This window comes from Franconibacter helveticus LMG 23732, assembly GCF_000463115.2.
Lineage (GTDB): Bacteria > Pseudomonadota > Gammaproteobacteria > Enterobacterales > Enterobacteriaceae > Franconibacter > Franconibacter helveticus.
Genome location: NZ_AWFX01000042.1, coordinates 171,540 through 228,879, shown reverse-complemented (window position 1 = coordinate 228,879; position 57,340 = coordinate 171,540). Strand labels below are relative to the sequence as shown.

Annotated in this window: 49 protein-coding genes and 2 pseudogenes (2 of these 51 only partly in view); 27 read left to right on the top strand and 24 right to left on the bottom strand. The window is 58.8% G+C overall.

The window, feature by feature from the left end; genetic code table 11:
* The 3 genes from treY to uraH form a co-directional block, all read right to left on the bottom strand.
* Nucleotides 1–1,655: the 5' portion of a malto-oligosyltrehalose synthase gene (gene treY, locus DW56_RS11350; RefSeq protein ID WP_029589816.1), read on the bottom strand. 877 nt of this gene lie to the left of the window's left edge; the window shows 1,655 of its 2,532 coding nt (coding positions 1–1,655); it begins with the start codon at nt 1,653–1,655; the stop codon falls past the left edge of the window.
* Nucleotides 1,652–3,439 carry a malto-oligosyltrehalose trehalohydrolase gene (gene treZ / locus DW56_RS11345; protein WP_024554487.1) on the bottom strand — a complete coding sequence of 596 codons (1,788 nt, stop codon included), beginning with the start codon at nt 3,437–3,439 and terminating at the stop codon, nt 1,652–1,654. Before treZ ends, treY begins: the two co-directional genes overlap by 4 nt.
* 304 nt (nt 3,440–3,743) lie before the next feature.
* Nucleotides 3,744–4,160: a hydroxyisourate hydrolase gene (uraH, locus tag DW56_RS11340; protein WP_081711351.1), complete on the bottom strand. Its 417-nt coding sequence runs from the start codon at nt 4,158–4,160 to the stop codon at nt 3,744–3,746.
* Nucleotides 4,161–4,295: 135 nt separating this feature from the next.
* Here uraH and hprR point away from each other — a divergent pair, with 135 nt between their 5' ends.
* The 4 genes from hprR (at nt 4,296) to DW56_RS11320 (ending at nt 8,205) form a co-directional block, all read left to right on the top strand.
* On the top strand, nt 4,296–4,967 hold the full coding sequence (hprR, locus tag DW56_RS11335; RefSeq protein ID WP_024554485.1) for a response regulator transcription factor HprR: 672 nt from the start codon (nt 4,296–4,298) through the stop codon (nt 4,965–4,967).
* 1 nt (nt 4,968) lies between these two features.
* Nucleotides 4,969–6,345 carry a heavy metal sensor histidine kinase gene (locus DW56_RS11330; RefSeq protein ID WP_024554484.1) on the top strand — a complete coding sequence of 459 codons (1,377 nt, stop codon included), beginning with the start codon at nt 4,969–4,971 and terminating at the stop codon, nt 6,343–6,345.
* A gap of 171 nt (nt 6,346–6,516) precedes the next feature.
* Complete coding sequence (locus tag DW56_RS11325; protein WP_024554483.1) at nt 6,517–7,098, top strand: flavin reductase family protein; 582 nt, start codon at nt 6,517–6,519, stop codon at nt 7,096–7,098.
* Between the two features lie 102 nt (nt 7,099–7,200).
* On the top strand, nt 7,201–8,205 hold the full coding sequence (locus tag DW56_RS11320) for an alpha/beta fold hydrolase (protein ID WP_024554482.1): 1,005 nt from the start codon (nt 7,201–7,203) through the stop codon (nt 8,203–8,205).
* A gap of 47 nt (nt 8,206–8,252) precedes the next feature.
* Here the strand turns inward: DW56_RS11320 and DW56_RS11315 are convergent, their stop codons facing one another.
* The 7 genes and pseudogenes from DW56_RS11315 to bcsO all read right to left on the bottom strand — a co-directional run bounded on the left by DW56_RS11315 (nt 8,253) and on the right by bcsO (nt 18,977).
* Nucleotides 8,253–9,248, bottom strand: coding sequence for a glycosyl hydrolase family 8 (locus DW56_RS11315; protein ID WP_024554481.1), 996 nt, complete (start codon nt 9,246–9,248; stop codon nt 8,253–8,255).
* 8 nt (nt 9,249–9,256) lie between these two features.
* On the bottom strand, nt 9,257–9,736 hold the full coding sequence (gene bcsD, locus DW56_RS11310; protein WP_024554480.1) for a cellulose biosynthesis protein BcsD: 480 nt from the start codon (nt 9,734–9,736) through the stop codon (nt 9,257–9,259).
* 2 nt (nt 9,737–9,738) lie between these two features.
* Nucleotides 9,739–13,810 (bottom strand): annotated as a pseudogene (locus DW56_RS11305) (cellulose biosynthesis protein BcsC).
* The gene (gene bcsB, locus DW56_RS11300) at nt 13,807–16,257 is read right to left on the bottom strand and encodes a cellulose biosynthesis cyclic di-GMP-binding regulatory protein BcsB (RefSeq protein WP_029589815.1); all 2,451 of its coding nucleotides are present in this window, start codon (nt 16,255–16,257) and stop codon (nt 13,807–13,809) included. Before bcsB ends, DW56_RS11305 begins: the two are co-directional and overlap by 4 nt.
* Nucleotides 16,254–17,966: a UDP-forming cellulose synthase catalytic subunit gene (gene bcsA, locus DW56_RS11295; RefSeq protein WP_029697177.1), complete on the bottom strand. Its 1,713-nt coding sequence runs from the start codon at nt 17,964–17,966 to the stop codon at nt 16,254–16,256. The genes bcsB and bcsA overlap by 4 nt, the downstream gene beginning before the upstream one ends.
* A pseudogene (locus DW56_RS11290) lies at nt 17,917–18,381 on the bottom strand (cellulose synthase operon protein YhjQ/BcsQ); the annotation flags it as partial. The gene bcsA and the pseudogene DW56_RS11290, both read right to left, overlap by 50 nt.
* Complete coding sequence (gene bcsO / locus DW56_RS11285; RefSeq protein ID WP_024553849.1) at nt 18,372–18,977, bottom strand: cellulose biosynthesis protein BcsO; 606 nt, start codon at nt 18,975–18,977, stop codon at nt 18,372–18,374. The gene bcsO and the pseudogene DW56_RS11290, both read right to left, overlap by 10 nt.
* A 657-nt stretch (nt 18,978–19,634) precedes the next feature.
* On the opposite strand from bcsO, the gene DW56_RS11280 reads away from it, so the two are divergent.
* Genes DW56_RS11280 through DW56_RS11260 form a run of 5 tightly spaced genes read left to right on the top strand, consistent with a single transcriptional unit; the run spans nt 19,635 to nt 25,390 of the window.
* Nucleotides 19,635–20,576, top strand: coding sequence for a D-ribose ABC transporter substrate-binding protein (locus DW56_RS11280; protein ID WP_024561914.1), 942 nt, complete (start codon nt 19,635–19,637; stop codon nt 20,574–20,576).
* An 11-nt stretch (nt 20,577–20,587) separates the two neighbouring features.
* Nucleotides 20,588–21,199, top strand: coding sequence for a DUF2291 family protein (locus tag DW56_RS11275; RefSeq protein ID WP_024555163.1), 612 nt, complete (start codon nt 20,588–20,590; stop codon nt 21,197–21,199).
* On the top strand, nt 21,199–22,725 hold the full coding sequence (locus tag DW56_RS11270) for a sugar ABC transporter ATP-binding protein (RefSeq protein ID WP_024555162.1): 1,527 nt from the start codon (nt 21,199–21,201) through the stop codon (nt 22,723–22,725). Before DW56_RS11275 ends, DW56_RS11270 begins: the two co-directional genes overlap by 1 nt.
* Before the next feature lies 1 nt (nt 22,726).
* Entirely contained in the window at nt 22,727–23,821 is a 1,095-nt protein-coding gene (locus DW56_RS11265) for an ABC transporter permease (protein ID WP_024555161.1), read from the top strand.
* A 57-nt stretch (nt 23,822–23,878) separates the two neighbouring features.
* Nucleotides 23,879–25,390 (top strand): FGGY family carbohydrate kinase, encoded by a 1,512-nt coding sequence (locus tag DW56_RS11260; protein ID WP_024561913.1) that lies wholly within the window; start codon nt 23,879–23,881, stop codon nt 25,388–25,390.
* Between the two features lie 166 nt (nt 25,391–25,556).
* Here the strand turns inward: DW56_RS11260 and DW56_RS11255 are convergent, their stop codons facing one another.
* The gene (locus tag DW56_RS11255; protein ID WP_024553118.1) at nt 25,557–26,513 is read right to left on the bottom strand and encodes a sugar-binding transcriptional regulator; all 957 of its coding nucleotides are present in this window, start codon (nt 26,511–26,513) and stop codon (nt 25,557–25,559) included.
* Between the two features lie 341 nt (nt 26,514–26,854).
* Between DW56_RS11255 and DW56_RS11250 the strand changes: the two genes are divergently transcribed.
* Genes DW56_RS11250 through DW56_RS11240 form a run of 3 tightly spaced genes read left to right on the top strand, consistent with a single transcriptional unit; the run spans nt 26,855 to nt 30,102 of the window.
* Entirely contained in the window at nt 26,855–27,685 is an 831-nt protein-coding gene (locus DW56_RS11250) for a transketolase (RefSeq protein ID WP_024553117.1), read from the top strand.
* Nucleotides 27,678–28,631: a transketolase family protein gene (locus DW56_RS11245; RefSeq protein ID WP_024553116.1), complete on the top strand. Its 954-nt coding sequence runs from the start codon at nt 27,678–27,680 to the stop codon at nt 28,629–28,631. The genes DW56_RS11250 and DW56_RS11245 overlap by 8 nt, the downstream gene beginning before the upstream one ends.
* A 40-nt stretch (nt 28,632–28,671) precedes the next feature.
* Nucleotides 28,672–30,102 (top strand): L-fucose/L-arabinose isomerase family protein, encoded by a 1,431-nt coding sequence (locus DW56_RS11240; protein WP_029589814.1) that lies wholly within the window; start codon nt 28,672–28,674, stop codon nt 30,100–30,102.
* Nucleotides 30,103–30,202: 100 nt separating this feature from the next.
* Here the strand turns inward: DW56_RS11240 and DW56_RS11235 are convergent, their stop codons facing one another.
* Together DW56_RS11235 and DW56_RS11230 are read right to left on the bottom strand one after the other, a co-directional pair.
* Entirely contained in the window at nt 30,203–32,389 is a 2,187-nt protein-coding gene (locus DW56_RS11235; RefSeq protein WP_024553114.1) for a TonB-dependent receptor, read from the bottom strand.
* A 60-nt stretch (nt 32,390–32,449) separates the two neighbouring features.
* Entirely contained in the window at nt 32,450–33,526 is a 1,077-nt protein-coding gene (locus DW56_RS11230) for a YncE family protein (RefSeq protein WP_024553113.1), read from the bottom strand.
* 263 nt (nt 33,527–33,789) lie between these two features.
* Between DW56_RS11230 and DW56_RS11225 the strand changes: the two genes are divergently transcribed.
* The 5 genes from DW56_RS11225 to tyrP all read left to right on the top strand — a co-directional run bounded on the left by DW56_RS11225 (nt 33,790) and on the right by tyrP (nt 39,507).
* Nucleotides 33,790–33,987, top strand: a complete 198-nt coding sequence (locus DW56_RS11225) for a hypothetical protein (RefSeq protein WP_024553112.1) — start codon at nt 33,790–33,792, stop codon at nt 33,985–33,987.
* 1 nt (nt 33,988) lies between these two features.
* Nucleotides 33,989–34,765 carry a hypothetical protein gene (locus DW56_RS11220; RefSeq protein WP_024553111.1) on the top strand — a complete coding sequence of 259 codons (777 nt, stop codon included), beginning with the start codon at nt 33,989–33,991 and terminating at the stop codon, nt 34,763–34,765.
* 248 nt (nt 34,766–35,013) lie between these two features.
* A complete protein-coding gene (locus tag DW56_RS11215; protein WP_024553110.1) occupies nt 35,014–36,360 on the top strand; it encodes a glutamine synthetase family protein in 1,347 nt (448 codons plus the stop codon).
* A 27-nt stretch (nt 36,361–36,387) separates the two neighbouring features.
* A complete protein-coding gene (locus DW56_RS11210; protein ID WP_024553109.1) occupies nt 36,388–37,779 on the top strand; it encodes an alpha,alpha-trehalose-phosphate synthase (UDP-forming) in 1,392 nt (463 codons plus the stop codon).
* Between the two features lie 516 nt (nt 37,780–38,295).
* A complete protein-coding gene (gene tyrP, locus DW56_RS11205; protein ID WP_024553108.1) occupies nt 38,296–39,507 on the top strand; it encodes a tyrosine transporter TyrP in 1,212 nt (403 codons plus the stop codon).
* Nucleotides 39,508–39,578: 71 nt separating this feature from the next.
* Here the strand turns inward: tyrP and DW56_RS11200 are convergent, their stop codons facing one another.
* From DW56_RS11200 to DW56_RS11165, 8 genes are all read right to left on the bottom strand, one after another.
* Nucleotides 39,579–39,956 (bottom strand): DUF6404 family protein, encoded by a 378-nt coding sequence (locus tag DW56_RS11200; RefSeq protein WP_024553107.1) that lies wholly within the window; start codon nt 39,954–39,956, stop codon nt 39,579–39,581.
* 106 nt (nt 39,957–40,062) lie between these two features.
* A complete protein-coding gene (locus tag DW56_RS11195; protein ID WP_024553106.1) occupies nt 40,063–41,361 on the bottom strand; it encodes a PQQ-dependent sugar dehydrogenase in 1,299 nt (432 codons plus the stop codon).
* 9 nt (nt 41,362–41,370) lie between these two features.
* A complete protein-coding gene (locus DW56_RS11190) occupies nt 41,371–41,793 on the bottom strand; it encodes a DUF2231 domain-containing protein (protein WP_024553105.1) in 423 nt (140 codons plus the stop codon).
* 124 nt (nt 41,794–41,917) lie between these two features.
* On the bottom strand, nt 41,918–42,334 hold the full coding sequence (locus DW56_RS11185; protein ID WP_024553104.1) for a hypothetical protein: 417 nt from the start codon (nt 42,332–42,334) through the stop codon (nt 41,918–41,920).
* A 205-nt stretch (nt 42,335–42,539) separates the two neighbouring features.
* The gene (locus tag DW56_RS11180; RefSeq protein WP_024553103.1) at nt 42,540–42,863 is read right to left on the bottom strand and encodes a four-helix bundle copper-binding protein; all 324 of its coding nucleotides are present in this window, start codon (nt 42,861–42,863) and stop codon (nt 42,540–42,542) included.
* 126 nt (nt 42,864–42,989) lie between these two features.
* Nucleotides 42,990–44,051, bottom strand: a complete 1,062-nt coding sequence (locus tag DW56_RS11175; RefSeq protein WP_024553102.1) for an NAD(P)-dependent alcohol dehydrogenase — start codon at nt 44,049–44,051, stop codon at nt 42,990–42,992.
* 28 nt (nt 44,052–44,079) lie between these two features.
* Nucleotides 44,080–44,475: a (R)-mandelonitrile lyase gene (locus DW56_RS11170; RefSeq protein WP_024553101.1), complete on the bottom strand. Its 396-nt coding sequence runs from the start codon at nt 44,473–44,475 to the stop codon at nt 44,080–44,082.
* A 282-nt stretch (nt 44,476–44,757) separates the two neighbouring features.
* On the bottom strand, nt 44,758–45,294 hold the full coding sequence (locus DW56_RS11165; protein WP_024553100.1) for a carboxymuconolactone decarboxylase family protein: 537 nt from the start codon (nt 45,292–45,294) through the stop codon (nt 44,758–44,760).
* Between the two features lie 123 nt (nt 45,295–45,417).
* Between DW56_RS11165 and DW56_RS11160 the strand changes: the two genes are divergently transcribed.
* Nucleotides 45,418–46,326 carry an AraC family transcriptional regulator gene (locus DW56_RS11160; protein ID WP_024553099.1) on the top strand — a complete coding sequence of 303 codons (909 nt, stop codon included), beginning with the start codon at nt 45,418–45,420 and terminating at the stop codon, nt 46,324–46,326.
* Between the two features lie 3 nt (nt 46,327–46,329).
* On the opposite strand, the gene DW56_RS11155 is transcribed toward DW56_RS11160, so the two are convergent.
* On the bottom strand, nt 46,330–47,262 hold the full coding sequence (locus DW56_RS11155) for a LysR substrate-binding domain-containing protein (RefSeq protein ID WP_024553098.1): 933 nt from the start codon (nt 47,260–47,262) through the stop codon (nt 46,330–46,332).
* A 168-nt stretch (nt 47,263–47,430) separates the two neighbouring features.
* On the opposite strand from DW56_RS11155, the gene DW56_RS11150 reads away from it, so the two are divergent.
* From DW56_RS11150 to DW56_RS11120, 7 genes are read left to right on the top strand one after another with little or no spacing between them, the layout of a single operon-like run.
* A complete protein-coding gene (locus DW56_RS11150) occupies nt 47,431–48,381 on the top strand; it encodes a branched-chain amino acid ABC transporter permease (protein WP_024553097.1) in 951 nt (316 codons plus the stop codon).
* Between the two features lie 9 nt (nt 48,382–48,390).
* Nucleotides 48,391–49,494, top strand: a complete 1,104-nt coding sequence (locus DW56_RS11145) for a branched-chain amino acid ABC transporter permease (RefSeq protein ID WP_024553096.1) — start codon at nt 48,391–48,393, stop codon at nt 49,492–49,494.
* On the top strand, nt 49,491–50,258 hold the full coding sequence (locus DW56_RS11140; RefSeq protein WP_024553095.1) for an ABC transporter ATP-binding protein: 768 nt from the start codon (nt 49,491–49,493) through the stop codon (nt 50,256–50,258). The genes DW56_RS11145 and DW56_RS11140 overlap by 4 nt, the downstream gene beginning before the upstream one ends.
* The gene (locus DW56_RS11135; protein ID WP_024553094.1) at nt 50,251–50,973 is read left to right on the top strand and encodes an ABC transporter ATP-binding protein; all 723 of its coding nucleotides are present in this window, start codon (nt 50,251–50,253) and stop codon (nt 50,971–50,973) included. The genes DW56_RS11140 and DW56_RS11135 overlap by 8 nt, the downstream gene beginning before the upstream one ends.
* A 19-nt stretch (nt 50,974–50,992) precedes the next feature.
* Nucleotides 50,993–52,150, top strand: a complete 1,158-nt coding sequence (locus DW56_RS11130) for a branched-chain amino acid ABC transporter substrate-binding protein (RefSeq protein WP_024553093.1) — start codon at nt 50,993–50,995, stop codon at nt 52,148–52,150.
* Nucleotides 52,151–52,167: 17 nt separating this feature from the next.
* A complete protein-coding gene (locus DW56_RS11125) occupies nt 52,168–52,656 on the top strand; it encodes an L-2-amino-thiazoline-4-carboxylic acid hydrolase (RefSeq protein ID WP_024553092.1) in 489 nt (162 codons plus the stop codon).
* The gene (locus DW56_RS11120) at nt 52,653–53,888 is read left to right on the top strand and encodes a Zn-dependent hydrolase (RefSeq protein WP_024561912.1); all 1,236 of its coding nucleotides are present in this window, start codon (nt 52,653–52,655) and stop codon (nt 53,886–53,888) included. The genes DW56_RS11125 and DW56_RS11120 overlap by 4 nt, the downstream gene beginning before the upstream one ends.
* Nucleotides 53,889–53,943: 55 nt before the next feature.
* Here the strand turns inward: DW56_RS11120 and DW56_RS11115 are convergent, their stop codons facing one another.
* On the bottom strand, nt 53,944–54,786 hold the full coding sequence (locus DW56_RS11115; RefSeq protein ID WP_024554887.1) for an arylamine N-acetyltransferase family protein: 843 nt from the start codon (nt 54,784–54,786) through the stop codon (nt 53,944–53,946).
* Nucleotides 54,787–55,294: 508 nt separating this feature from the next.
* On the opposite strand from DW56_RS11115, the gene DW56_RS11110 reads away from it, so the two are divergent.
* Together DW56_RS11110 and DW56_RS11105 are read left to right on the top strand one after the other, a co-directional pair.
* On the top strand, nt 55,295–55,807 hold the full coding sequence (locus DW56_RS11110; protein WP_024554888.1) for a ferritin-like domain-containing protein: 513 nt from the start codon (nt 55,295–55,297) through the stop codon (nt 55,805–55,807).
* Between the two features lie 66 nt (nt 55,808–55,873).
* Nucleotides 55,874–56,779: a manganese catalase family protein gene (locus DW56_RS11105; protein WP_029589813.1), complete on the top strand. Its 906-nt coding sequence runs from the start codon at nt 55,874–55,876 to the stop codon at nt 56,777–56,779.
* 46 nt (nt 56,780–56,825) lie between these two features.
* Here the strand turns inward: DW56_RS11105 and DW56_RS11100 are convergent, their stop codons facing one another.
* Nucleotides 56,826–57,340: the 3' portion of an isopenicillin N synthase family dioxygenase gene (locus DW56_RS11100; RefSeq protein WP_024554890.1), read on the bottom strand. The gene runs 469 nt beyond the window's last position; only the last 515 of its 984 coding nucleotides appear in the window; its start codon lies off the right edge, out of view; it ends in the stop codon at nt 56,826–56,828.

Here is a 57,340-nt window from a genome sequence, read left to right as displayed (position 1 = left end):
TTGGTCTGGTTCATCTGCCGCCAGCGGGCGACGCACTCCGCCCATAATTCAGGCGCTTCCGTCAGGGTATAGAGCCGCGCTCTGGCATCCTCGCCGCGTTTGGTGTCATGGGTTGAGGTGCCGGAAAGCGCATCAGGCTGGTGGGCAAGCCGGGTTGTCATCTCGTCATGAAAGCGTTTCACCGAGAAAGTTCGCGGCAGCGGTTCGGCGCCCACTTCGTTCAGCGCCAGCTCCATGTGCTGGCGGAAAAAGAGCGTGTCTTCCACCGACTTCGCCATCAGCGGGCCGGTAAGCTGCTGAAAGCGCGTGCGGAAAGTGGCGGCGCTGTCTGCCGCCGTTGCGGCCACCTCGCCTTTAAAAATGCGGGCGATGAAATCGAGCGCGCCGGGATCGGGAGCATGCTCGCTGGCCTTCACCTTATTCACCACTTTTTGCAGCATGGCGACGCCTTCCGGCGGCAGCCCGTCAACGGTGCCGTAGGTGCGGTAAACCGGGAAAGCCACCAGCAGTTCGCGCAGCGCCGCACGCACGGGCTGCTCTTCCATCGGCACGCTCTCGGTCTGGCCGATGGTGAGCGCAAGCTTAAGCAGCGTGGTAAATTCCCCTTCAAAATTACGATCGGCCATCAGCAGCTTGGCATCCCGCAACTCGGCCTTCATGTTAACCGGGTTGCCGACCACCTCTTCATAAGCCTTGCGCAGCGCGCCCAGCTTGTCGCCGTCTACCAGCACGTCGGAAAGCGCGGCGATAAATTCATAGCCGGTGGTGCCTGAAATAGGCCAGTCCGCCGGGATTTGCTCGCCTTCGCCGAGGATTTTTTCCACCGTGATGTAACATTCAGCGCCCGCCTCCTGGCGCAGCTGCTCCAGATAACCTTTTGGATCGGCAAGACCGTCTACGTGATCCACACGCAGCCCGTCGACCAGGCCAGAGTGTACTAATTCAAGGATCAGCCGGTGGGCATCGTCAAAGACCGCTTTGTCTTCCACCCGCACGCCCGCAAGGCCGGTGATTTCAAAAAAGCGGCGATAGGAAAGCTCGCGCGGCGCATCGCGCCAGGACATCAGCCGGTAGGGCTGCTGCTCATGCAACTGCGCAAGCTGCGCCTTATCGGTTATCGCCAGCACCGCCTCTTCGCGTCCTTGCCAGCTTTCGGGCGTGAGCGGGTAGAAACTTTCGTAATAGGCGAAGGCGGGTTTGCCGGTTTTCGGGTCGCGCTTAACGGCGATTTCGCCGTTTTCCAGCACCGCCTCAAAAGTATCGCCAAGAAACGGCAGCGTCAGACGACGCGTCCAGTCGATGTCAAAATGCCGGGCGTAGCGGCTCTGCTGGCCGTGCTCAATCACATCGCACCACCAGGGGTTTTCCAGCGAGGCGGCCATATGGTTTGGCACAATGTCGAGAATAAGACCCAGCCCCGCCGCTTTCAGCGCCTGCGCCATGCGGTCAAACCCCTCGCGACCGCCGATAGCGGGGTCGATTTCATTGGCATCGGTCACGTCATAGCCGTGAGTGGAGCCGGAGGTGGCGGTAAAAATGGGTGAAGCGTAAAGGTGGCTGATGCCAAGACGCTTAATGTAAGGCACCAGCGCGGCGGCGCGATCGAACGTCATGCCGTTGCGAAACTGTATACGGTAAGTTGAGGTTGGGATCATGCTGCGTCTCCCGAAGCAAGGCGGACAATAATCGAATTCTGCGGCAGTTCGCTGGCGGTAGCCTGCCAGCTAAAGATCGTTTCGCCAGGCAAATCGGGCAGCGGTTGCGTCTGCTCGCCAATGTTCATCGCCAGAGAGAGCGTACCGGTCGGGAAAACCCAGCTTACCGCCACGAAACCTTCCTCCGTTTTTAGCACCTTGCCGCTATGGCCGCCCGCCCTGGCCAGCAGCGGCACGACATGCTGATGGCGTCGCACCAGCAACTGGCGGGTAAACTCAAGCCACGCTTTCCCGTGCGCGCTGACCGGTTTATCCCAGTCGAGTTTCGAGGCCGTGAAGGTGCTTTGCGCATTAGGATCCGGCACGCTTTCGCCTTCAAAATCGCCGTGGCCTGCAAACTCCTTCGCCCGCCCTTCGCGCACCGCGCGGGCAAGGTCGCCGTGAAAATCGGTAAAGAACAAAAACGGCCTGGTCTCGCCATACTCCTCGCCCATAAAGAGCAGCGGTATATGCGGCGAGAAAAGCAACATGGCGAGCAGCACCCGCGTGCGGTCTTCGCCTGCCAGAGAAATCAGCCTCTCTCCCTGGGCGCGGTTGCCTGTCTGGTCGTGATTCTGGATAAAGTCGACAAACGCCACCGGCGGCTGCCCGGCGCTGTTCACGCCGCGCGGTTCGCCGGTCTGGGGAGAGACTTCGCCCTGATAAGCAAACCCTTCCGTCAGAATGCGGGCCAGCAGCTTTTCCGTCTCTGTGGCAAAATCCTGGTAATAGGCCTGCGTCTCGCCAGTGGCGAGCACATGCACAGCATTATGGAAATCGTCGTTCCATTCGCCGGTGAACAGCGGCACAGCGCCATGCTCGTCACGCGGGTGCAGGAAGGTCACGTTGCGACTGTCTTCCGTCGTCAGGTGAATGTAGCGATTGGGGGCCGCGGCGCGGATGCGTTCGGCAATTTCAACCAGAATATGTTTTTCTGAAGTGTCCTGGATCTGGTCAATGGCGTCGAAACGCAGGCCATCCAGGAAATACTCTTTCAGCCAGTAGAACGGCGCTTCGGCCATATAGCGGCGCACGGCATCCACATCGTAGGCAATGCCTGGCCCCCAGGGGGTCATGCGCTCTTTATGGAAAAACGCCGGCGCCAGCAGCGGCAGGTAGTTGCCCTCCGGGCCGAAGTGGTTAAGCACGATATCCAGCACCACCGAAAGCCCGTAGCCGTGGGCGGCATCAACGAAAGCTTTAAAATCATCCGGCGTGCCGTAGGCGGAGTGCGGCGCGTAAAGCAGCACGCCGTCATAGCCCCAGCCGCGATTGCCGCCGAACTGCGAAAGCGGCAGCACTTCAATCATGGTGACGCCAAGCTCCGCCAGGTAAGGCAATTTCGCCATGGCGGCTTTGAAGGTGCCTTCCGGCGTAAAGGTGCCGATGTGCATCTCATAAACCACCGTCTCTTCCCACGGGCGCCCTTTCCACTGGCGGTTTTGCCATTCATAGCGTGTGGGATCGATAACCAGCGATGGGCCATTCACATCGGCTTTCTGCGCGCGGGAGGCGGGGTCTGGCACGGCCATGCCGTCGGCGAGAACGTAATGGTACTCTGAACCCGGCTCAACATGGCTTACCTGTAGTTCAAACCAGCCTTCGTCGCTTCGGCGCATAATGTGGTCCACGCCTGCCAGCCTGAGCGTGACGCGCTCCTGGCCCGGCGCCCACAGGCGGAAGTTAACGACTCCCTCGGCCACATAGTCGGCCCCCCAACTCTTAAGGAATGATCTGGACTCCATTCAGTGCCTCGTTTAACCCAAAAGTGAGCAATGCACGACATTCGCGGCTGCGCAGATGCCGAGCTCCAGTAGCGTAAACGCGTAGCGCGATCCGGATACCGTAACGGGGCGGCGTCCCCTGGGTTGCCTTATAAGGAAGCGGTTCCCTGAAGAGGTGGGTAAAGCAGTGCCCGACTGTCCGGATCCAGGCAGCATACGAAAATCAATCATAGACCATGACGGCCGGATTGGCGGGGCGCAGAGGGTTTTTAACGAGGGGCGGGCAACCAGTCCGGCAACGCGGCGTCGGTTGCCCCGGCGGAAATCAACTGCCGCGATAGGTGGAGTAGCCGTACTGGCTCAGCAGCAGCGGAATATGGTAGTGCTCCTGCGGGTTGTCGATATGGAACATGACCGGAATTTCCGGGAAGAAACTTTGCTGCTGGTGAGACGCAAACCAGGCGCCGGTTTCAAACACGACGCGAAAATCGCCGCTGGCGGCGGGCTTGTTCGGCCACAGCGCCTTAATTCGCCCTTCGTTGTCCGTGGTGGCATGGTTGAGCTGCACCCATTTGCCGTCGGTTTTCTGCTCAAGCGTCACCCCTACGCCTGCGGCGGGTTTGCCGGTCTGCTCGTTCAGCACGTGTACGCTCAGCGGGTTAACGGGCGCGGCGGCAAACGCCTGCGAAGCGCCAGTCAGGATCAGGGCGGCGCTCATCGCCGTCAGGGTTTTCATGTTCATCGCATTCTCCTTTGTGGTTGATGAACGCTATCCTCGCCCACGTGCGGCCTGAAATAGCTGACCGGCATATTACAATGTTGTCATCCTGACAGTTAACGCTGTCGCTCTTGCCGGTAACTCTGTCAAAATTACCGCATGAAAATTTTACTGATTGAAGATAACGAGAAAACGCAGGCCTGGCTGGTGAAAGGGCTGCGTGAGGCGGGACTGATAGTGGACGCGGTCGCGGACGGCCGCGACGGTCTGCATCTGGCGCTGGAGCAGGAATACGCGCTGATTGTTCTTGATATCATGCTGCCAGGCATGGACGGCTGGCAGGTGTTGCGCACCCTCAGAACGGCCAAAGCGACGCCGGTGCTTTGCCTCACCGCGCGCGACGCGGTCAGCGACCGGGTAAAAGGACTGGAGCTCGGCGCGGATGATTACCTGGTTAAGCCTTTCTCCTTCGCCGAGCTGCTGGCCCGCGTGCGCGCGCAGTTGCGCCGTCATCCTGGCGCATCGACGCTTTTGCAGGTGGCGGATCTGCAACTCGACGCGGTGCGCCACCAGGTCAGGCGCGGCGGTCAGGAGATAGCCCTCACCCCGCAGGAGTTCTCGTTGCTCTGGTTTCTGGCGAGCCGCGCTGGCGAGATCCTGCCGCGCACGCTGATAGCAAGCGAAGTCTGGGGCATTAATTTCGACAGCGAGACGAACGTGGTGGATGTGGCCATTCGTCGCCTGCGGCGAAAAATTGACGACCCCTTCCCCCTGAAGCTTGTGGAAACCGTGCGCGGCATGGGGTACCGGCTGAACAGGGCGGAAAGCTAAAATGCGCCGTCCTTCTCTTACGCTGCGCCTTACCCTCGCCTTTACGCTGCTGGTTGCGCTGTGCAGCGCGCTGGTGAGCGTGTCGCTTTATCGCGCCCTTGCCGGCGAACTGGTGTGGCGTGACAACCAGACGCTGCTCAACCGCGGCGCGCAGCTACGCCAGCTGCTGCTGGACGGCGCCGAGCCGCGCTCCCTGCCCCTCTACTTCAACCGGATGATGGACACCCGGCAGGATATTCTGCGCATCAGCCGCCCTGACGGCCGGGTGATTGTCGATATTAACCAGGCGAAAATCGCCGTGCCGACGATAGCGCCCTCGGCGCCAGGCGCCGCTTTATCGGAGGCCGCGCTCCAGACGTGGCTAACGCCGCAGGGCGTGACGGCCACAGGCATGGCGCTGACCGGACGCGACGCGCAGGGGCCGGTTGTCATTATGGTCGCGAGGGTAGCCGCTGAGCGTGAGCAGGTACTGGAAGCCTGGCGGCGTAAAAGCTTTTACATCAGCCTTGGCGCGATGCTGCTGGCGGTGATAGCCAGCCCGCTGCTTATCCGCCGGAGCCTGGGCGCCATACGAAAACTGAGTCGGCAGACGGCGCAAACCCACAGCCTGGCGCTGGAGCCTTTGCCGCTCAATACCCTGCCCGCTGAACTTCTGCCGCTGGGGCGCTCGCTCAATATCATGCGCCAGCGGCTGGCGGAAGATTTCACTCGTCTGACCCAGTTCGCCGACGACCTCGCCCATGAACTTCGCACGCCGGTGAATATTCTGCTGGGGCAAAATCAGGTGATGCTGCAACAATCGCGCAGCACAAACGAGTATGAAGCGCTGCTGGCGGGCAACATTGAAGAGCTGGAGCAGATGACCCGGCTTATCGAAAACATTCTTTTTCTGTCGCGCGCCGACCACCGCAACGTGGCGCTGGAGAAGCGCCCGCTCGACGCAGCGGCGTTTATTCAGGCCACCGTCGATTTTCTGGAGCCGCTGGCGGAAGAAAATCATCTTCGTTTTGCAACCCAGGCGCAGGGCGAACTGTTTGCTGACCGCCTGTTGCTGCAACGCACTCTGACCAATTTGCTGACCAATGCGCTGCGACACACCGAGCCAGGAGGGCAGATAAAGATTTCGGTTCACCACGAAGAAACGACATCAACGCTGACGGTGGCGAACCCCGGCGAGCCGATAAGCGAGCCGCAAAACCTGTTCCGCCGTTTCTGGCGGGCGGACAACGCGCGCCATACGCCAGGCGCGGGGCTGGGCCTGGCTATCTCACAGGCCATCGTGAAGCTGCACGGCGGCGAGCTGGTTTACCGTCATCAGCAAGGCTGGAACTGTTTTATCGTCATGCTGCCTGCGGTTTCAACCACGGCGAAGAGCTAAAAACCGGGCGCGGCGTTGGCTTCGCGGCGGCGCGAACGCCCTTTACCACCCGCGCCCGGTTTTTAAGCCTGCTGGCGGCCCGGCTTTAGCGCTAAAGCTCTTCTCGCCATTTCACAATCAGGCTTTTCACGCGATGATAAGCGCCCGTTCAGGCCAGATGATGAGGATAAAATGAACGAACATATCGCCAGCGTGCCTTTAGAAAAGGCGTACCGCTTGATTAACCACGGGCCGACGGCGCTGGTTTCCGCTCGCGCTAACGGCGTTGAGAATGTGATGTCCGCCGCGTGGGTCTGCGGGCTTGACTTCCAGCCGCCCAAAATCACCGCGGTGATCGACAAAATTGCGAAAACGCGTTCGCTTATTGAGCAGAGCGGCCTGTTTGTCATTCAGGTGCCGACAGCCGCGCAGATTGAACTGACCCATTATCTGGGCACCCATACCCTGGCGCAGGAGCCGGATAAGCTACAGCGTGCGGGCGTTGAACTCTTCTCTCTGCCGGGCGTGGACGCGCCGCTGGTGGCGGGCTGCGCCGCGTGGCTGGTTTGTCGGCTCATTCCCGAACCGCATAACCAGCAGCAGTACGATCTTTTTATCGGCGAAGTGATCGCTGCCTGGGCCGACAGCCGCGTTTTTCAGGACGGGCACTGGCATTTCGAGCAGGCGCCCGCACAGCTTCGCAGCCTGCATTACGTTGCAGGCGGCCAGTTTTACGCCACGGGCAAAGCGCTGAATGTGAAAACCGACCTCTGACCTTAAGGCGGGCAAACCGGCCCGCTTTACACGCTTTTACCTCCGCGCCCTTCGCTTTGCTCTACAGTATGACGTTGATTGTCTTAACTTCAGGAGACCGTTATGTCTGTACGCCGTCTGACTTGCGCCGCCTCGCTGTTGGCGATGTCGTTTTCCGTGCTCGCCGCCGAACCGAAATATGGCCCGCAGCTGGAAGGGTTTGATTACGCCTGGCCTGCGGAGCGTTTTACCTTTACTTCCCAGAACCAGCAGCTGGAGATGGCCTATATTGATGTCCGGCCAGCAAAAGCCAATGGCCGCACGGTGGTGCTGATGCACGGCAAAAATTTCTGTGCCGGTACCTGGGAAGAGACTATTCGTGCCCTGAGCGGCGCGGGCTATCGCGTTATCGCGCCGGATCAGGTTGGTTTTTGCAAATCCACGAAACCGCAAAGCTACCAGTACAGCTTCCAGCAGCTTGCCGCCAATACCCACGCCCTGCTCGAAAAGCTCGGTATCGCTAAAGCTACTGTGATCGGCCACTCTACCGGCGGCATGCTCGCCACCCGCTACGCCCTGCTTTACCCGGACCAGGTCGAACAACTGGTGATGGTTAACCCCATCGGACTTGAAGACTGGAAGCGCAAAGGCGTGCCTTATCTGAGCGTCGATCAATGGTATCAGCGGGAGCTGAAAACCAGCGCGCAGAGCATCCGCAAATATGAGCAAAATACCTATTACGCCGGGCAGTGGAAGCCGGAATATGACCGCTGGGTTAACATGCTGGCCGGGTTAAACAACGGCGACGGGAAGAAACAGGTGGCGTGGAACTCCGCGCTGCTCTACGACATGATCTACACCCAGCCGGTGGTCTATGAGTTCGACGCGCTGAAAATGCCGACCTTGCTGATGATAGGCACTAAAGACAATACCGCGATCGGTAAAGACGCCGCGCCGCCGGAGGTGCAAAAAACGCTGGGCAATTATGCGGTGCTGGGCAAAGAGACGGCGAAGCGCATTGCGAACGCCACGCTTGTTGAGTTTGACGACATGGGCCACGCGCCGCAAATCCAGGATCCGGATCGCTTTCACAAAGCGTTGCTTGAAGGCTTAAGCGCGCTGAAATAACAAAGGGGCCGCAAGGCCCCCTTTTTTTAACGTTGACGGCCAGCGCGCTAGCGCTGCTGCGAGATCCAGACCAGCATTTTCAGGCTGGCGGAGTAGTAATCATCCTGAGCGGTGATTTGCGGCTCGCCCTGCGGCTGCCCGCTGACCAAATCCCGCACCGCCAGCAAACCGCCCTGCATGTTGTAAGGCGCTCGCTCATTGGTGGTGACGTTCACCCAGGCTGGCGTCTGGTTACGGTCGAACTTCTGCCACCAGGCGCGCCACGGTGTAAGCAGCGGGCTGGTGGCGTTATACCAGCTTACATAAAGCGGAATACGGATGGCGTCGTAGCTTGAACGCGGCGCCCACTCTTTTGCGGGCGCCATTGTGCCGTCGGCGGCGAGCGTTACCCAGTCGGTTGGCAGTTTTGAATCGCCCCAGCCCATCTTGCCGAGCAGCTTCTGCCCGTCCTGAATCAGGTTGCGCCAGATGACCAGATGGCTGCGGTCAGCAAAGGCCTGCCATGCCGGGAAGATAAAATAGGAAGGATTGACAATGACCGAGCTGTTGCGGTTAAAGCCGTTAGCCCCCGGCATCATCACGTCATAACCGGCAAAGTTAACCACGTTATGCTCGACCACGGCTTTCGCGATGGCATCGGAAGCGGCGCTGTAGCGCGGATCATGCCAGCGCTGGTCTGCCTTCAGCAACGCCCAGGCGATAAGCACGTCGCCGTCGGAGGCGTTGTTTTTATCCGCTACCGGATCAGGCGCAACCGGGTTGTAGCGCCAGTAAAACAGGCCATTGCTGTTGTTTTTCAGGTTTTTTTCAGTCCATTTCCACATGCTGTCAAAGCTGGCGCGGTCGTTATTCGCCACCGCCATCAGCATGGCGAAACCCTGGCCTTCAGTATGTGAAACGTTGTTGTTGCCGGTATCGACTATACGGCCATCGGCCATCAGGAAACGGCTCTTGTAGCTGTCCCAGGCGCCGGCGGCGTGGACAATCGGTACGCAAAGCAGGCTGGCGATAACCATCGCCCCTGCGAAAAGTTGTTTGACCATGAACGTTCTCACTGAGGATTGTAATAACGGAACTGCACATCCGAAACGGAAAAGGCGCGATGGCGCTTCACCACAAGCTTCGCGTCGCCGCCCTGCGCAAGCAGCCAGCGACCGTATAGCCCTTCCAGGACGGCGCATAATGCATTGCACCAGCGCGTTTGCCCGGCGACGTCGCGGTAGACCGGGAGCGCCTGATGGCGCAACAGCATGCCGTCGTCGCTCGCGCTGATATCCACGACGCCCCAGCCGAAGGCGGCGAATTTTGCGTTCATCGCCGCTTCCAGCTCGCCTACCGTCTCAGATACAGGCAGCGGAAAGCGATCCGCCAGCGTCTCGCCCATCTGCATCAGAAAAGGCTGGCTTTCCGTTTCGCCCACGTTGCTGACCATGCCGTCCACCATAATGGTCAGCAAATCAAACCAGCCGGGCGGCGTTTGCTGCTGCTGAAAATAAGCCATCAGGACGGAATTGCTGGTATCAAGTGCCATAATCAGTGGTTCCCTAACATATAACGGAAGTAAAGCCCTGCTGTGCTTTCGTTGTAATCGCCAAAGGTGTCGTAGCCTACCTGGCCGCCAATGGTCATTTGTTTATTGACGTTGTAATCTGCCGCAGCGCGGAAGGTATAACCAATACCGTTTTCCGAGCTGCTCTTATAATGCGCCTCTTTGGTGAAGCCATCGTCAGCGAGCGTCTCCAGCGCGGACTGCCAGCCCGATTTCGTCGGGAAGTAATCGCTGCTGTCCTGAGTATAGGACTGATACCCCACCGACCCGCCGAGGCTGAGCTTCCAGTTATCAAACTTCTGCGTGTAGTCCACCGGCAATGAAACGCTGACGTAGTTTTGCGGGCTGAAATAGCCGCCCTGACCGAACGTAAAATGGCTCAGGTTTTTCGAGTAATCCATCCACGAGGTATTCAGGCCGGTTTTAAGCTCGCGGTAATCATCGTGATAAGGACGCAGATAAACGCCCGCGCTGGCGTTCATGCTGGTATTGCTGGCCACGTTTTCGCCTAAATAGCTGTAGCCGCCGCCGCTGATGTAAAAGCCCGCGTCGCCGTCATCGTAGCTCAGCATGGCGCTGCCGCCATTTTTGGTGACGCGCCCCCAGGTTTTGCCGGAATAGCTGTCTTTCAGCCCAACATAGGAAAGCAGGCTGTCAGTCAGCGCGCGGCGCTCGCCGGTGAGGATAAGCGTCAGGTAGTCGGTAAGCTTAGGCGACCATTTCACCCCGCCGACCAGGGTGCTGAGATCCTGGCCAAGCGGCGTGGTGCCGATATCGAGCTTATACTCTTTCCCGCTCAGCGCCATATTCAGCTCCACGCCGTCGGCGCGTTGCGAATCGGTTGAAACATCGCCCGGGTCATTAACGTTAGGTTTCTGGCCGGAGGCTATCAGGTAAGACTGCGCATCCTGGCTTAACCCTTCTGCAAAGGCCGCCAGGTTTGCCATGCCTGCCGACCCGGTCGGGTTATAGTCATTCAGATCCACATTCGAGAGATCCACCGGCTATCTCTACGGCGCCCGGGTTGGCGGCAATGTATTGCGCAAGCTGCTCTGCGTTCATGGAGGCGGTCGCTGCGCGGATCGCGTTTTGCTGGTTAACGATGGTGGTCGCCAGGTTTGTCACCCCGTTTGACAGCGGGTTTGAACCGTAGCGGCGCCATGCGTCGCCGCCCGCGCTGCCTGCGTTAAGCGTAATGGGCGTGGCGGTAAACTCAAAACGCGACTCGCCAAACGGCGAGCTTGACCACGTCAGCGGCGCTTTCGCTTCGGTCAGCTTGCTGAGACCCGACTCGCCGTCGCGCCCGCGAACCTGCACGCCGCCCTGCAACCAGGTGCCGGTCTGGTCGTCCATCGTCTGCATCATCTCATCGATCTGGCGCAGCGTGCGGCTTTGCGCGGTATCCACCGGCAGATCGGTGCGGTAGGTTCCCGGCAGCGAACCCGCCGGGTCAACCGTTGCCGGGGCCACCTGCCAGGGCATCGCCCGGCCATAGAGTGAAGGCGAAGGCGCGCGGGCGGCGGTGCGGCTGTTTTTCGTAAAGGGGTTATCAGACGCCAGCAAGCCGCCGACCACCGGCGTACCGCTGCTGCCTTCCTGTAAGCCCAGCAGCCTGCCGCGCGCGCTGCGCAGATAGGTCATCGCCTGCTGGTGATTGCCCTGCGCCTCTTCCACCCGCGCCAGCAACAGCAGCCTGTCAGGGGAATTATCGTTGCGCAAACCGGCGGCAAGGGAGCGTGCCTTGTTAACGTCATCCTGGGCCAGCGCGACATCAATAGCGCCGGCACGCGCCGCCTGGTCCGGCGTGTCGCGGGTCATCAGATAGTCATAAACCACGCCCGCTTCTTTATTCATCTTGCCGCTCTGGTAGAGGCGGCCCATAGCGAACATCAGGTCAGTGTTCTGCGGGTCGTTTTGCAGCGCGCCGATGAGCTTATCGTAAGCAGCGGCATAGTTGCCCTGCTCGCGCAGGCGATCGGCCTCGTTGATCACATAGCCGTTACGCAGGCCTGCAAGCTGGGTTGGCGTACTGCTCGCCTGCACCTGCGGGTTAGAAAGAATAGTCTGGGCTTCGCTGGTCAGCCCCGCCTGGTTGAGCACCGCCACCTGGTCGGCGTAATCGCCCGCGTTGCCTTTAACGCCCTGGCGCTGGTTCTCGCGCACCACGGCGACGGCGCCGGCAACATCACCGCTTTGCGCCAGCAAGCGCGCCAGCTTACCGGCATCCGCCGGGCTTTGCGGCGGCGTGGCGGCAAGCGCTTTAAGAGTGTTGGCGGCGGCGATGGCGTTGCCCTGCGCCAGATAACGCTCGGCTGTCGTCATCTGCAAATTGTAATTAACCCGCTGCGCCAGTTCGCGCATGTCGCGGTTGCGGCTTGCGGCAGGAATGCGGGAAAGCAGCTGTTGCGCCTGTTGCCAGCCGCCGTTTTCGCTTGAAAACAGCGCGGCGGAATATAGCTCGCTGTTGCTGGCGCCGGGGCGAAACGCCGGCGCCATTACCGCAGAGGCTTCGCTTTCATTACCGTTTTTTTGTAACAGGCGCGCCAGGTCAAGACGCAGCCACGGATCGTTCGGCAAACGCGTGACACCGTCACGCAAAATAGAAATCGCCTGCGCGGTATTGCCGTTTGCCGCCGCCTGCTGTGCCTGGCGGCGTACAGGGTCGCCAGGCAACCCGCTTACGGTGCGCGGTTGCAGACGCGCCTGCAAGCCTGACGGCAATGTTCTCAGTACGGTTTGCGCTTCGGCGGTTTTGTTCTGATCGCGCAGCACGTAATAGAGATTTTCGCGCGCGGCGGCGTTGTCCGGCTGGTCGTTCAGCACCGAGCGCAGCGTCTGTTCGGCCTGCGCGTAATCTTTGTTATGACGCAGCACGTCGGCGCGAAAAAGCTTCGCCGCCGTGCCGCGTTCGCCGCTTGCCTGCGCCAGCGGCGCTGAAAGCGCCAGCGCCTGGCTGACGTTACCCGCTTTCAGCGCCTGCTGCGCCTGGGCGAGCTGGCCGTAGAATGCCGCGTCTTCGGCCTGCGCTTTGCGCTCTGCCGAGGCGTCGCCGCCAAGCGACGCCGCACGGTTAAGGTATTGCGCCGCCGCCTGGTAGTCGCCGCTGCGCTGGGCGATGTAACCCATCCCGGCGAGCGCATCGGCATCTTCCGGGTTGGTCTGTAAAACTTGCTCAAACTGGCGACGGGCATTATCCAGATTGCCGGTGTTCAGCGCGGTATAGCCTTCGCCTTTTGCCGCGCCGCCGATATTTTTACGGTAATAAGCCTGCACGTCGTTATCCTGCGGATGACGTTGCAGCCAGGTTTCATAGTAGCGCTCGTCGCCCTGCTGCGGGCCGAGCCAGAGCAGCGCCTGGCGCAGGCCGCTGTCCGCCTCTTTATTGCTGGCGGCCATCGGCTCAAGCATTTCAATCCCTTCCCGGCGCGTCTCCTCCCGCCAGGTCAGCACTTTGCCGAGCGCCACGCGCGCGCCGTTATCCTGCGGGTTTTGCGCGACAAAGTTGCGCAGCTCGCTCACTGCCTGCGGGTAAAGCGCTTTATCGCCCGCCATCGTCAGGTAATATTCCGGCGCAAGGCTCGCCGGCGGCGTATCGCCGTTAAACAGGGTGCGCCAGGTGGCAAGCGCGCCTGGCACATTGCCGCTGCGCGCCTGCTGGCGAGCGAGGTTGAGCTGGCCCTGGGGCACCTGCGTCAGCTGCTTCGCATTCTCAAGCGACTGTAATTTCGGATCGTTGGGCGAAACCTTCGCCAGCCGGGCGCGCCAGCTGGCGGATGATTTCATGTCGCCGCTTTGCTGAGACCAGAGCGCCATCAGATAAAGCGCCTCGGTGTTATCAGGGTCGACCATCAACACTTTTTGCAGCGAGCCCATCGCCAGCTGATCGTTGGATTTATCATGCCAGTAATTGGCCTGGTCGAAGAGCGCCTTCAGCGCGGCGTCATTGGCGGGCGCGGCCTGCGCGGCGCCAAGCGTGCCCAGCGCCAGCGCGCTGGTCAGGCAAAACGTCGAAATGCGGCGGCCCTTTTTACGTGTCAATTTAGTCTGCGCTTTCATTTTTTATTATCCGGATTCAGGCGTTTTCTTGCGCGCCGTTTCATGAGGGCGTTCAGCGCAAGACCCGCCAGAATGGCGAAGCCCAGGCCGAGGACCGCAAGCAGCCCCGAGTGCTGATTGGCGTACCACACTATCATCATATGGGCAGGCATCTGGCCGCTTGGGAACTGCGGCCCGACGCGGAAACTGCGTACCCCGTTTTCATTCGTGATAATCGCCACGTCGCCGCGAATGGCGGCGTTAATGCGAGCGGAAGCCAGGTCGTCATGCAGGCGCGCGAGCTGGTCGTCGCTGCTGCCGACAGCCATCACCACGACACGGTCTTCATTCCATGGCGAGCGGAAACTGACAAACCCGCGCCAGGCTTCATTTGAGGTGAAGTAGCGGTCGGCTTCCAGGTTATCGGCGTTCCAGTCGCCCAGCAGCCAGCGCTGCGCCTTCTGCCATGTGGTCGGGGTGCGCACGCCAAAGCTTCTGTCTTCCGTGACAAACGGCGAGCCGTTTAACACGGTGCGGTTGAAGGCGTTCTGCTCCACGCCGCTGACGACCAGCACATCGCGGCCGCGCAGCGCTTCGAGATCGGCGCCGCCTGCCGGCACACCGAGAACCATGCGGTTGTGGTTGAGCGAGGTGCCCGTCGCGTTGCCGGAGCGCGCCGCCAGATCCAGCATCGTCGCCATTTGCGTTTCCGACGGGTTTTCCGGCAGCAACAGCACGGTTTGCGAGTAATCCGCCAGCCGCGAGAACGGGAACGAGGCGCCGACAAAATAAGAGAGATTGGGCAGCAACGCGAAGTGGCGCGTGTGGCTTAAATCTATCGTCGAGCTGTCGTCAATCGTGCTCTTGATATTGTTGTTAAGCAGCACGCTGCATGGCGCGCTCTCTTTCGGCGTAATTTTGAAATAGAGCTGTAACTGGTTGTCGCCATAAATCATGTATGGCTCAAGCGGCATATTGTAATGCTCCTGGCGCGCGTCGCCGCCAAGGCGGTGCCAGAGCTGTTCAAGGATGCCCTGCTTGTTCACCGGCAGGTTGTGCAGAAAAGTGTTGTTAAGCGTCATGCTCAAAAACGAGTTTTCTTCGTCGATCCAGGATTCAGAAGGAAAACGGTAATTAATGCGCAGCGGAATGGTTTCGCCATCCCATAAGAAGAGATCGGGCGCGGCGCGAAACGCCACGCGCAGCGGTTCGTGCCAGATACCGGTGGTCGTCAGGCTTTGATCTTTGCGGATGAGTTCGGAAAGCTTGACCGGCCGGTCGGTGGTTATCCAGCGCGGCGCATCGTAAGGCTGACTGGCCGGAATGGCTGCTGGCGTGACGGTGTCACTTGCGGTTTGCGGGGCAAACTCGCCCCGTGTTATGCGCCAGGCGGCGCTACGCAGCGCCGTTTCGTCATTGCCAACGATAAGCAGCAGCTTATAAACCGGGTTCGCCGGGTTATCGATGATTTGTATGGTGGGTTTATCCGCCTGCGGCAGACGAAGCCCGCCGATTTGCTCACCCGGACGGCCAATCAGAATGCCGTTTTTCTCCGGCAAGCGATCATGCAGGGCGTTAAAGTTAATGCCGCGGTAGTCTGCCTGAATGCCGAACCACGACGCGACCAGCGCCGCGGCGCTGAGGCCTTCTGGCGACAGTTTCGCCGGAAAAGCGAACACGATAGAAGCCGGCGTCATTTGCATATCGTCAAAGAAAGGCCGCGGCAAATGGCTCAGATCCGCGCCGATATTCAACTGCTGGCCTTCTAGGTCAAAGCGTGAATCAGGCAGAACGGTGACGCGGTATTTATCGGTGAGATCGCGCTGGCAGAGCTGGGCGTCGCCGTCGATGATTTTAAAGCTGATGTTATTGCTCGACACCATCAGCGCGGCGGGCACATCAAGCTGGAAACGCGATACGTCGGTCTGCGCCGCGCCCAGGGGAACCGTGCCCAGCGGCTGACCGTTCAGCATCAGTTGCATGGTGGCGTTGCGCGCCGCCATCGCAGGCGAAACGCGCAGGTTCAGCGAAAGCTGCGCATTGGTGATAACCTGGTCGGCGGGCAGCGTAAAGGTAATGCCGCCCTGCAACTGGCCGCCGCTCAGCGATATTCCCTGCGGCTGGCCCATCTGCGCGACGGTAATGCTGGATACCGCCGTCGGCACGAAAGCGGCTGCCTCTGCGGCTGGCGCCTCGGCGGGTTGCGGCGTTAACGTCGTTTCCGGTGTCGTTTCCGGTGTCGGTTCGGAGGTGGTTACGTTTTCGGTTAGCGGCGCTGCGCCAGATTGCATCTCGTTAGCGGCCGCCGCCTCAGAGGCCGATTGCGCCGCTTCGGCTTCTGCCGCCGCCGCTTGCGGCGTTGGCACCGGCAGATCAAAAGGCAGCGTTCCAGGCGCCGCAGGCTCTTCACTGTGCAGCGGCGCGGCGAACAGCGCGCCGATGAAAATCGCAAGCGTTAGTCGTTTCATGCTGCGCGATTCTCCTGAGCGGCCGTGCGGCGGTTTTTGCGGCGCTGCGTCCAGCTGAGCCAGAAAAGTTCAAACACGCTGCGCAGAATGGTTAACAGCGAGCGGAACGGGTTGTCCTGCGGCTTCGGCGGGTTAATCCACGCATCGGCGCGGGCCAGCACCACGCGAACCAGCTCGCGTCGGCGCGCCAGCGGGATCTCTTCAAACATCAGGCGAATACTGCTTTCATCCGCAGTCACGGTCGTGACCGGAATGGTAATGGCTTCCGACTGCAACAACAGCTCCACTTCTTCTATTTCATCCTTAAGGTGACGGTCGTCCGGCGCGGCGATACGGCAACCGCCCATAGAGAGATCCTGCGTCGTCGCGCGCGACACAATGCCGCTGGCGTAGTGGATCAGCACCGGAATTTCCACGTCGATACGAATGGTTTTACGCACCTGACGCGTTTCACGGGCGACAGCAATGGCGCCAAGCAGGAAAATAAGGCAGTAAACGCCCCAGCCCACGTTCAGGGCGATAACCCACGGGTCGACGCCGAAATAGTCGTGCGCGCAGGCGCGAACGATGCCCGCGATAATACCGGCGGTCAGCAGAATGGCGACAATCAGATGCGGGCGCACGACCCGGAAGTCAAAATAGCCGACATCCAGCAGCGCGCCTTTATCGGTTACGTTGAACTTGCCGCGTTTCGGGAACAGCATCGTCACCGCTGTCGGCAGCGCGATATGGAACGCCAGCACCAGGTCATAAATTTCGCCCCAGAAGCTATAGCGATAGCGGCCGTTCAGCCGCGAGTTGACATAAATCGCCAGGAACAAGTGCGGCAGCGCGTAGGCGAAAATCAGGCTCGCAGAAGAGTGAATAATGTTGAGGTTAAACAGCAGATAGGCCAGCGGCGCGGTCACAAACGCGATGCGCGGCAGCGCAAACTGGTAATAGAGCATTGCGCTAAGGTAACAAAGGCGCTGCTGAAGCTTCAGGCCGCGGCCGAAAAGCGGGTTATCCATGCGGAATATTTGCGTCATGCCGCGCGCCCAGCGGGTTCGCTGGATAACGTGCAACACCAGACGTTCGGTGGCAAGCCCCGCCGCCAGCGGAATATCCAGAAACGCGGAGTTCCAGCCGCGACGCTGCATTTTCAGCGCCGTGTGCGCATCTTCGGTTACGGTTTCAACCGCGAAACCGCCAATCTCTTCCAGCGCGGAGCGGCGAATCACGGCGCAGGAGCCGCAGAAAAAGGTGGCGTTCCAGTTATCGTTGCCCTGCTGGATCGGGCCGTAAAAAAGCATCCCTTCGTTAGGAATGTTGCGCCCGACCGACAGGTTACGTTCAAACGGGTCGGGAGAATAAAAGTAGTGCGGCGTCTGGATAAGCGCGAGCTTCGGATCCTGTAAAAACGCGCCGACGGTCGCTTGCAGGAAGATGCGGGTGGCGACGTGGTCGCAGTCAAACACGCAGATAAGCTCGCCTTGCGTTATCTTCATTGCGTGGTTGAGGTTGCCCGCCTTCGCATGCGAGTTGTCATTACGGGTGATGTAGCCCACGCCGACATCCGCGGCGAAAACGGCAAATTCCCGGCGCTTGCCGTCATCAAGAATATAGATTTTGACTTTATCGCGCGGGTAATCGATGCACTGCGCCGCTAGTACGGTATCAAGAAAGCGAAGCGGTATCAGCCATAAGGGGAATAAGGTGGAGATCCGCAAGGCGCGACATGGCTTTCAGCGCAGGCGACGGGCCAGGCGGGAAATCGGCGATCACAATCAGCCCCGGGTAGTTGAGCAACGAACTCAGGCCGCGCGTCAGGAAGTGTTCGTCATGCGTCAGGCGCTCTTCGAACGCCACGCGCTGCGGCTCGGTAGCCTCGCCGTAAGGCAGAACAAAAAGATTGCCGCCGGTGGTCAGCACAAACTGGCTCCAGTCCGCGGTTTCCGTCGCTTTCGCCACGAAGCCGCGGGTGTCGGAAAGCGGCACGCCAAAGTGCAGGCGCAGCGCGTTTTGTACATCGAAGTCGATAGCCAGCACCTTACTGCCGGCACGGGAGAACGCATAGGCCAGGTTAGCGGTCAGCGTGGTCTTGCCCACGCCGCCTTTGGGAGAACAGACGCAAATTAACGGCATGAAGCAATCCTTTCAAACAAGCCCTGTAGGGGCTGATCTTTTTCTTCGCTGCGCGGCGCTTCCGGCGCTTTCGGCGCGAACAGCTGAGCATAATTCACCGCTTCGGCGGTTTTCGGGGCCACCTGCGCCACGGCAGGCGCCGTGGGTTTTACCGCGACAGGCGCAGGCGCGTTAACCGGAGGCTGCGCAGCGGCATAAACCGGCGCGCTGGCGGCGGGCGGCTCCGGCGCAAAGACAACAGGCGCAGGCGGTTCGGCAATGTGTTGGGGCGCGGCGGTAGGAAGCTGTTGCGCGACTTCGCGAAGCAGCGCGGGCGCGGTGGAATCGACATTAACAGGGGCTGAAACAGCGGGCGCCGCTGTGGCGGCAGCGGCAGGCGCGGCAGCCTTGAACGCGCCCGGGGCGACCGCTTCAACGCCGCGGGAGACATGGCCTGCGCCGGAAAGCGCCGGGTTTTCCTCCTGCGGCGCGAGCTGGTTTAAAATGGCCCAGTTTCCCTGCTCATGGGCGTGACGTTGAGCAGACATATCTTTAAAAGCGATAGTCTGCGTCTGCGTTTTATCCTTGAAACGCTGCAAGTCATCATAATGCGTCATCTATAGATTATCCGCTCTCACATAATGCTGATAGTAAGGATAAATTAACATCCTGAAAATTAAACCTAAAGCCAGACGCGCTCTGTTTTTTATTGTGGGCGTAATGGCCTTCTGTTTGTAGTGAGATCCGGGAACAGCCTGGCCGGGCATCAGGCCGCTGCTGGCGAAGCGAAGCAGCCTTTAACATGAGTAAAGCCGCACCGGCGGTAAAACTCCAGGATACTGAAACATAAATTAAGACTTTCCTCAAAATAATTTTAGCGAAGCCTTACCTTTTCATTAACGCCAACATAATAAGCAATGGCTTATCCCTATAGAAACGCTTCCTTTATCTTTTTTCTCATATAATCACGCAGCTTATTTAAATCTAACTTGATGGAGGCGGAATTTGCTGGATATATAAGCAAGGCTTAATTTAGTTTAAGTCGCTCTTCGTTTACTCGCGCATTTTTCCCCTTTCTTTACTGTCTCCCGGCGCGCGCAGGCTCGCCTGCTTTTCTCTTTGCGGCGCGTGGCGCGTCAAATCGTTCAAATCGTGATCTTTTTCGCTTTTTAGGAATTTACCGTGGTAAGCCGTAGACAGGCCAAAAAGAGCGTCTTATGGTTATATTGAATAATAAATCGGTAGCGAATATATATTCAAAGAGGAAACAAAAAATGAGACCGACCCTCTGCAAAACCGCCCTGCTTGCTTCATTCATCGCCCTGTCCACGCCGCTTTATGCCGCGGATAACGGGCTTATCGCCATTATTACGCCGTCGCACGACAACCCGTTTTTTAAAGCGGAAGCGGACGGCGCGGCCGCAAAAGCGAAGGAACTCGGATACACGACGCTGGTCGCTTCGCATGACGACGATGTGAACAAACAGAACCAGCTTATTGAGACGGCCATCGCCCGCAAGGCCAAAGCCATCATTCTTGATAACGCAGGCGCCGATGCCACCGTCGGCCCGCTGGAGAAAGCCAAAGCGGCAGGCGTTCCTGCGTTTCTTATCGACCGCGAAATCAATAAAACCGGCGTCGCCGTGGCGCAGATTGTTTCCAATAACTATCAGGGCGCGCAGCTCGGCGCGGAGAAGTTCGCAAAACTGCTTAACGGTAAAGGCAAGTATGTCGAACTGCTGGGACGCCAGTCTGACACAAACGCTCATGTGCGCTCGCAGGGTTATCACGATGTGCTGGACGATTACGGCGATATGCAAATGGTGGCGCAGCAAACCGCCAACTGGAGCCAGACCGAAGCCTTCAACCGCATGGAGGCAATCTTACAGACCAACCCGGAGATCGCCGGGGTGATTTCCGGCAACGACACCATGGCGCTTGGCGCCGAGGCGGCCCTTAAGGCGGCAGGCAAAACCCATGTCGTCGTGGTGGGCTTTGACGGCAGCGATTACGTGCGCGATTCCATCATCAATAAAGGCAACATCAAAGCCACGGTGCTTCAGCCCGGCTGGCAACAGGCGCAAATGGCGGTTGAACAGGCGGATTACTTCCTGAAAAACGGCAAAGCGCAAAAAGAGGAAAAACAGCTTATGGACTGCGTACTGATTGACGAGTCCAATGCCAGCAAGCTGAAAGTTTTCAATCTGAGCAAATAAGCGGAGGCGTTATGCGCTTAAAACAATGGGGTGTCGGAATGGTATGTTGCGCCGCCCTGTTGCTTACGGCCTGCCGGGTGGTGGATCTCGACGAGAACGGTAAACCGATTATTCCCGCCGATCCCAATGCCAGAGTGAGTTTTGAGAACCAGACGCCACAGCAGATCGCGCAACAAACCTGGAATGAACGCGTACAGACCGCAGCGCAGAGCCATGCGCTGGACGCATCCACCCTCGCCTCACAGGTGAAAAGCCTGCCCCCGGGCAAGAGCGAAAGCGTCTTTGTGCGGCTAAGCGGCAAAGTTGAACGTGTTGAAATCAGCAGCGAACGCGAGAAAAAGCTGGTGATAAGGGTCAACGGCGCGCCGCTGACGGTTCAAACCGGCCCGGTTATACGAGGCAACGCCATTCGCGACGCCGCCGGCTTTAAGTTTGAAGACTTCACCAACCAGGTGCAGTTCGCCCAGCTTTCACGCGCCTATAACCGCGAAGCGGCAAAACATCTGCCGCCAGTGGACGAGAGCTGGACGGGCAAGCCGGTTACGCTGCTTGCCGCTCTGACGCTAAAAGAGGGCGAAATGACGGATGCGGCGGCGCTGGATCTTAAACAGGAGGCGCAATAATGAGCGAACCACGGCAGGACGAGATTATCTTGCGCGCTCGCGGCATTTCAATGCTGTTTCCTGGCACGGTTGCGCTCGACAACGTGGACTACAACGTCTGGCGCGGCAAGGTAAATGTGATTATTGGCGAAAACGGCGCCGGCAAATCGACGCTGATGAAAATACTCGCGGGCGTACAACAACCGAGCCTTGGCGAAATGGTGTTAAACGGCGAAACAGTGCGCTTTACCAGCACGCGGGACGCGGCGCGTCACGGCATCGGCATGGTGCATCAGGAGCTCAACCTGTTTGAAAATTTAAGCGTAGCGGAGAACATCTTCCTGGGGCGCGAGCTACAGCGCGGCGTTGCGCCCATTAACGAAGCGGAGCAGGAAAAACGTACCGCTGACTTATTGAAACGGCTCGACCAGCCGGTTTCGCCCCGCGAACCGGTCGGTAATCTTAAAGTCGGCCAGCAGCAGCTGGTGGAGATAGCCAAAGCGCTGGCCGAAAACGCCGATATCCTGATCCTCGATGAACCGACCTCCGCGCTCAGTAAAACCGAGGTGGATATTCTCTTTCGCGTGATCCGCGAGCTGACCCGCCAGGGCGTCTCCATTATCTATATCTCTCACCGTCTTGAAGAGCTGATGGCCATTGGCGATGTCATTACTATTTTGCGCGACGGTAAATTTCAGGCCGAAGCCAGGGTGGCGGATATCGACGTGCCCTGGATAGTGCGCGAAATGCTGGGCAGCGACCCGGTTTCCACCTTTCTCACGCCGGGGCGCACTTTCGGCGCGCCGGTACTGGAGGTGGAGCATATTGACTGCGTGAATGCCGCGGGGGTAAGCGTGGTCAATGACGTGAGCTTTAACGTTCATGCCGGGGAAATCGTCGGTATTTACGGGCTTATGGGCGCCGGGCGTACCGAACTGTTTGAATGCCTACTCGGCACCGAGCGCAACTACCTGGGTAAGATCTGGCTCGACAGCAAGCCAGTGCCGCCGCGGCTTACCCCTGCCGAGCGTATCCGCATGGGGATGAGCCTGGTGCCGGAAGACCGCAAGCGCACCGGCATTTTCCCGGTCTCCTCGGTTGCCGGTAATCTGACCATCGCCAGCCTCTGGCGACGTTTGCAACGCGGGTTTGCTATTGCGCGCAAAGAAGAGGAAGCGGTAGTCGCAACCACCATTGGCCACCTCTCGATAAAGGTTTCTTCGCCACAAGTGGAGATCCAGGCGCTGAGCGGCGGCAATCAGCAAAAAGTGGTGATTGGCCGCTCGCTGCTGACCAATCCAAAAGTGCTGTTCCTGGATGAGCCAACCCGCGGTATCGACGTTGGCGCAAAAGCCGACGTTTTTCGCATGATGGTCAAGCTCTCTGAACAGGGCATCGCTGTTGTGTTCTCCACCTCCGATTTAAAAGAGATTATGGCGGTTTCAGACCGGATCCTGGTGATGTCCGGCGGCAAACTGACGGCTGATATTCCACGTGAGCAGGCCGAGGAGTCGGCGCTGGTTACGGCAAGTGCTCAGGGGTTCTGATATGAAGACGACCGATTCCGCGGCTTTCGCGCCGCGCCCTTCCGCCTGGACAGGATCAAAAGAAAGCGTTTTGTTGCTGCTGCTGAAACTGCGCACCTTTATTGCGCTGTTTCTGATTGTCGGCTTTTTTACCGTGATGGTGCCGGGCTTTTTGTCGGCGGGCAGCATGGTCATCATGATTAAACACATTGCCATAAACGCTTTTCTGGCGCTGGGCATTACTTTTGTGATCATCACGGCGGGTATCGATCTCTCTATTGGCGCGACGCTCGGCCTGTGCGGCATGATTGCCGGCTGGCTTATCACCAAAGGCATCGTGCTGCCGATGTTCGGCATCGCTATTTTTCCGAGCGTATGGGTGATAGTGCCGCTGGTGCTGTTGATTGGCGGACTTATCGGCGCGGTGAATGGCTGGATAATCACCCGCTATAACGTCGCGCCTTTTATCTGCACCCTCGGCACCATGTATGTGCTGCGCGGCGCGGCCATGCTGACGTCGGGCGGCGAAACCTTTCCCGGCCTTTCCGGCAACCCGCAGCTTGGCAACACAGGCTTTGACGAAATTGGCTCAGGCACCCTGCTCGGCATCCCCTGGGCTATCTGGATGATGATTGTGCTGGCGCTGGCTATCGCTTACGTCGCGCGCCGCCTGCCTTTTGGCCGTCATGTGTATGCTATTGGCGATAACGAACGCGCGGCGGAGCTTTCCGGCGTGAAAGTTAAACAAGTGAAAGTGTGGGTATATACCCTTTCCGGCTTTTGTGCGGCGATTGCGGGCATTGTGGTTTCGGCGCAACTGGTGGCGAGCCACCCGGCGAACGGCACCGCGTTCGAAATGAATGCGATAGCCGCCGTGGTGCTGGGCGGCACCTCGCTTGCCGGCGGGCGCGGCACGATTCTGGGCACGCTTATCGGCGCTTTTGTTATCGGCTTTCTGGCGGATGGCCTGGTGATGATGGGCGTAAGCGAGTTCTGGCAAATGGTCATTAAAGGCATCGTGATTATCGTCGCGGTGATCATCGACCAGTTGCAGAACCGGATGCAGCAGAAGGCGGCAGTTACCGCGCAGAAAGCGGCGATGGAAGGCCACAGATAAAATCCTTCCCGCTTAGCGGCGGGAAATCCTGGAGCGTTATTTTCAGCCGGAGAAACTATGGCCGCAGACAAAGACGTCATTATCGCCCTGGACGAAGGCACCACGAACGCCAAAGCTATCGCCCTGGATGGCGAAGGCAACATCCTTGCCCGCTTTTCAACACCGCTGACGCTGCAAACGCCGCGCGAAGGCTGGGTTGAGCAGTCTGGCGACATGCTGCTGTCAGCCTCTGTAACGGTGCTTGAGCAGGCCATCCGCGCCGTTGGCGCGCAGCGCATCGCGGGGCTTGCCATCAGTAACCAGCGGGAAACCGCGATTGGCTGGTATCGTCAGAGCGGCAAAACCCTGGGCCCGGCTATTAGCTGGCAGTGTTCGCGCACAGCGCCCTTTTGCGAGACGTTGCGCCAGCAGGGCGAGCGCCATGCGGTCCAGGCGCTCACCGGCTTGCCCATCGCCCCGCTCTTTTCGGGCAGTAAAATGCGCTGGCTGCTCGACAGCGTGCCGGAAGGCCGTGCGCTGGCGCAGCGCGGCGAGATCTGCCTTGGCACTATCGACAGCTGGCTGTTATGGAACCTCACCGCAGGAGAAGCCTTTTGCTGCGACGAGTCTAATGCCTCACGCACGCAGCTGTTTAACATTCATGAAGGTCGCTGGGATGAACGCCTGCTGCAACTTTTCGGCATTCCTCTGGCCGCGTTGCCGCAGGTATGCCCGACCAGTCATCGCTTCGGCCGCACAAAAGGCGTTGCCGGCATTCCCGACGGTATTCCGGTTCTGGCAATGGCAGGCGATTCCCATGCGGCGTTGTTCGGGCATGCGCTGGGTAAGCCGGGCTGCGTGAAAGCCACTTACGGAACAGGCTCTTCTGTTATGGCGCCGGTTTCTGTTGCGCAGGCGGAAATGACGACCCTTGCCACAACGGTGGCCTGGCATGACGGCGATAAGCGGGTATACGGACTTGAAGGAAATATTCCCCATACCGGCGATGCAGTGGCATGGCTGACCGACTGCACCGGGCTTGGCGAACTGGCGCCGGAAGCGCTCGCCGCTGCGCTTAATACCCTGCCTGCCAGCGTAGATTCCACCCTTGGCGTCTACTTTGTGCCTGCCCTTACCGGGCTTGGCGCCCCCTGGTGGGATGAACGCGCGCGAGGCAGCATCAGCGGCTTAAGCCGCGGCGTGAAGCGGGCGCATCTGGTGCGCGCCGCGCTGGAAGCCATTGCTTACCAGATTGCCGATGTGGTACTTGCCATGCGCCAGCACGCCGATTTCGAGCTTTCCGCCCTGATGGTGGATGGCGGGCCGACCCGCAACGACTGGCTGATGCAGTATCAGGCCGATCTGCTGGGCTGCACGGTAATGCGCAGCGACGTTGCGGAGCTTTCCGCCGTGGGCGCGGCGATTTTCGCCCGTAAAGCGCTGCATCCCGGGCGCTACGAGGAGCTGACGCGCTTTACCGCGCGCCACACCGCTTTTACGCCAGATATGGCGCGCCACGGGCGATTGCAAAAACGCTGGCAGGAGTGGCAGGCGGCAGTCGCGAAGGTGCGTAACGAGCAACACGGCTAATGGCTTTCTTCAGGCCAGGCGAAGCTTTTGTTACCGCTTCGCCCGCCTTTTGTTCCTTGCCAGGCAATAGACAGCGCTGACGCTGACTACTGTTTTTCATAAAAACATTAAGTATGTTGTAACTAAAGTAAGGGTAAAATAAAAGCGGACCGCTGTCCGCCTGCATTTATGCTTCGTTTTGTACGAGGCTCCTGGCTGTCGGGTAATCGGTTATCAGCACATCGATATAGTTCCCCACCAGCGCGCCGCGAATGGCGTTACGTTTTTCTTCGCCCCCTGCCAGCGCGATAACGTGCTTACAGTCGCGTATCTGCTGTAATTCCATGCCGATAACCGGATCTTCTTCCTGGCTCAGCACCGGCTTTCCCTGCGCGTCGTAATAATGCAGGCAAATATCCCCTACCGCTCCGCGCTTCGATAACAGCCTGAGCATCTCTTCGTGATAATAGTTGCCGGAATTTTTCAGCAGTTGCGAAGGCTCCAGCTCGCCAATGCCGACAATCGCCACATCCACATCGGCGAAGCGAGAAACCGCATCAGCGACTTCGGGGCTTTCAACCAGCCGCCTCTTCTCTTCCACCGAGCGCTCAATGCTCTGGGAAGGCAGCAGCCAGGCGGGACAATCCAGATGCGCCGCTAACTGTTGCGTAAGAATGGTCGCCTGAACGTTGCCGTTCGGCCCCACGCCGCCTAAAAGCTGGATAACGCCGCGGGCGCGAATGTTCTGCGGGTGCATCTCATCCACCATGCAGCGGATGGTGCTGCTCCAGGAAGAGATGCCAACAATATCTTCCGGTCGCAGGCGTGTTTCTACATAGTGCGCGGCCGCGCTGCCGATGGCATGTTTAATCTGCGCGTTACTCGGGTTGTCTCCCACATCCACAACGATAGCCTGGCGGATGCCGTACTGCTGCTCCAGCGCCTTTTCCAGCGAAACGAAAATATTGCCGGGTTGCACCACGGTGATTTTAACCAGCCCCTCTTTCTGGCAGCGGGTAAGCGCGCGGGAAACAAAAGATTGCGAAAGGTGCAGCAGCGCAGCGATATCCGACTGTTTCTTCCCTTCGGTGTAGTAAAGCGTGGCTATCTTAACCAGTAAACGCTGCTCATCCTGTTTTGACATAGTCTGCCCCTTGATTTGACGTCATTTATTTTTATTCATGCCTGAATAGATAACAAGGCAAGGTTGCGCTGCGCCAGCGGATGAATGTGAGCCTGGTCGCTTTTTCTCAAAATTGCCTCTTAAGGCATAGACAAAAGCGGCAGCCGGGCATATTTTTGAACTGTGAATATAAAATCATATATGAATATATATTCACAGCAGCAAACAAACAGTAAATGCATTACCTGAACCGGTAAAAGTCGCCCGTGGTTGTGACAACCGCCCGGCGCCCTTTTACGCCCCACCTGAATATATATTCAATGTGGATTTTAAATTCAAGTGCAGTAGACATGAGGTGCGTTATGAATCCTTTTATGCTCACGGTCGCTGAGCTGGAGAAGAAAGCCCGCGCGGTTCGTCGCCGCATTATCGTTCTGAACGCGGAAAGCCCGGCGGGCGGACACACCGGCGCGGATCTGTCGCAGGTGGAAATCCTCACCGCCCTTTACTTCCGCATCCTTAACTGCGCGCCCGACAGCATGGCGAGCGATGAGCGGGACATTTACATTCAGTCGAAAGGCCATGCCGTAGGCGGATATTACTGCGTGCTGGCAGAAGCGGGGTTTATTCCGGTTGAATGGCTGTCTACCTATCAACACGCCGATTCCCACCTCCCCGGCCACCCGGTGCGCCACAAAACGCCGGGCATAGAGCTGAATACCGGCGCGCTGGGTCATGGCCTGCCGGTCGCCGTCGGCATCGCGCTTGCCGCGAAGCGCAATCATAGCCAGCGCCGTGTTTTCGTGGTCACCGGCGATGGCGAACTGGCGGAAGGCAGCAACTGGGAAGCCGCGCTGGTCGCCGCCCATTATCAGCTCGATAACCTCATCATCATCAACGACAAAAACAGTCTGCAACTGGCCGGGCCGACGAAAGCGATCATGAACACCGACCCGCTGGACGCCAAATGGCGCGCTTTTGGGCTTGAGGTGACGGAATGCAACGGCAACAGCATGCAGGAAGTGGTTGATACGCTTGAAAATCTGAAGCCCAACGGCAAACCCCAGGTCATCATCGCGCATACCACAAAAGGCGCTGGCGTCTCTTTTATTCAGGGGCGTGCGGAATGGCACCACCGCGTGCCGAAAGAGCAAGAGATCGAACTGGCGCTGGAGGAACTGAAAGATGAGTAACAGCGAACATCTCGCAACGGTAATGGTTAATGCGTTTATTGACGCCGTCGAGCGCGGCGTTGACCTGGTGCCTGTCGTGGCGGACTCCACCTCGACGGCGAAAATCTCGCCTTTTATCCAGAAATTTCCCGACCGGCTGGTGAATGTCGGCATCGCCGAACAGACGCTGGTAGGCGCGGCGGCCGGGCTTGCCATCGGCGGTAAAATCGCCGTGACCTGCAACGCCGCGCCGTTTTTGATTTCACGCGCTAATGAGCAGATAAAAGTCGATGTTTGCTACAACAATACTAACGTCAAGCTGTTTGGTCTGAACGCCGGCGCCAGCTACGGGCCGCTCGCCAGTACCCATCACAGCATTGACGATATCGCCATCATGCGCGGCTTCGGCAACATCGAAATTTACGCGCCTTCCTGCCCGCTGGAATGCCGCCAGATAATTGATTACGCCCTTGATCACGACGGGCCGGTTTACATTCGTCTCGATGGCAAAGCGCTTCCCGTGTTGCATGACGAACATTACCGCTTCGAACCCGGAAAAATCGACGTGCTGCGCGAGGGAGAAGATATTGCCCTGGTGGCCATGGGTTCAACGGTGCACGAAATTGTCGATGCCGCCGCACACCTGGCGGATAAGGGTATTGAAGCGGCGGTAATCAGTGTACCGTCAATTCGTCCCTGCGATACGCAGCAGTTACTGGCGGCGCTTAAGCGCAGCAAGGCGGTGATTAGCGTTGAAGAGCACAACGTTAATGGCGGCGTTGGCAGCCTGGTGGCGGAGGTGCTGGCGGAAGCAGGTTGCGCTATCCCGCTGCGCAGGCTCGGCATTGCCGATGGCGATTACGCCATCGCCGCCGATCGCGCCTCGACGCGCAAGCGCCATGAGATCGACGCAGCAAGCGTGGCGCGTCACGCCGAACGGCTGTGCGCGAAGGCAGAACAAGAATAACAAAACAGTACAACGCGTAACCCTTTACTGGAGCAGCATTATGACCCGTATCCCCCAACAACTGACCATGGGCATTATTATCGGCAACCGCGGTTTCTTCCCAAGTTATCTGGTCGCGCAAGCCCGCCAGCAGGCGGTCACCCTCTTCGACCGGCTGGGCATCAACACCATTATGGTGGATGAAAACGAGACAGAGCTTGGCGGCGTAGAGACGCGCCAGGAAGCAAAGATATGCGCCGAACGCTTTCGCCAGCACCGCGACAGTATTCACGGCATCGTGGTGCTGCTGCCAAACTTCGGCGATGAAAAAGCGGTGGCGGAAGCCATTCGCCTTTCCGGCCTGAACGTGCCGGTGCTGGTACAGGCAGAAGAAGACAACCTCGACAAAAGGGGCCTCGCCACCCGCCGCGACAGCTTCTGCGGCAAAATTTCGCTCTGTAATAACCTTCGCCAGTACGGCATTCCTTTCACTCTTACCACGCAGCACGTTTGCGCGCTAACGGGCGACGCGTTTGAAAAAGATCTCAAGCGTTTTGCGCAGCTCTGCCGGGTCGTGAAAGCGATGCGCAGCGTTCGGGTTGGCGCCATTGGCGCGCGCCCTGCGGGCTTTAACACGGTGCGCTACAGTGAAAAGCTGCTGGAAAGAATGGGCGTGGCGGTCGAAACGCTCGATCTCTCTGAGGTGTTTACCCGCGTCAGGCTACTGCGCGATGACGATATCCGGGTGGAAGAAAAGCGCCGCGTACTGGTCGATAACGCCGACGCGAGCGCCATTCCAGCGGAAAAACTGGTGACGATGGCGAAGCTTTTTGTAGTGATAAGCGAATGGGTGATCGCCAACGATATCGACACCACCGCCATCCAGTGCTGGACCTCGCTCCAGGAGAATCTTGGCATTAACGTCTGCTCGATTATGAGCGTGATGTCGGGGCAACTGATGCCCAGCGCCTGCGAAGTTGACGTTATGGGCGCGCTTTCCATGTACGCGCTGGCGAGCTGTTCGCTCAGCCCCGCCTCTATTGCCGACTGGAACAATAACTTTGGCGACGAGCGCGACAAATGCGTGCTGTTCCACTGCGGCAACTTCCCGAGCGCCAGCCTGGAAAGCCCGGCGATGGGCACAGCGGATATTATCGGCACCACCGTCGGCAAAGAGAACACCTGCGGCGCGGTGCATGGCCGTCTTAAAAGCGGGCCGATGACGTACTTTCGCCTGAGCACCGACGATTTAACCGGTGAGATACGCGCGTATGTGGGTGAAGGACAATCGGTGGACGATCCGCTTGATACCGTAGGTTGCCGCGCAGTGGTGCAGGTGCCGCAGCTGGAGGGGCTGCTGGCGTGGATCTGCAACAACGGCTTCGAACACCATGTGGCGATGAACCACTCCGCCACAGCGAAGGTGCTGCATGAAGCCTTCACCCGTTATCTGGGCATTACCACCTATTATCATCAGCCAGCCAGCGCCTGATGCCATTTCGCCGGATACCGCATGGAAGCGTGACCGGCTTGCAGGGTGGGTTCCACCACTGAAGCAGACTTGCTCCCGCCCGCGGACGGGAGCTTTTTTATCAGAAGTCGTAGCTCATCGAGACTTTCAGCGTACGCGGCGCGCCCTGGTAGATATAGAAGCCGTTGCTTTCCACATTCGACCAGTATTTCTCGTTGGTAACGTTATCCAGCCCAACCCGCCACACCATTTCGTTTTGATCCTGGTTCAGACGCATTTTGTAGCGCATTCCCAGGTCCAGCGTAGTAAAGCTGTCGAGTTTTTTGGTATTGGCGGCATTCACATACTGCGACCCGCTGTGGTTGAGGCTGGCGGTCGCCGTTAACCCTTCCACCGGCTTGATATCGTACTCCGCCCCCAGCGCGGCGATGAAGTTCGGCACGCCGACGGCGTCATTGCCGTCGTTCAGGCCGTCTTTGGTTTTAGTCAGCTCCGGCTCAAGCCAGGTGGCGCTGCCGTTCAGGCGTACACCCGCCACAGGCTCGCCGAAAAGATTAAGCTCAATCCCGCGGTTACGCTGCTCGCCGTCCAGCGCGTAGATTTTGGTCACGCTGTCCTGGAAGGCCGAAGGCTGCTTGATTTCAAACAGCGCCAGCGACCCGCCGACGCGCCCGAAATCCACCTTCACGCCCACTTCGTTTTGTTTTGAATGGATGACGCCTGTGCTATGGCCATAGTTGGCGGCGCCCTGCGGCGCGCTGCTGCCTGGCTGCAACGCCTCGGTATGGTTCGCATAGAGCGACACCGTCTGCCACGGCTTATAGACAATGCCGTACGTCGGCATCCAGCGGTCTTCATTAAAGCGTGAATCTTGCTTTTCCGCGCCCGTATTGTTGTCGTAACTGCGCACCACCACTTTTTGATAACGCGCGCCCAGGGTGAGCTGCACGGTATCCTCCAGCACGCCGAGGGTATCGCTCAGCAGCCAGCCCTGACTGCGGGTGCGCCCCGTGGTCAGCGGGTCGTAATATTCGCCGGCGAAAGTGGCGTTAGCAGGCTTGTTGACCGGGTTGGTGTCGTAAATATTGGTGGTGGGGTTCACTTTCGATGAGCGCCAGGCGATTTTGTCCCGGTGCGTCATCGCAGAGTAACCCACGTTGGTTTTATGGCTGATAAAGCCCGTATCGAAGCGACCACGAATGCCCGCCATACCGCTGAAATTATCAATAATGCGGTTGGTGTCGAGGCGGCTGATGGTGGCGTCGCCGTCGGCGTTGGTGATTTTCGGTACGCCATAAAGACCGATTTCATGAGAGTGCTGGCCGCCGACACCGGCATACGCCGTCCAGCCGTCAACAAGATCATATTCCGCGCGCGCCAGAGCGAATTCGCTTTCGATGTCGCTGAACGCCCACTGCTGGCTGTAGTTATGGGTGGCGTCCGGCACTTCAGGAATGAAGTTTACGCCGCTCACGTTCACCCCCAGGCGGCCGCCGTGAAAGGTTTGCTTCTGATAACCCATGTCCAGCGAGGTGCGCAGGCGATCGCCGCGGTAGTCAAGACCCAGCGAAGCCTGCGTCGTGCGGCGGTGTTCGCCGTGAACGGCGGTATCGCCTTCGCGGTGCACAAGGTTAACCCGCGCGCCGAACTGGTTGTTGTCGCCAAAGCGACGGCCCGCGTCCACCGAGCCGCCAACCTGAGAAGAAGAGGTGTAATCCACGCCGACGCGGGTCAGCGGCAAATCATCGGCATGCTTCGGCTCAAGGTTAATCATGCCGCCCACGCCCGATGACGCCGCGCCGTTGACCAGCGAATTGGCCCCTTTGAACACCTCCACCCGCTCGATCATCGACAGGCCCACCACCTGGCGCGGCAACACGCCTGCCAGACCGCCAATGGTGATATCGTCGCCGTTAAGCTGGAACCCGCGAATACGGTAGGTTTCCTGGAAGTTGCCGAAGCCTTGTACGTTCTGCACGCTGGCGTCGTTACGCACCACATCGGCAATGCTTTTCGCCTGCTGATCTTCAATCAGCTTCGAGGTGTAACTGATGACGTTGAAAGGCACATCCATGGCGTTTTGCTCGCCAAGCATTCCCAGGCGGCCGCCGTGCGCCACCTGACCGTCAAGATAAGCCGGAACCGGGGTGTCGCCGCCCGGCGTAAAGTCATTCTGCGGGGCGGCCTGCACCACCACCGTATCTTCCTGATTAGCCGGTTCATCCGTGGCGGCAGCGGCATGCGCTACCTGGGTTGCCGCGCCGACAGCCAGCGCCAGCAGCGTTTTACGTAACGGTGTGCTTTTCATTTCTGGTGTTTACCTTGCTGTAAAATGCGCAATAAAAGGCCCGTTGCCGGGCCGAAAAAGTTAAAGCGAAATACGAACGACGCTGTCCAGACCTTTCGTGGAGTGGTCTTTGTTAAACGGCTGTTTTACGGTGACATAAAGCGTCTGGCCGTCGGCGGAAAGCAGCAGGCTGTTGGGGTTCGGTTTGAGATCCCAGCTCTGCTTAACCTTATAGGTGGTGGCGTCAAGACTCAGCAGCTTGCCGGATTCACGCTGGGTGAGATAAAGCTCGTTGCGTTTCGCGTTGAACTTCACCGCCAGCGAGTCGCCGAGGTCGAGCTGTTTAATGATGCTGCCGCTGCGGATATCCAGCACCAGCGTGGTTTTCGCTCTGGAATTATCGGTAACGAACAGGCGGCCGGTCGCCGGGTCTTCCGCCATGTTGAGCAGCAGGGCCTCTTTGTCACCAAGCGGCTTCCAGCGTTTTTCGATGCGGTTGTTGCGCGGGTTAATCACCAGAATTTCGCCGCCACCGTTTGCCGCGTACAGACGCCTGGTGGTTGCAGAGAAGTGCAGGCCGGTGACCCATTTGCCTGCGTTTTTAATACGCGCTTTAAGCTTCAGCGTTTCGGCATCCACCACCCAGATAACCGCCGGGTCGCCTACGCCGCCGACGTAAAGCAGCCCGTCGTGCCAGATGATTTCGCGCGCGCCATAGGGAAAGCCTTTCTCGTTGCGCTCGCTAAACAGCAGACGACCTTTCACTTTGCCGCTGGCGGTATCAATGGCGCTGATGCCGCCATCGAGCGAGTTGGTAACAAACAGCGTTTTGCCTTCAGGATCCTGCGTCGCGCCAAAGTTTTTCAAATCGGTATGCGCTTCACCCAGCGTGTTTAAGGTCTTCGGATCCAGCTTATAAACCACTCCGCCCTGCACATCCTTGAACGATTGCGCGGTCGCCACGTAAATCGCGTGATTCGCCGGGTTTTCCACCAGCTCATAAACGCCATTAGCCAGTTCGCGTTGCTTCAGGTTGGCGTTCTGCGGCGCGTTAACCGCAGGGGCGGCGGCAGCTTGCGGTTGGGATGGCTTTTGCGCAGCGCAGCCGCCGAGCGTAAAGAGAGCCAGCAGCGCCAGAGCGCAGGGTTTCATGGTCATGACACGTCTTTCCTTTTTTAAAAGCGGCACGGGGTGCCATCTGCGCCGCCACTGGCGCGGCGATCGTTATTTTTTAGCGTGTTACAGCAGCGGAAATGAAACCGCTTCCATAGAAAATGAGAATCATACGCATAATCATTAACTATTAAAAGCGTAAAAAATGCAGGGGAAAATCAGGCGCGCAACGAAGATATATCTTAAAAACCGCCTGGCTTATCCACGCCCTTGCTGAGGCTTTCTATACTCTTGCGTCGGAGGAAATCATGAAACGACTCTTTTTATCGCTTTTTACCAGCCCGGAAAAACTGCTACAGGTTATCAGTCACGAAGAGATTCAGGACTCCATTGACGACGGGGATCGCATCCTGATTGACGAAGACGGCAACGCGTCGGTGAATATTCATTGCAAGGCGGTACAGGAAGATTTTGCCCGCCATATCGAAGCACTAAAGCGAGCCTGAGATGGGAACAGCAATTTTTATGGTGTTAATGGTGTGCGGTTACTGGTACACCAGCCGGGATCTCTCTACCCGGTTTCAGTTCAAACGCACGTCCGGCTGGGACGTCTACTTTCTGGTGGCGCTGAACGGCTGTATTTTCGTTCTGCAAGGCATTCTCGCTACCGCCATCCTCTGGCTACTGCTGCTGTTGACGTCGCTCACCATGAACGAGCTCCCTCAGTGGTTTGGCCCGGGCGAGTATCGCTACCACATGACATTTATGAACTGGAGCTTTCTTGGCATCCAGGCGCCCGTGGTGGTTATGCTCGCCTTCGCTATTCTCTTCTGCCTCTACCGCTCTAACTGGGCGCGCAGCGCAAGGCTCGACAGCGCCGCGCGACGGGAGCTTTACAAGCATCTTTCCCGGGCGAACGGCGTGGAAGGGCTGCTGTATCAGTGCATGGAGCAAGGAGAGCTGGCATGGGTGACGATGAAATCGCAGCGGATCTACATCGGCATGATCCATACCGCCACCTTCGACCGGGAAGACGCCAATAACATCGTTTTGATTCCGATGCTGAGCGGCTACCGCGATCACCAGACGCTGGATTTGCGCGTTGAACATAACTACAGCGCCTGGTATGCGCGCCATAACATCTCGCTGACTTCTGAGCCGCGCACCGCGCTCGATTTCCGCAAGGTGATTTTGCTCGACCAGATCGAAAGCCTCTCCTTATTTGAGCCTTCACAGACCTTCTCGTTCGCCATGCGCCAGGAGCAAGAGGACCCCAAAGCCTGACCCTACCTCGGGCGAGCAAACCCGCTCGCCCGTGACTACCGCACTCTCTCCACCGCCGCCGCGTTTATACTGCCTTTACCTTCCTGCCCACGCTTTTTATGCTTTTTTTACGACGTCATGGCGCAAAAAAAGCCAGACTAGCCTTACCGCCGAAAGGCATCACCAAAGACCCTGCTATGACGACAAAAATCGTGCGAGGCCGGTTCAAAAAACCTGCCGCCACCCGTGCCTCTACACCGGAGCCCGCCATGTTTTCGATGCTGTTTCACGCCGACTTGCTGGCGCAGCGCTACGCGCCTGCCGCCATGACTTTCGCGCAAGAGGCCCGGGCTTATCTGCGGGAACATCCCCAAACCGAGGCTATCGACATTTATCTTTATGACTGCCACGGCAGGCCGCGCGGTAAGAAAATTGGCGTGGACGCGCTGCTGTCTCTTGAGGAAGGGTGTTATTTCCCGCTCTCGCTTTACGCCACGGAATTAGAAGGCCAGATTGCCCACGTCGCCAACGATACGCTTTCCACTACCGAGCCGGATCGCCTTTGCCTGCCGGTGCCGGGCACATTAAAGCCTTGCGCCAAAGACCCGGCGCGTTACGCGCAGTTGCAGATGACCATGCGCGAGCCGGACGGCGCGCCCTGTCCGCTTGAGCCGCGCGTGATCCTGCAAAAGATGCTGGCGACCTTTCACCAGCGCGGCCTTTACCCGGTTATCGCGCCGGAAATGGAGTTCTACCTTAGCGAAACGCCGGAAGAAGCGGCCGCGAGCGGCTGCCCGTTTTTGAATATTGACGGCGCGCCCGCCGCCGCTGCGCTGCTTGCCGAGATAGAACATCACGCCGGACTACAGGAGCGCGGGCTGACAGGCATCGTTGCCGAGGCGGGCAGCGGGCAGTATGAGCTGAACTTTCGTCATACGGATAATCTCCTCGCCGCCTGCGATAACCTGCTCGCCATGAAGCGGCTCATTCGCCAGCTTGCGCAAGCGCGCCACCATAGCGCGACATTTATGGCGAAACCCCATAGCGACAAAGCGGGCAGCGGCATGCATTTTCACATCAGCCTGAACAACGCGCAGGGCGCTAATCTTTTCGCCGGCGCCCCCGATGCGTTGCCAGAAATCATGCAGCACGCCATGGCGGGACTGCTGGCGCTGATGCCCGCTTCGCTTGCCCTGCTGGCGCCGAATGTCAACGCCTGGCGAAGGTTACGACCCTTGCTGGCCGCGCCCCGATTTTCAGGCTGGGGGCATAACAATCGCGCCACGGCTATCCGCATTCCCTGCGCATCGGCTAAAGCGCAGCGGTTCGAATACCGTCTGGCCGGCTCCGACGCTAACCCGTATCTGGCGGTGGCCGCGCTGCTCGCCGCTATGCTTTACGGAATGGATAAAATGCCGGGCCTGCCGCCTGCCGACGCCAGCCCGCCGCCCCTGCCTGCGAACCAGCACCACGCACTGACGCTCTTCGCGCTTTCCCCCTGGCTGCGTGAACAGCTTGGCGAGGAGTTCACCCGCCTGTGGCTTATCAGCAAGCAAGAAGAGCTGGCGCGCTTTGAGCATCAGGTCACCGAAGCGGAAAAAGCCTGGCAACTTTAACGCCGCATCTATCCATCAGGAGAAGCTATGTCCCGACTCATCATGGCGAGCAACCAGTGCGACGTCATAAGCCATTCGCCCCTGCGCCCGCTTAGCGAAACGCTGTTTGGGGTGGCGAAACAAAAAAATGCCCTCTGGCTGGGATGGAGCGGCGAAATCAGTAAAGACGACAAACGCAGCATCCGCCAGCGCGAACTGGCGGAGTGCGAACTCTGTAGCTGGAGCCTTACGGCTGAGGAATATGGCGATTACTATCACGGCTATGTGCATAAACAGCTGTGGCCGGTTTTCCATAACCGCCCGGATCTCGCGGTTTTCCAGTCCGGCGCGTTTGAAGCTTACCGGCGCTATAACGAAAGGGTGGCTGAACAAATAGCCGATCATCTTTGCCCTGACGATAGCGTCTGGGTGCATGATTATCATCTGATGGGGGTGGCGAGGAACCTGAAAGAAGCCGGGTACTTAAACCGCTGCGGCTTTTTTTTGCATCACGCTTTTCCGCCGGGGGAGATCTTCCGCGCCCTGCCAGAGCATGACTGGCTGATGCAGTCGTTGTTTTATTATGACCTGGTGGGCTTTCAGTCGCGCAACGACGCCAGCCACTTCGTCACCTGGATCTCCCGGCGTTACCGCACGGAAAAAGTCTCTGAAACGCTTTTTCGTGTCAACGGCCATCTGCTGCGGGTGGGCGTGTTTCCCTGTGGCGTCGCCGCTTCGCCGCCGCCTGCCGGGGTGCGAAAGGAACGGCCGCGGTGGGTGGTCAGCACCGATGTCATCAGCGACGCCAGCGGCATCGCCTGGCGTCTTGCCGCGCTGCGTCAGCTGCTTGAGCAACACCCTCAGTATCTGCATGACGTCACGCTGGTTCAGGTTTCGGACCCGTCCCGGGCGTCGCCCTGCTTTACGCCAGGCTTGCGCCACCAGCTCGAACGACTCTGCGGCGAACTGAACGGCAGCTATGGCGATTTCGACTGGTCGCCGGTGAACTATTTGCATAACGACACGCCGGAAACGGCGCGCCGCGAATCGCTTTACAGCCAGTCCTGCATCGGGTTGTTTACCCCGTTCTGCGAAGGGATGTCGCTTGAGGCGAAAAAATATGTGCTGGCGCAAGACCCGGCGGACCCCGGGGTGCTTATCCTTTCGCACTTTACCGGCGCGGCGGAGCAGCTTCACGACGCGCTGCTCGTCAACCCCTATGACGCAGGCGAACTCAGCGAAGCACTGCACTGCGCGCTTTCAATGCCGCTTGCGGAGCGTAAAAGGCGCCATCAACAGCTGCGCCAGCAAATATGCCATTACAACCATCACTGGTGGGCCAGCGGGTTTCTTAACGCGCTGGAGGCCGACACCGAAACGGTGCCGGATCCTTTTTTCTTGCCCGCGCACCGCCTGTTCGCCTCGCCTGGCCGTTACTGATGTTCCCTGTCTGTATCGCTTTCTGAACAACCCGGCGACAACGCCGGGCTACCCGTTTCGTTTCCCGCCGCCGCGCAATTTTTCATCACAGTTTATCCACAGGCGCTTTTACCAACACTTTATCCACAGTCCGGGCTGTTATCTTAAAGATCCGGTGGGCTACTTTTTAACCGCTTAAACGGCGTTTTGGATCTGTTTAGATCCTCTGCTGCCGCAGATGGCTTGCGCTGTGGGGGAATACGATCGTGTTGGATTCACAGAATCGAAAATCCGTGCGTGGGTTGTGTAAATAGCGTGGTTAATTTAACGAAGCGCTAAGCCTGCATAACGACTGGTGAATTTAACGAAGCGACAGCCCGGCGCAGGTTACAGGATTTATCTTTTCTGTTCCAGTTGGTTCACAAAAATAGCTGTAAAGATGAAATTACACTGCTTGTAACTGCTGTTTGACGCAGCGGCGCTAATCCCTTACCCTTCGCGCCATTATTTTTTGTGAATGTTATTTCAGAGGAAAGCGTGAAGAACCGCACTCTTGGCAGTGTTTTCATCGTGGCGGGCACCACCATCGGCGCAGGGATGCTGGCTATGCCGCTTGCCAGCGCAGGCGTGGGCATGGGCGTTACGTTATTGTTGCTGATCGGCATGTGGGCGCTGATGTGCTACACCGCCCTGCTGCTGGTGGAAGTGTATCAGCACGTCCCGGCGGATACCGGCCTTGGCACGCTGGCGCGCCGTTACCTGGGACGGCCCGGCCAGTGGCTCGCCGGCTTTAGCATGCTGTTTTTGATGTATGCCCTGACGGCGGCCTACATCAGCGGCGCGGGCGAACTGCTGGCGGCGAGTCTCAGCGACTGGTTTGATCTCGCGCTTACCCCCTCTTCCGGCGTGCTGCTGTTTACGCTGGTTGCCGGCGGCATAGTTTGCATTGGCACCGCCATGGTCGACATGTTCAACCGCCTGCTGTTCAGCGCCAAAATAGTGCTTCTCATCGTTATGCTGGCGCTGCTGATGCCGCACGTTCATCAGGCGAATCTGCTGTCGATGCCGCTTTCCCAGGGGCTTGCCTTTTCTGCCATTCCGGTGATTTTTACCTCTTTTGGCTTTCACGGCAGCGTGCCGAGCATCGTCAGCTACCTGAACGGCGATATTCGCAAACTGCGCCTGGTGTTTATTACCGGCAGCGCCATTCCGCTTGTCGCCTATATTTTCTGGCAGCTGGCGACGCTTGGCGCTATCGACGCCGCCACCTTTAACCAGCTGCTGGCGAACCACGCCGGGCTGAACGGCCTGTTGCAGGCGGTGCGCCAGGTCGTCGCTTCACCGCACGTTGAGCTGGCGGTGCATCTGTTTGCGGATCTGGCGCTGGCGACCTCGTTTCTTGGCGTCTCTCTCGGGCTGTTTGATTATCTGAGCGATATGTTCCAGCGCAGTCGTAAAGCCAGCGGTCGTCTGCAAAGCGGACTTATCACGTTTCTCCCGCCGCTCGCTTTCGCGCTTTTCTATCCGCAGGGCTTTGTGATGGCGCTCGGCTACGCAGGGGTGGCGCTGGCGATTCTGGCGTTAATTATTCCGGCGCTGCTGGTGTGGAAAAGCCGCCAGCAGACGGCCGTTTCCTCATGGCGGGTTGCGGGCGGCAGGCCGTTGTTGCTGCTGGTTGTCGCCTGCGGCGTGGGGGTCATCGCCATTCAGGCGCTGATGGCTTTTGGTCTGTTGCCTGAGGTGGGATAAAGCAATACCGCTTTGCAGGTTATCGCGGGTGGCGCGCTGTCCACCCGCCGGTTGTCGCGTTGCGCCTGCCGTCAGGCTCCCTCTCCCCTCCCCTGCCGCGCTGTCAGTTTATTCCATGCCGGAAGCCGGTTAGCCGCTCGCCGCCAGCTGTGGAACAGCGCCATGCTTAAGCCAAAGATCAGGCCGGCAAAAAGCGCGTGAGAAAGCAGAACAGGCATGATAATTGGCGAGGCGCGCCAGACCGTGAGCGTCATTATCAGCGTCCAGGTCAGCCCAAAAGTGACGCCGAAAAAGGTCACGTTCAGCCAGAAAGGCGCAAAAGGCGGCGGCGGAATGTGGACGCCGCATTTCCACAGTAAGCGATACAGCGGCGGCGCATAATGACTGCGCCACATCTTTTTCTTCTCCATTATCGCAAGCGACAGCGCGAGCTTTTCCTCAAAGGTCATGGTCCCTCCTTCCCTGCAAAAGCCGCGAGCATGAAGCAAGACGCGAGGAGCAGCAAGCCGCCTGAATTAAGGGGAGAACCCGGCTGACGCGCAGCCGGGTTGGGCGTCAGCCGCCCGCCGCGCTGACGCGCCAGACAATGTTTCCGGCGTCATCGGCGATTATCAGCCCGCCGCTGCTGTCCATCGCCAGCCCCACCGGCAGCCCGCGCACCTCTTTCTCATCGTCGGAAAGAAAACCGGAGACCACGGTTTTCGGCACGCCTGACGGCATGCCGTCGCGAAACGCCACCCAGATAACGCGATAGCCGTTAAGCGGTTTGCGGTTCCAGCTGCCATGCTCGCTGATAAACGCGCCGTTTTCATAGCCCGGCAGCCCGTTGGTGCCGGAAAACGCCAGGCCCAGCGGCGCCACGTGAGAGCCGATGGCGTAATCAGGCTTAATCGCTTTCTCCACCATATCGGGGCGCGGCGGCTGCGCACGTTCATCGACATGCTGGCCGAAATAGCTCCAGGGCCAGCCGTAGAAACCATGCTCCTGCACTGAAGTGATATAGTCCGGCACCAAATCCGAACCGATTTCGTCGCGCTCATTGACTATCGCCCAGAGCTTGCCGGTTTGCGGCTCCCACTGTAGCCCGGTCGGGTTACGCAGGCCGCTGGCGTAAATACGGCTTGCGCCGGTGGCGGCATCCACCTCCAGCACCGCCGCGCGGCGATACTCGGCGCCAATGCCGTTTTCGGTGATATTGCTGTTAGAGCCTACGCCCACATAGAGCTTGCTGCCGTCAGGGCTTGCCAGCAGGGATTTGGTCCAGTGATGGTTAATCGGCCCGCCGGGCAGTTCGGTGAGCAGCGTGCCCGGTGCGGTAATGCGCGTCTGGCCGGTCTGGTACGGGAATGTCATCAGGCTGTCGGCATTCGCCACATACAGGGTGTTGCCGATAAGCTGCACGCCGAAAGGCGAATGCAGATGCTCAAGAAAGAGATGCTTTTCCCAGCCGCCTGCCGTCGGGCGCAGCAGCGTAATGCTGTCGCCCCCTTCGCCCCCTTTGCCGGAGGATTTCTGCACAATGCCCATGATAAGCGATTTCGGGAAGCCGATGGGTTTGCCCTTCGGCGCGTTCGCTTCCACCACCAGCACGTCATTATTCGGCAGCATATAAACCTGGCGCGGGTGCTTCAGCCCTTCGGCAATCTTTTCTATTTTCAGCCCTTCGGCAACCTTCGGCATTTCACCCTGCTTCCACGGCACCCCTTTTGGCACCTGCATCGGCGGCATCAGGAAGTTTTTCGCTTCCGGCAGCTCCGGGTTCGGGCCGGTCTGTTTCGCCGGGTCAATGGAAGCATCATCATTACAGCCCGCCAGAAGCAGCGCGGACAGCACAGCAATCGCTAACGCTTTCATCGTTGCTCCTTATGCGCGGGTGCGCAGCGCCAGTTGGATGTTGGCGATGCTGATAAGCAGCACCACCAGCGTGGAAAGAATAACGCCTGCCGGCACCACCGCCCAGGCGTCCCGGCTATGAATAAAGGCATTCAGAATGGCAAGCAGAATGGCGAGCAGGTTAAGCCAGAAATCCAGGCGGTAGGCGCGCACATAAGCGCCGTGGCGGCCCCACCAGGTGTGCACGAGATTGATAAGCCGGGGAAGAATGGCGATAAGCAGGCCAAAAAGGATCAGCCAGCTGGCGCCCTGGGTCCAGAAGACCTGAAAGGTTTTGATATAAAGGATATCGAAGATCCAGGCGGCGGCGAAGAAGCCCAGCGGCAGCGGGTTGAGCAACTCATAAAACGCCAGCGCAAGCGCTGAACGGCGTGGCGGTGCGTCTCTTTCCATATCAGGCTCCAGTCGGATAAAGGACAGCCGTTGCGCCGCCAGCAAGATCCGGGGCCACGCAACCGCAAAGGTGCCTGAAATAGCGTAGTTAAATTTTTACCGACCGTTAGCCTGTTAAGCGAAATTAGTGTTTGAATACCACGTTTTTCTGCTGCGCTTTCATCTCCCGCAACGCTCTTTCCGCCTCCGTCGTTTTAATCAGCCAGAGCCGGGTGAAGCCTTGCAGGTTGCCATAGGTATAGTTGAAGTTTTCGCTGTTAAGCGCTTTAGTGACCGTGAGCAGCCGTTCGCCGTCGCGACGCCGGGTTTTATGAAAGGCAACGAAAATGCCTTCGTCATGAAGCCGCGCCAGCACTTCACGGGCAATCATATCCGCGCTCAGATCGTTGTCGGCTACCTGAAAGAAAAAGACCACGACCTTGACCATACCGAAAGAGGCAGACTCCAGGCTCTGGTAAAGCAGGTTGGTGGCATAAAGCGGGTCGCCGCTCAGGGCGTTATGGATACGCTCAATAATGACTTCAGCGCGGCTACGGCTCATCTTCGCTTCCTTTTTTCTTTATTTTACTCGCATTCATACCTCCGCGGCACGTGTTCGTTCAGACCACGGCCCCGGTAACAGGCTAAAAGGAAGTAAAGCACCGAAACATAGCCTCGCGCTTTAAGACATTCGGCTGATTTAGCAACAAAAACCAGCGGCAGGCAAAAAAAGAGCGCGAATACGCCCCCGCGGGGGCGCGATGGGATCACGCCATTTCGCGGCAGGCCTGCGCGCAGCGCTCGCAGGCGTCGGCACAGCGCTGGCAGTGGTCCATCTGGTGCTGGCGACAGGTTTTGCCGCACTCTTCGCAAATCTCGGCGCAAAGCTGGCACACCGATTTCGCCCAGGCGCTGCCCATCGCCATAAATTGCGCGGCCAGACGACACATATTGGCGCACTGCATATCAAGACGAATACAGTCGCGCATCATCCCCGGGTCTTCCTCTTTCAGGCAGGATGAAGCGCAGTAATCGCAGGCGGCGGCGCAGTCATAACAGGCTTCGATACAGCTCGCATAGTTTAAGGGCATCTTTTCCTCCTTTGCGTTGTACGTGTCCCTAAGCCTGGTTGTCATTGCAGGAATATGCCACCCGCCTGCGTCGTTATGAAAAAGCGTTATAAGCAGACGTTATCTATTTCCTTAGCCTGCGCTGACTCACTGTGGTGACTGCAAGGAAGCCATATCAATCACAAAGCGATACTTCACATCGCTTTTTTGCATGCGCTCCCAGGCTTCGTTGATCTCCTGGATACCAATCACCTCTACGTCCGCCGTCACGCCGTGCTGCGCGCAAAAATCGAGCATCTCCTGCGTTTCGGCAATGCCGCCAATGGCGGAACCGGCGACCGAACGGCGCCCCATGATCATCGGCACGGTGTTCGGCACGGGGTTAATGTTGCCGAGCAGGCCGACAAACACCAGCGTGCCGTCGAGCTGGAGCGTTGGCATGTAGGGGTTGATATCGTGTTCATAGGGCACCGTGTCGATAATCAACTCAAATGCGCCCTTAACCTGCTCCATTTGCGCCGGGTCGGTGGAAAGCACCACGTTGTGGGCGCCCAGACGGCGGGCGTCCTCTTCCTTGCCTGGCGAGCGGGTAAAAAGCGTCACTTCCGCGCCCAGCGCCCGCGCCAGCTTAAGCGCCATATGGCCAAGCCCGCCAAGCCCGATCACCGCCACCTTACTCCCCTCGCCCACGTTCCAGTGCCGTAGCGGCGACCAGGTAGTGATGCCCGCGCACAGCAGCGGCGCGGCGGACTCCAGCGCCAGCCCTTGCGGCACGCGCAGCACAAACGCCTCGGATGTGACAATCGCCTGTGAATAGCCGCCGTAGGTAGGCTGGCCGTCGTGCCGGTCCACGCCGTTATAGGTCTGCACGCACCCTTCTTCGCAATATTGCTCCAGCCCCTCACGACACGGATGACATTCGCGACAGGAATCGACCATGCAGCCGACGGCGGCGATGTCGCCCGGCTTAAAGCGGGTGACGTCACTGCCCACCGAGGCTACCCGGCCAATAATTTCATGGCCCGGCACAAGGGGATACTGGCTAAAGCCCCAGTCGTCGCGCGCCTGGTGTAAATCGGAGTGGCACACGCCGCAATACAAAATTTCCAGCACCACATCATCGGGGCGCGGCGTGCGACGGTTAAATTCGAACGGCGCCAGCGGCGTGGAAGAGGATTGCGCAGCGTATCCAAGCACTTTCATGGTCATGAGGATCTCCGGAAATAACAGGGGGTGACTATTTCTTATACTGTGAGTCGCTCACTTTTTCCATCCACTCTACCGGGCTGCCGTCCTGCGCTTCGGCGATAGCGATATGCGTCATCGCCGTGTCGGGCGTCGCGCCATGCCAGTGTTTTACTTCAGGCGGGATCCAGACAATATCGCCCTGGTTCATCTCTACAATCTCTTCACCCCATTTTTGCAACCAGCCGCGGCCCTGAGTGATGATTAGCGTCTGTCCCAACGGATGAGTATGCCAGGCGGTGCGCGCGCCGGGCTCGAAGGTCACCGTTGCGCCGCCAACGCGGGCCGGTTCAGTTGCCTGAAAGGGGGAATCGATACGTACCCGGCCGGTAAACCACTGCTCCGGTCCCTGCGCCGAAGGCTGAGAACCGCTGCGAATTATCTTCATTTTTTGCTCCTCACATGTTGAAACCGCTATCTACCTTAACAAAGCCAGGCGGGCGCGATTAGAGCAATTAATCAGCATGCGCTTATGAGCCATATTTATTAATACGGTGCGATTCTGTGCCGCCAGGCCTCCATGAAAACCATGCTTAAAGGGAAGAAACGACCTTATCGCCTTTACCGTGGCGGCGCGCGAGCATCGTTTTACCCGCGCGGCGGCTCGCTTCATGTGGCTTACCACACGGAGGGCGTGACGGTGTCATCTTTCACCCTCACGCCCGGTGAATCATTCCGCTTTCGGGAAATCCACCACCGTGTCGTTCACGCGATTAATCATATTGGTAAAAAGGATCGCGCTGATGGCGCTGATAATCTCCACCACCTGCTGGTCGTTAAAGCCCTCTGCGCGCAAGGCTTCCACTTGCTGGGCAGGCAGCGTGCCGCGAGTGGTGACCACGGTGCGGGCGAAACGGGTCAGCGCGTTGAAGCGGCTGTCGTCGGCATAATCCGCCGCGCGCAGCGCTTTGATCTGCTCTGGCGTGAAGCCCGCTTTTTTCGCCATCAGGCTGTGCGCCGCGAGGCAGTAGTCACAGCCGGTCGCCTCGCTCACTGCGAGGTTAATCGCCTCCAGCTCTCTGGCGTTCAGCGCCCCTTTGCGCAGCGCGGCATTGTGCTGCAACGCCTGGGAAAGCACTTCCGGCGAGTTAGCGCCGATAGCGACATAAGCGTTCGGCACTTTGCCCATTGCCGATTTGATGGCGCCGAAAAGCTGCGCGGTTCTGCCAGTTGCCTGTTCCGGATTGATGGTTTGTAAACGGCTCATGATATGCTCCTGTTAAGTTGTTGGTTTCCGCCCTGTTGGCGATGGCTGTAGATTACCCCTGCCGTTCCCGCGCATCTGCCGCCCATCGTCTTAGCTTTTTGTCTTATCGTCTCAGGAAGGATTATGGATACGCTCAGTCAGCTCATTGCGCTGCTCGCGCCGCAAGGTTCGGTGGATCTGCATTGCCGCTTCGCCGGCCGCTGGGAGGCGGATCACCCGCAAACCCCCGCAGGCGTTATGCCCTGGCACGCCATTCTGTCAGGAGAAGCCAGGCTTGAGACAGGCGGACAGGCAACCCTGGTAAAAGCGGGCGACATTCTGTTGCTGCCTTACGGCGCGCCGCATTTGCTGAGCAGCCTTGAACAGGCGGGGCAGCCTGTGGCGAAAACCCGTCGCCACAACGGCACGCTGACGGAAGTGGTAACGCAGGGTAAAGGCGGCGAGCTGACGCTGCTTTGCGGAGAGTTTCACTTTGGCGTCAACGGCGCGCTGCTGTTCGACGGCGCGAGCGGCGTGGTGAAAGTGGAAACCGCCGCGCGCGACGATTGCCGTTCGCTGCGCGCGCTGCTGGCGATGCTGGGAGAAGAGAGCTTAAGCGGCAAACCGGGCGCCAGCGCCATCGTGCGCGAGCTTACCGCCACGTTTTTGACGCTGTTGCTGCGCGCGCTGTTGCACGACAGCGCGCCTGGCATGCTGGCGCTGCTGGCGGACAAACGCCTCGCGCCCGCCGTCGCGGCCGTGTTCAGCGACCCCGCCGCCCCCTGGACGCTGGAATTGCTGGCGGAGCGCTGCTTTCTCTCACGCGCCACCTTCGCCCGCCACTTCGCCAGCCGTTACGCTGTCACGCCGCAGGCCTGGCTGACCCAGGTGCGAATGGCGCTGGCGGCGCGGCTGCTGGCTGGCGGCGAAATGGCGGTGGGCCGGGTGGCGGAAGCCTGCGGTTATCAGACGCAGGCCGCTTTCACTCGCGCATTCAAAAACTGCCATGGCGTTACCCCCGGGCAGTTCCGCCAGCGAGATGAAGCGGCATAACGCTCAGCCCTCTTTCGCCGCCTCTTCCCGCAGCCAGTTTTGCAGCAGCCTGCCGGCTTCAGACATTTCGCTGTCGGCGCGCACGCAGAGGTAGTAGTCGCGCCCGTCATCCACCGTCTCATTGAACACCTTCACCAGTTCCCCGCTTTGCAGGTACGGGGCGATAAGCGGTTCGCGCATCAGCGCGCAGCCCATGCCCGCCTGCACTGCGGCAAGCGTCAGCAGACCATCTTCAAACATTGGCCCGCTGTAGCGAAACGGCTTGCGCACCCCCTGCTGCTCGAACCATTGCGCCCAGGTGCTTCGCTCCTCATCATGCAGCAGCGGCATCTGCGCCAGCTGCTGCGGCGTATCGATGTGTCCGTGCAGGCGCAAAAACTCGCGGCTGCATACCGGCGCCATTCGCCCGGAGATAAGTTTCTCTGTCTGGTAGCCTGTCCATTGCCCTTTGCCAAAGCGAATCGACATATCAGACGCATCGCTCAGGTAGTTGCGGTGGTTGGCGTAAAGCACATTGATTTCCGTTTGCGAGTTGGCGCGCATAAAGCGCGGCAGCCTTGGAATAAACCAGCCCATGCCGAACAGCGGGATCAGGCTGATGGTCACCTGCCGCGACTGGGATTGATCCAGCAAATGCTCCGTGGCCCGCCGCAGCACGGAAAACGCCGAACGGATCGAACGGTAATAGTCTCGTCCTTCCGGGCTTAGCACCAGCCGCCGCCCCTGACGGTTGGTTAACGGCACCTGCAAATAACTTTCCAGCACCCGCAGCTGGTGGCTCACGGCAGAGGGCGAAATCGACAGCTCCTGCGCCGCCGCCGTCACGCTGCCGTGGCGGGCGATGGCCTCAAAAGCGCGCACCGCCCGCAGCGGCGGGTCATTCGGCAGGCTGCTTTCACCTGCGGCAGGCAACGCCAACTGTTCTGTTTTTCTCATATGTTGATCTGTTTGCTGTGAAAAACGATCGGGATGATTTTTAAAATCACATCATTTCAATGAGTTAGTCAACAGCGGATTTATCATAAGAAATAAACATTGAGTATTTTACAAAGATATCAGCCTGTTGGATGGTAGTGCCGCAACGTGACCTGCTGGAATAGCACTGTGGATACACTCCTGCAACAACTGATAAACGGCGTGATGCTTGGCAGCATCTACGCGCTAATCGCGCTCGGCTATACCATGGTGTATGGCATTTTGCGCATTATTAACTTCGCCCATGGCGACATTCTTATGGTCGGCGCGCTGACCACCCTTTCGGCATTGAATGCGCTGAACGCGCATTTCCCCGGGCTGCCTCTTCTGCTGCAACTGCTCGCCGCGCTGGTCGTGGCGATGGCGGTCTGCGCGCTGCTGGCGATGGCGGTGGAGCGCTTCGCCTATCGCCGCCTGCGCAACGCGCCGCGTCTGGCGCCGCTGATTAGCGGCATCGGCGTTTCGGTGCTGTTGCAGACCGTCGCCATGCTTATCTGGTCGCGCAATCCGCTGATGTTCCCACAGATCCTGCCGATGGACGCCATCGCGGTTACGGCAGGCGACGCCGGACATCCGCCGGCTATCGTTACGGTGACCGGCATTGTCACCGTTGGGCTGGCGCTGGCGGTGATGGGCGGGCTGTGGCTGCTGGTGGAATACAGCCGCCTGGGGCGCGGCATGCGCGCCGTGGCGGAAAACCCGCAGGTGGCGCGCCTGATGGGCGTTAACCCTGACCAGATAATCACCCTCACCTTCGCCATTGGCGGCGCGTTTGCCGCCCTCGCTGGCGTGATGATGGCGAGCAACTACGGCAGCGCGGGCTTTTCCATGGGCTTTTTGCCGGGGATCAAAGCCTTCACCGCCGCCGTGCTGGGCGGTATCGGCAACCTGCGCGGCGCGATGGTGGGCGGCATTCTGCTTGGTCTTATCGAATCTCTTGGCGCGGGATACCTGAGCGAGCTGACCGGCGGCGTCTTCGGCAGCAACTATCAGGATGTGTTCGCTTTTCTGGTGCTGATTCTGGTGCTGGTGTTCCGCCCGGCAGGTCTGCTTGGCGAGCGCGTGGCGCAGCGGGCTTAAGGAATAATCATGACTGACACAACGCTGCACACCTCCCTTCCCGTTAAGCGCGTCTGGCCTGGCATGGCGCTGTTTATCGCCGCGCTGATTATCGCGCCGTGGCTTGCGGGCGCCGTCGGCGGCAACTACTGGGTGCGGGTGTTCGATTTCGCGCTGCTTTATATCATGCTGGCGCTGGGGCTGAATATCGTGGTGGGCTTCACGGGCCTGCTTGATATGGGCTTTATCGCCTTTTACGCCGTGGGCGCTTACCTGACAGCGCTTCTGGCGTCGCCGCATCTGACCGAGGCGTTCCCGGCGCTGCTGGCCTGGTTCCCGGACGGGCTGCACGCCTCTGTTGCGCTGCTGCTGCCGCTGGCGGCGCTGGTGGCGGCCATTTGCGGCATTCTGCTCGGCGCGCCGACGCTTCGGCTGCGCGGCGATTATCTGGCTATCGTTACCCTCGGCTTTGGCGAAATCATTCGCGTGCTGATGCGCAACCTGGACCGCCCGGTCAACATTACTAACGGCGCGAAGGGCATTTCCGGCGTTGATACGCTCTCGCTGTTCGGCCTGAAATTCAGCGGCATGCACAGCTGGTTTGGCGTGAAGTTCTCGTCGCTTTACCTTTGGTACTACCTCTTTGCCGTCATTATCGTCGCCATTATTTTTCTCTGCGTACGCTTGCAGGATTCCCGCGTCGGCCGCGCCTGGCACGCCATTCGTGAAGATGAAGACGTGGCGCGGGCGATGGGCATCAACGTACGTAACTTCAAGCTGCTTGCTTTCGCCCTGGGCGCCTCTTTTGGCGGCGTGGCGGGGGCGCTGTTCGCTTCGTTCCAGGGGTTCGTCTCGCCGGAATCGTTCACGCTTCAGGAGTCTATCGTGGTGCTGGCGATGGTGGTGCTGGGCGGCATGGGCCACATCCCGGGGGTGATCCTTGGCGCGGTGCTGCTCTGCGCCCTGCCGGAATTTTTACGTAGCCAGGCGGCGCCCGTGCAGCAGGCGCTTTTTGGCGCCGTGATTGTCGACCCGGAAGTGCTGCGCCAGCTCTTTTATGGTCTGGCCCTGGTGCTGGTCATGCTCTATCGCCCGGGCGGACTGTGGCCTGCCGGAAAGGAGAAACAGGTATGACATTGCTTAGCGTACAGCGACTTAGCAAACGCTTCGGCGGCGTGGTGGCGGTAAACGACGTTTCCCTCACCGTGAATGCCGGGGAGATCTACGGTCTGATAGGCCCGAACGGCGCGGGTAAAACCACCTGCTTTAATCTGATCACCGGGCTTTACCGCGCCGATAGCGGCGAGTTCAGCCTCGACGGCCAGCCTTATTCGCCGCAAGCCATTGAGAAAGTCACGCAAGCGGGCATTGCGCGCACCTTCCAGAACCTGCGTTTGTTTAACGAAATGAGCGTGCTGGAAAACGTCATGGTCGGCCGCCATGTGCGCACCCGCAACGGCGTCTGGGCCGCGATCGCCCGCCACGCCCGCGCCCGCAAGGAAGAGGCGGAAACCCGCGAGCAGGCCTGGCGCTGGCTGGAGTATGTCGGCATCAGCAAATTCGCGCACTACCGCGCAAGCGATCTGGCCTACGGCCACCAGCGGCGGCTGGAAATCGCCCGCGCGCTGGCCACAGACCCGAAGCTGCTGGCGCTGGACGAACCGGCGGCAGGCATGAACGGCGCGGAAAAAGTGGCGCTCCAGGGGCTGCTTGAACGCATCCGCGATGACGGCAAAACCGTGTTAATCATCGAGCATGACGTCAAGCTCATCATGAGCGCGTGCGACCGCCTGACCGTGCTGGACTACGGCCGGGTGCTTGCTGAAGGCGACCCGCAAACGGTGCGCCGTCACCCTGAAGTTATTCGCGCTTATCTGGGAGGCGCCGCCGATGTCTGAAACTTTACTTTCCGTTGAAAACCTGGATGTCCACTACGGCGGCATTCAGGCGGTGCGCCAGATCGGTTTTTCGCTCAGGGCTGGCGAGCAGGCGACGCTCATTGGCGCCAACGGCGCTGGAAAAAGCTCCACCGTCCGCGCCATTACCGGCCTGCAACCCTTTAGCGGCGAAATCCGCTATCAGGGGCGGTCCATTAAAAAGCGTAGCCCGGAAGCGCTGCTGCGCGACGGCATTGTGATGGTGCCGGAAGGCCGCGGCATTTTTCATCGCCTTACCGTGATGGAAAACCTGCGCATGGGCGCGTGGCTCAGGCGTGACAACGTCACGGTCGCGCGGGAAATCGACGACATCTTCCAGCAATTCCCCCGCCTCGCGGAGCGTCAGAACCAGCTGGCGGGCCTGCTTTCCGGCGGCGAGCAGCAGCTGCTGGCGCTTAATCGCGCGCTACTCAGCAAGCCGCGCCTGCTGATCCTCGACGAACCCTCAATGGGCCTGGCTCCCGTTATGGTCGAACAGGTTTTCAGCGTTATTTCACGGCTTCGCGCAGCGCAGGTCACGCTGCTGCTGATAGAACAAAACGCCAGGCTGGCGCTGCAAGTGACCGACCACGCGTGGGTCATGGACAGCGGCAATCTGGTACACAGCGGCCCCTCTGCGGCGCTGCTCAATGACGACGCTATTCAACACATTTATCTGGGCGAAGCGCCCGTTTAACCAACACCAGGGAAATTCTATGCACACCATGAAAACAAGAGCACTGCACACCGCCCTTCTGCTTACCGGTCTTTTCTCCTGCGCGTCCGGTTTCGCCGCGCAGAGCGAAACCGTGGTTATCGGTCTCGCCGGCCCGCTGACCGGCCCTTCCGCCCGTATCGGCAAAGATCTGGAAAACGGCGCGCAGCTCGCCATTGACGACATCAACAAACAGCACCTGACCATCGGCGGCAAAGCGGTGACGTTTAAGCTGGAATCAGAAGACGATCAGTCCGACCCGCGCACAGCGGTCGCGGTAGCGCAGCGTCTGGTGGATAACGGCGTGGCGGGGGTGGTGGGCCACTGGAACACCGGCACCAGCATTCCGGCGGCGCGCATTTATCATGACGCGGGCATTGCGCAGGTCGCCCCGGTCGCCACCGGCCACGCTTACACTAAGCAGGGTTTCGACACCAGTTTTCGCGTGATGGGCCACGATGACGACGGCGGCAACTATGCCGGCCAGTACGCCGTGCAACAGCTGAAAGCCAAACGCATTGCGGTAATCGATGACCGCACCGCATTCGGCCAGGGGCTGGCGGATGAATTTATCAGGTCGCTGGAAAGCCAGGGCGTTAAGACCATCGATCGCCAGTACGTGGATGAAAAAACCGTGGATTTCAGCGCCGTGCTGACCGCCATTCGCAGCAAAAACCCGGACCTGATTTTCTTTGGCGGCGTGGACAGCCAGGCCGCCCCGCTCGCCCGCCGCATTAAGCAGCTCGGCATTAACGCCACCCTGATGGGCGCAGGCGGCTTCGTCAGCCAGACCTTCCTGAAGCTCGCGCAAAAAGAGGGCGAAGGCGTGGTGGCGCTGGAGCCAGGCCTGCCGGTAGAGCAGATGCCCGGGGGCAAAGCGTTTGCCGACGCATACCAGGCGCGCTGGGGTCACAGCATTGAGCTGCACGCGCCGTTCGCCTACGACGCCACCCGCGTGCTGGTCGCCGCCATGCAAAAAGCCGATTCCGTCGAGGCCAGCGATTACCTGCCCGCCCTGCGCGCCATTAACTACAGCGGCGTAACCGGCAGCATCGCTTTCGATAAAGAAGGCAATCTGAAAAACCCGAGCTTCACCGTCTACAAAGTGGTGGATGGCAAGTGGCAGCCGCAGACCGTACTGGGCGGCGCGAAGCAGTAACTGAGTGAGGCAATGTGATGAGCTGTGACAATAACAATATGGGCATTCTGGCCCGCCGCCGCATCGAAGCGGAAATTATCAAACCCATTTACGACGTGATGGCGCGCGAAATAGGCAAAGCGCGCGCGCAGGCCATTATCGGCGAAGCCATCGAGCAAGCGGCTATTCAGGCCGGGCGCGACTTCGCCGCCGCAGAGCCGCAGGGAGCGAACCTGCAAAGCTTCGTCGCCCTGCAATACCTGTGGGAAAAAGATAACGCGCTGGATGTGAAAGTGATCGACAGCGACGAGCAGCAATATAACTACGACGTGACGCGCTGCCGCTACGCCGAGATGTACCACGAGATGGGGCTTGGCGAGATAGGCCACTTACTTTCCTGCGCCCGCGACGACAAGTTTATTGTCGGCTACGCGCCGGAGGTTGAGCTGGAACGCACCACCACCATTATGTCTGGCGCCCCGCGTTGCGATTTTCGCTATCACGTCAAAAAACAGGACAAAGCATGAGCAAGCCGCTACAGGTTAACGGCAAACGGCTGTGGCGCACGCTTGAGGAGATGGCGCAGTTCGGCGCCACCCCTCGCGGCGGCGTCACGCGCCTGACGCTGAGCGAGGAGGATCGCCAGGCGCGCGACACGCTGCGTGCCTGGGCGCTGGAGGCGGGGTTCACCTGTGAAGTGGATCGCCTCGGCAATATGTTTATTCGCCGCGCCGGACGCAACCCCGCGCTGGCGCCAGTGATGACCGGCTCCCACGGCGACTCCCAACCGCTCGGCGGCAACTATGACGGCATATACGGCGTGCTGGCAGGCTTAGAGGCGCTGCGCACGCTTAACGATCTGCACATAGACACTGAACGCGACCTGCTGCTGGTGAACTGGACTAACGAAGAAGGCGCGCGCTTCGCGCCGGCGATGCTCGCCTCCGGCGTCTGGACGGGCGTGTTTAGCGAGGCGTTCGCGCGCTCCCGCGAAGATAAAAACGGCGTAACGCTGGAGCACGCGCTACAGGCCATCGGCTACGCTGGCGAAAAGCCCTGCGCGGCGTTTCCGGTTCACGCCTGCTTTGAAGCGCATATCGAGCAAGGCCCGCAACTGGAGGCGGAAGCGATTGATATCGGGGTGGTTCACGCCGCTGCCGGGCAGCGCTGGTACGAGGTGGATATTCAGGGCTTCGCCGCCCATGCCGGCACGACGCCCATGGCGCATCGTCGCGACGCGCTGTGCGGTTTTGCTGAGCTGGCGCTGGCGGTTGAACAAATCGGCTTTGATTTTTCGCCAGATGGCCGCGCCACTATCGGCATGGCGCAGGTCACGCCCAATTCGCGCAACGTCGTTCCCGGCGCGCTGTTTTGCAGCGTAGAGTTCCGCCACCCGCAGCAGGAAGCGCTGTCAGAGATGGAAACCGCACTGGAAGCCGCCGTTGAGAAGCTTGCCGAGCGGTTGCTGGAAGTGAAACTGAAGCGGATCTTTGACTATGCGCCGGTGCATTTCGACGAGCGTTGCATTGCGCACGTTGAGCGGGCGGCAGAAGCGCTTGGCTGCTCCCATACGCGAATGGTTTCCGGCGCGGGGCACGACGCCTGTTACGTTAACCGGGTGGCGCCGACCAGCATGATCTTTATTCCCTGCGTGAAAGGCATCAGTCACAACGAAGAAGAGGCGATTTTGCCGCAGTGGGCTGAAAACGGCGCCAGCGTGCTGTTGAATGCGCTGCTGAGCGCAGCCCAGGAAGGATAATTCTCTTACTTCCACGCGAACGCGCCAGGGGGCTTTATACCGGCCCCCTGCGCCGCTACTGGCTTTCTGCCTCTTCTTGCGCCAGCAGCTTGTCCATCATGTTGCTAAAGGCGTCGCGCGTCACGCCGTGGCGTGGGTGATCGAGCCGGATGTTGAAGCGCTGTTGCAGGCTGTCGTAAAGCGCGTCGTTATCCTTAAGCGCCTCCTGGCGCGGCGGCTTCAGATGCAGCGTCTGGCGACGGTTAACCAGCGTCAGACGACAGTCATCCAGCGGATGCAGCGCCGCCAGTAAATGGTGGCGGAAATGCGAGTCCGGCCAGTGGGCGATAAAGTGGTTCGCCATCAGGTAATCCGCGGGGTACTGCTTTTCCAGATCGAACCGGTACAGCGGCTGGAAATGGTCGTGCTGGCGAAGCAGCAGCAAAAATTCATTCTGCTTTTTCTCCAGCCGGTAAAGCCCCTGCGCGCTCGCCTGCTCCGCGCCATCTTTAAGCGGCAGCGGCACGCTTAGCGTCAGGCCGCCAAAACCCACGTCGGCAATCCATGTCGCCTCTTCACATTGCACCATAACCAGCCGGTGCGTGCGCGGCGGCATTTCATCGGGTTTCGCCACCAGCACGCGCGCCGCCAGGTTATGCGTCTCAAAACCAATGTCGTTCAGCGCGCGGGTGAAAAGCGCATTGTGCTCAAAGCAGTAGCCTCCCCGCCCCGCCGTGACCAGCTTGTCGAAGATGCTGTCGTCATCAAGCAGGATCTCGCGGTTCAGCAACACATCAAGATTCTCAAAGGCTATAGCTGCAATATGACGGCGGTGCAGCGACTGAAACGTAGAAAAATCCGCGCGCGCCTCGCGGTTGAAGCCAATTCGTGCCAGATACTCGTTAAGCGAAAAAGCCATAGCCGTTTTCCTTGCAGGGGTCTTCCTTCTTTATAGCTCTTTTCGCGCAGGCGAGATGTCGGATCGTGCCTTGCCAGGCAAGCAAAAGCATCGCCTGCTGATATTACCGTTCGAAATTATGCAGAGCGGGTTACCTTTTCCTTTTAAATTCAGCTTATAAAGAAATTATTACCGCCTCGCTTGTCAGATATTAATCTGTAAACTAAGGAGAGAGAAAACGAGCTAATTTATTTAAGCGAAGCGGCAAGGAATATAATAAAAAAACCACCCGTAAAGATGATGGAAAAATGAACTGCGCCGCCAGTGGAATATATTAAAAAGCCGGGCGCAATCTTATCGATTCGCTTATCCAGGACAAATCTTAAAATCCATTATTCTTATTTTTGCCCGGCCGAAGCGAAATTCTCTGCTAACCTTATAAAGCTAAAGCAATTTGCAAATCTGGCTTTTACATTTTTGTAACGTGACTACCGATTCATATAACTATTTATTCCGGAAGAGGTAAATTATGGCGACATCCTACGAAGAAAACTATCACGACTGGCTGCGCGACGCTCATGCCATGGAAGAACAGGCTGAAAAGATGCTACAGGCTCAGGCCTCTCGTCTTGAGCACTATCCGGATCTGAAAGCGCGCATTGAGCAGCATATTGAAGAAACCCGTCAGCAGCAGAAATTGCTCGACTCAGTCTTCGAAACCCACAACATTTCCCGCTCCGTGTTGAAAGACACCGTGAGCAAAGTGACCGCGATGGGTCAGGCGATGGGCGGCATGTTCGCCTCTGACGAAGTGGTGAAAGGCGCTATCAGCGGCTACGTGTTCGAACAATTCGAAATCGCGTGCTACACCTCGCTGATTGCCGCAGCGAAAGCGGCTGGCGATGAACAAGGCGCGGCAATTTTTGAACAGATCCGCGAGCAGGAAATTGCCATGGCGAAATGGTGTATCGACCATCTGCCGGATGTAACTCAGCAATACCTGACCCGCGCCGCTGCCCCTGGCGTGGAAGCTAAAAAATAACGTTTATTCAAATTAACCTGCCAGCAATGGCAGGTTCTTTTCTGATATTGTGAGCAGGAGAAATTTATGTTCCGTCATGTTAAGCAACTGCAATATACGGTTCGCGTAGCCGAACCAAATCCAGGTCTTGCGAATTTACTGCTGGAGCAATTCGGCGGTCCGCAGGGTGAATTAGCTGCCGCCTGCCGTTATTTCACGCAAGGTTTAGGTGATGAAGATCCAGCACGCAAAGAAATGCTGATGGATATTGCCACTGAAGAATTAAGCCACCTGGAAATAATCGGCTCGCTGGTCGGCATGCTCAATAAAGGCGCAAAAGGCGATCTCGCCGAAGGCGTTGAACAAGAAGCGGAACTTTATCGTTCTCTTACCGGTCACGGCAACGATAGCCACACCACCGCCCTGCTGTATGGCGGCGGCCCGGCGCTGACTAACTCCGCGGGCGTGCCGTGGACCGCAGCGTACATCGACACCATTGGCGAAATCACCGCTGACCTGCGCTCTAACATCGCCGCCGAAGCGCGTGCGAAAATCATCTATGAACGCCTGATTAACGTAACGGACGATCCGGGCGTTAAAGATGCGCTGGGCTTCCTGATGACCCGTGAAGTCGCCCACCAGATCTCCTTTGAGAAAGCGCTTTACTCCATTCGCAATAACTTCCCGCCGGGCAAACTGCCGCCGGTGGAACAGTACGCGAACGTTTACTACAACATGTCGAAAGGCGACGACCTGCGCGGCAGCTGGAACAGCGACGAAAACTTCGAGTATGTTGCGGATCCGCAACCCGCGGTTGACGGCGGCGACGGCCTGGCGGATGTGCAACTGCCTTCCGATCAGCAGGCGACCGTGCTTTCCATGGCGCAGCGTACGCAATCTAACCCGGATATCGACCCGGTAACCGGCGCGGAAATGGGTGCCTCCGTGCCGCCTGTGGAGCGGCCGGTGAAAGGCAAACCCGGTAAAAAATAAGATGCCGCACTAAAAAAAGCCCTGCCATCGAGCAGGGCTTTTTTCATTAGTATTTACCGGAAAAATTAGCGCTGATGCGCTGGTGCAGATAATCCTTTGCGGTTATCGGCGGGTATTTTTTCCCCGGCCCTTCAATCACCACATCTTCATTCGCCTGGCAGAAAAAGGCCAGGCTGTAGCGGTCTCCCACATGCTCGCCGGGCAACGGGCTGCGTACCCGGTGAAAATTAGACGGAAGCTGGTCGTCGCTCCAGCGCATCAGCATATCGCCAATGTTGCAGGTAATAAGGTCGGCGAGCGGCTCGATACTGGTCCACTCCTGCTCTTCCATCTCTTTACCCGGACAGACCTGCAACCCGCCCTGGCCTTCGCGTTGAAACAGCAGCGTCAGGCAGTCGAAATCAGTATGCGCTCCCGCCCGCCATGGCCCCTGCGCTTCGCCTTTCAGCGCGAAGTAATGCAGCATACGTAGCGTGCTTTGATAGGTCGGCTGCGCCGGATCGTGCGCTTTGGCGAAAAAATCCTCCTCAAAGCCCAGCTTCCAGGCGAAGCACGAGAGGA

Bases quoted from the DNA above. Each gene is read 5' to 3' on its own strand.
- hprR (WP_024554485.1), top strand. From the start codon at position 4,296: ATGAAAATTTTACTGATTGAAGATAACGAGAAAACGCAGGCCTGGCTG.
- DW56_RS11320 (WP_024554482.1), top strand. From the start codon at position 7,201: ATGTCTGTACGCCGTCTGACTTGCGCCGCCTCGCTGTTGGCGATGTCG.
- treZ (WP_024554487.1), bottom strand. From the start codon at position 3,439: ATGGAGTCCAGATCATTCCTTAAGAGTTGGGGGGCCGACTATGTGGCC.
- DW56_RS11175 (WP_024553102.1), bottom strand. From the start codon at position 44,051: ATGACCATGAAAGTGCTTGGATACGCTGCGCAATCCTCTTCCACGCCG.
- DW56_RS11110 (WP_024554888.1), top strand. From the start codon at position 55,295: ATGGCGACATCCTACGAAGAAAACTATCACGACTGGCTGCGCGACGCT.
- DW56_RS11280 (WP_024561914.1), top strand. From the start codon at position 19,635: ATGAGACCGACCCTCTGCAAAACCGCCCTGCTTGCTTCATTCATCGCC.
- DW56_RS11260 (WP_024561913.1), top strand. From the start codon at position 23,879: ATGGCCGCAGACAAAGACGTCATTATCGCCCTGGACGAAGGCACCACG.
- DW56_RS11140 (WP_024553095.1), top strand. From the start codon at position 49,491: ATGACATTGCTTAGCGTACAGCGACTTAGCAAACGCTTCGGCGGCGTG.
- DW56_RS11215 (WP_024553110.1), top strand. From the start codon at position 35,014: ATGTTTTCGATGCTGTTTCACGCCGACTTGCTGGCGCAGCGCTACGCG.
- DW56_RS11275 (WP_024555163.1), top strand. From the start codon at position 20,588: ATGCGCTTAAAACAATGGGGTGTCGGAATGGTATGTTGCGCCGCCCTG.
- DW56_RS11130 (WP_024553093.1), top strand. From the start codon at position 50,993: ATGCACACCATGAAAACAAGAGCACTGCACACCGCCCTTCTGCTTACC.
- DW56_RS11230 (WP_024553113.1), bottom strand. From the start codon at position 33,526: ATGACCATGAAACCCTGCGCTCTGGCGCTGCTGGCTCTCTTTACGCTC.
- DW56_RS11125 (WP_024553092.1), top strand. From the start codon at position 52,168: ATGAGCTGTGACAATAACAATATGGGCATTCTGGCCCGCCGCCGCATC.
- DW56_RS11255 (WP_024553118.1), bottom strand. From the start codon at position 26,513: ATGTCAAAACAGGATGAGCAGCGTTTACTGGTTAAGATAGCCACGCTT.
- uraH (WP_081711351.1), bottom strand. From the start codon at position 4,160: ATGAACATGAAAACCCTGACGGCGATGAGCGCCGCCCTGATCCTGACT.
- DW56_RS11210 (WP_024553109.1), top strand. From the start codon at position 36,388: ATGTCCCGACTCATCATGGCGAGCAACCAGTGCGACGTCATAAGCCAT.
- DW56_RS11145 (WP_024553096.1), top strand. From the start codon at position 48,391: ATGACTGACACAACGCTGCACACCTCCCTTCCCGTTAAGCGCGTCTGG.
- DW56_RS11330 (WP_024554484.1), top strand. From the start codon at position 4,969: ATGCGCCGTCCTTCTCTTACGCTGCGCCTTACCCTCGCCTTTACGCTG.
- DW56_RS11235 (WP_024553114.1), bottom strand. From the start codon at position 32,389: ATGAAAAGCACACCGTTACGTAAAACGCTGCTGGCGCTGGCTGTCGGC.
- DW56_RS11115 (WP_024554887.1), bottom strand. From the start codon at position 54,786: ATGGCTTTTTCGCTTAACGAGTATCTGGCACGAATTGGCTTCAACCGC.
- DW56_RS11245 (WP_024553116.1), top strand. From the start codon at position 27,678: ATGAGTAACAGCGAACATCTCGCAACGGTAATGGTTAATGCGTTTATT.
- DW56_RS11265 (WP_024555161.1), top strand. From the start codon at position 22,727: ATGAAGACGACCGATTCCGCGGCTTTCGCGCCGCGCCCTTCCGCCTGG.
- DW56_RS11240 (WP_029589814.1), top strand. From the start codon at position 28,672: ATGACCCGTATCCCCCAACAACTGACCATGGGCATTATTATCGGCAAC.
- DW56_RS11200 (WP_024553107.1), bottom strand. From the start codon at position 39,956: ATGACCTTTGAGGAAAAGCTCGCGCTGTCGCTTGCGATAATGGAGAAG.
- DW56_RS11135 (WP_024553094.1), top strand. From the start codon at position 50,251: ATGTCTGAAACTTTACTTTCCGTTGAAAACCTGGATGTCCACTACGGC.
- DW56_RS11120 (WP_024561912.1), top strand. From the start codon at position 52,653: ATGAGCAAGCCGCTACAGGTTAACGGCAAACGGCTGTGGCGCACGCTT.
- DW56_RS11195 (WP_024553106.1), bottom strand. From the start codon at position 41,361: ATGAAAGCGTTAGCGATTGCTGTGCTGTCCGCGCTGCTTCTGGCGGGC.
- DW56_RS11190 (WP_024553105.1), bottom strand. From the start codon at position 41,793: ATGGAAAGAGACGCACCGCCACGCCGTTCAGCGCTTGCGCTGGCGTTT.
- DW56_RS11250 (WP_024553117.1), top strand. From the start codon at position 26,855: ATGAATCCTTTTATGCTCACGGTCGCTGAGCTGGAGAAGAAAGCCCGC.
- DW56_RS11315 (WP_024554481.1), bottom strand. From the start codon at position 9,248: ATGGTCAAACAACTTTTCGCAGGGGCGATGGTTATCGCCAGCCTGCTT.
- DW56_RS11155 (WP_024553098.1), bottom strand. From the start codon at position 47,262: ATGAGAAAAACAGAACAGTTGGCGTTGCCTGCCGCAGGTGAAAGCAGC.
- DW56_RS11170 (WP_024553101.1), bottom strand. From the start codon at position 44,475: ATGAAGATAATTCGCAGCGGTTCTCAGCCTTCGGCGCAGGGACCGGAG.
- DW56_RS11165 (WP_024553100.1), bottom strand. From the start codon at position 45,294: ATGAGCCGTTTACAAACCATCAATCCGGAACAGGCAACTGGCAGAACC.
- DW56_RS11105 (WP_029589813.1), top strand. From the start codon at position 55,874: ATGTTCCGTCATGTTAAGCAACTGCAATATACGGTTCGCGTAGCCGAA.
- DW56_RS11180 (WP_024553103.1), bottom strand. From the start codon at position 42,863: ATGCCCTTAAACTATGCGAGCTGTATCGAAGCCTGTTATGACTGCGCC.
- bcsO (WP_024553849.1), bottom strand. From the start codon at position 18,977: ATGACGCATTATGATGACTTGCAGCGTTTCAAGGATAAAACGCAGACG.
- DW56_RS11225 (WP_024553112.1), top strand. From the start codon at position 33,790: ATGAAACGACTCTTTTTATCGCTTTTTACCAGCCCGGAAAAACTGCTA.
- bcsB (WP_029589815.1), bottom strand. From the start codon at position 16,257: ATGAAACGACTAACGCTTGCGATTTTCATCGGCGCGCTGTTCGCCGCG.
- DW56_RS11220 (WP_024553111.1), top strand. From the start codon at position 33,989: ATGGGAACAGCAATTTTTATGGTGTTAATGGTGTGCGGTTACTGGTAC.
- DW56_RS11160 (WP_024553099.1), top strand. From the start codon at position 45,418: ATGGATACGCTCAGTCAGCTCATTGCGCTGCTCGCGCCGCAAGGTTCG.
- bcsD (WP_024554480.1), bottom strand. From the start codon at position 9,736: ATGGCACTTGATACCAGCAATTCCGTCCTGATGGCTTATTTTCAGCAG.
- DW56_RS11270 (WP_024555162.1), top strand. From the start codon at position 21,199: ATGAGCGAACCACGGCAGGACGAGATTATCTTGCGCGCTCGCGGCATT.
- DW56_RS11185 (WP_024553104.1), bottom strand. From the start codon at position 42,334: ATGAGCCGTAGCCGCGCTGAAGTCATTATTGAGCGTATCCATAACGCC.
- DW56_RS11325 (WP_024554483.1), top strand. From the start codon at position 6,517: ATGAACGAACATATCGCCAGCGTGCCTTTAGAAAAGGCGTACCGCTTG.